Genomic DNA, 57,671 nt, shown 5'->3' with positions numbered 1-57,671 from the left:
CCGCGTACACACCGACCCGGCCGCCGAGACAGCGCAGCTGCTCGCGGGTGTGGCCCGCGTCTTCGAGCGCCGTCCAGGCGTGCTCCAGGAACAGCCGCTCCTGCGGGTCGAGGTAGTCGGCCTCGTGCGGGGAGATGTTGAAGAAGAGGGGGTCGAAGCGGTCGACCTCGGCGATGAAGCCGCCCCACTTGCTGTAGTGACGGCCGGGTGCGGTGCGGTCCTCGCTGTAGTGCTCGCGCCAGTCCCAGCGGTCCTGCGGCACCTCCACGACACAGTCGCGCCCGTCGCGCAGATTGGCCCAGTACTCGCCGAGGTCACGCGCCTCCGGGTAGCGGCCGGAGATGCCGATGACGGCGATGTCGAGCGCGGAGGAGCGGGGCGCGGCGGGCTCGCTCACCTCCGCGCGGGGCGCGGGCAGCCGGTCGGCGGCCCCGGCGCCGACCGGCGCGACGGCGTCGGCCACATCGGCCGGACCAGCCGCGTCGACGAACAGCGCCTCCAGCACCGCCCGGTGCCGCGCGACGAAGTATCCGCTCAGCTCGGCGAGCGTGTGGTACTCGAACAGGAGCGTCTTGGAGAGCGGGCCGAACGTGGCCTCAAGGCCCGCCGTGAGCTCGGTCGCCAGGATGGAGTCCATCCCGTACGCGCCGAGGAGTTCGTCCTCCTCGATCTCCCCCAAGGCCAGCCCGGTGAGCCGGCTGAGCGCCTCCTTGAGGAAGCGGACGGTCCGCGCGGTGAGCGTACGGTCGTCGACGGCGCCTGACTCAGCAGCCACGGTGACGTTGGCGACGGCGTCCGTGGGCTGCGGTGCGGCGGAACCCGTCTCCAAGTACGCCTGCAGCCGGGCCCGTTCGCCCGCCCCCACCACGATGTGCGGCTCGCCGGCCGCGAGCGCGCGGTGGAAGGCCTCGATGCCCGCCGACGTCGTCATGGGGACCATCCCGGCGCGCGTCCGCAGCGCGTCGCGCGTGGCCGTGTCGACGCCCATGCCGCCGCTCTCCCAGAGCGGCCAGCCGATGGAAACGCTGCGCCCGGCGCGCTCGCCCCCGCGCACCAAGGCGTCGCGGTGGCGGGCGAAGCGGTCGAGGAAGGCGTTGGCCATGGCGTAGTCGGCCTGGCCGACATTGCCGGTCGCGCCCATGATGGAGGAGAAGAGGACGAAGAAGTCGAGCTCCTCGTCCTTGGTCGCCTCGTCGAGGGCGACCGCCCCGGCCAGCTTGGGGCTCAGCACCCGGGCGAACTCCGCCGCGGACTTCTTCAGCAGGAAGTTGTCGTGCAGCACGCCCGCGCCGTGCACCACTCCGTGCACGGCCCCATGGCGGCGCACGAGGTCGGCGACGAGTGCGGCGGTGCCGTCCGCGTCCGCCGCGTCGAGGACGTGGTACTCGACGCTCGCGCCGGTCTGCCGCAGCGCGTCGAGCCCGGCCCGCCGCTCCGCGTCGGGCTCGGCACGGCCGGTGAGGCACAGCACCGCGCCGTTCGCCCGGCGGGCGATCTCCTCGGCGAGGATCAGACCGAGGCCGCCCGCGCCCCCGGTGATGAGGTAGACACCGCCCTCGCGCCACACCACCGGCCCGCCGTCCGGGAGTTCGCCCACGGGCTCCCAGCCGAGCACCTGGCGGCGCCCGCCTTCGCCGCGGACCTGCTGGTCGCGCGGGGCGCGCGCCCCCTCGGCCAGCATCTCGGCGAGCTCCGCGGCCGGGGCGTCGGCGGGAGCGGCGAGGACCTGCCCGAGGAGCAACGGGTTCTCCAGGTGCGCGCTCTTCAGCAGACCGGACAGGGCTTCGTACGCGTACGGTCCACCGTCGGCGGGCACCAGCGTCTGCACCAGGACGGGAGCGGTCGGCCGGCCGAGGAGGATGCCCTTGACGGCGTGCAGCAGCTCGAGGGCGTGAGCGGTGACGGCCGCCGGGGCGCCCTCGCTCTCGGCCGTCTCCGGGGCGTCCAGGAACGTGATCTGCGGCGCCAGTCGGCGCAGCTCCGCGAGCCGGTCGCCGAATCCGCAGGCCAGCACGGCCTGGGCGGTGAAGGCGGCGGGCTCGACGCTCGCGGGGGCGGGCCGGTCGCGCCAGACGGGCCGGAACAGGGTCACCGGGGCATCGGCCTGGCCTTCGGCAGCCTCGCGCGTGGAGTAGCCGCGCAGGGTCGCGAAGATCCCGCCGTGCTCGTCGCACAGGTCCAGGTCCCACCGTCGCACCCCGGCGGCGGCGCCGGAGGCCGCGCGGATCCAGGCGTACGCGGTCACCGGGGTCGGGCCGTGCACCTCCAGCGCGTCGAGCGCGAACGGCAGCGCCGCGCTCCAGGCCGCGCCCGTGCGGGCGTCGTGGATCTGTGGGGCGTAGACGGCCTGGAGGGCGCCGTCGAGGATGCTGGGGTGGAGCACGAAGCCCTGCCGGTCTTCGCCCAGCGCGTCCGGCAGGGAGAGAGCGGCCAGCATCTCGCCGTCGCCCAGGCGGACTTCGTGCAGGGAGCGGTGTGCGTCGCCGTAGTCGAGCCCGGCGCCGCGCAGGGCGGCGTAGCACTCCTCGCGGCCCAGCTTGGCCGTGCCCATCCGGGTCTTCAGCGAGGCCAGGTCGAGCGCGCCGGGTTCCTGGGCGCCCCCGCGAGACCCGGTGCCGCGCGCGTGCACGACACCGTCGCGCCCCCCGGTGCCGATCTCGTACGTGAAGCGGCCCTCGCCGTCGTCCGTCAGGGCGGTGTGGGCGGTGCGCGGCTCGTCGGCGACGACGAACGGCCGCTGCCACACCACATGGGCGAGCCGCACCGGGGCGTCCGCGTCGGCCGCGGTGGCCCGGACCAGCGCCTCGCGGGCCATCTCCAGATACACGACGGCGGGCAGTACCTTCTCGCCGCGCACCCGGTGGTCCCGCAGGTAGAAGTCCCGGCCGGAGAGGGTGGCACGGTACCGGGAGGGGTCGTCCGCCACCGGGGCCCCGAGCAACGGGTGGGCCCGCGGCGGCGGTTCGACCGCGGGGGCCCCGCCGGTCCCCGGCTCGTCGTCGAGCCAGTACCGCTTCTTGGCGAAGACGTGCGTGGGCAGCGGTACGCGCCGGGGCCGGGGCCCGTCCTCGTACAGCCGCTCCCAGTCGACGTCCGCGCCGCGCACCCAGGCCTCGGCCAGCAGGCCGTGCTCGCGCCCGGCCGCGGGGGCCTCGGCCGGGGCTCCGGCGCGCCGCCTGGCACTCCCCCGGTGGATGTCCGCTCCCCCGCCACCTGCGAGGAAACGTTCCAGCAGAGCCATCAGAGCGGCCGTGTCCGCCGCCACCAGCGCGACGCGCTCGGTCAGGGCCGCGCGGCCGGTCTGCGAGGTGTACGCCAGATCGGCGAGCCCGGCCGCGTCCGGCCGCTCCCTGCGGACGTGGTCGAGAAGGAGCTCCGCCTGCCGCACGAGCTGCGGCTCGCTCTCGGCCGACAGGACGACGAGGGTGGGAGCGGCGGGCAGACCGGACCTTCGGGCGCCGTTCTCGACGTACTCGGCCACGATCACATGCGCGTTGCTGCCGCCCGAGCCGAAGCTGCTGACTCCGGCGAGCCGCGCCCGGCCGCCCTGCGGCTCCCATCCGGTGAGCCGGTCGACCACCGAGAAGGGTGAACCCTCGAGGCTGATCTGCGGGTTGAGCTTGGTGTAGTGGAGCGAGGCGGGCAGCGCGCCGTGGCGCATCGACAGGACGACCTTGAGCAGGCCGGTGATGCCCGCGGCCGCTTCGAGGTGGCCGAGGTTGGTCTTCACCGAGCCGAGGCCGCACGGGGTGGCGCTCCCGGCGAACGCCCGGGTCAGGCCCTGGACTTCGATGGGGTCGCCGAGCGCGGTCCCGGTGCCGTGCACCTCCACATAACTGACGCCCGAGGGCTCCACGCCCGCGTCGGCCAGCGCTGCGGTGATCAGCCCGGCCTGCATCGCGGCGCTGGGCACGGTCAGACCGCCCGACTGGCCGCCGTGGTTGGTGGCGGTGCCCTTGATGACGGCGTGCACGTGGTCGCCGTCCGCGAGCGCCTTCGCCAGCGGCTTGAGCAGCACGACGGCGCCGCCCTCGGAGCGCACATAGCCGTTCGCGGAGGCGTCGAACGTCTTGCACAGGCCGTCCGGGGACAGCATGCCCGCCTGGTAATAGGCGACGCTGTTGGCCGGGTGGCACAGCACGTTGACGCCGCCGACCAGCGCGGTCTCGCAGTCGCCCGCGCGCAGCGCCCGTACCGCCGAGTGCACGGCGACCAGCGAACTGGAACAGGCCGTGTCCACCTGGACGCTGGGGCCGCGCAGGTCGAAGAAGTACGACACGCGGTTGGCGATGATGGCCATGGACGTGGTCAGGCCGCTGTGGGCGCGCACCGGCAGCCGGCGGGTGTCCATGACGCGCTGGTAGTCGGAGCCGCTGGCGCCGATGAACACGCCCATCGGGGCGCCGGAGACGGCGCTCGCCGAGTATCCGGCGTCCTCCAGACAGGCCCAGCCGAGCTCCAGCATCCAGCGCTGCTGGGGGTCCATGCGCCGGGCTTCGTTGGGCGAGACGCGGAAGAGCCCGGGCTCGAAGCACTCCGCGTCCTGGACGAAGCCGCCGCGGTCGATGCCGGGGTGGGTGTCGGGGCCGATGCCGTCGGGCCACTGCCAGCGGCCGTCCGGGAGGGTGCCGACGGCCGAGCGCCCGTCCACGAGGAGCTCCCACAGCGCGCTGTAGTCGTCGACGGCGCCGGGCAGTCGGCAGGCCATGCCGATGATCGCGACGTCACCCTCGGCGGCCTCGCGGGCCGTCGGCACCGGCTCCCGGGCGTCGGCCGATTCCACCGGCTCCGGCTCGTTTCCACGCACGCCGTCGAGGAAGGAAATGATTTTGGCGCCGGTGTTGTACTCGAAGAAGAAGAGGGGTTCGAGCGAGATGCCGTAGCGGCTCTCGATTTTGTCCTGGAGGTCCAGGAGACTGGCCGAGTCGAGGCCGAGCTCGAACAGCGGGCTGTCCAGGGAGAGTTGCGCGCCTTCGGCGTCGGAAGTATCGCCGAGGAGCTCTTCCAGGAACGCCAGGATTTCGGTGGTCAATTCAGCTGTCGCGGGCACTGCGGTCGGGTAATTCGTCTGCGGTTCAACGATCGCGTCTCGTCCCAGCCGCTTCGCACGATCGATCCGGGTAGCCAGGTCGTATTCGACCAGAACGCCGTTTCCACCGTTGAACAGATCGCCCGGCCGATAGCCAGGCACGAGAGAACGTATCTCAGCACCGTGCAGTTGATGCATGCGCAAAACCGTGTCCAGGCAACGACCTTGCGCGTTCTTTGCCTGGATGTAGTCCGCGAGCTCGATCCCGGGGTGCCGCTTGAAGTCCTTGCAGCGGGTGACGCCGACGGCCGTGGCCAAGCCTGCGACCTCGCCGCTCCACTCCAGCAGGTGTTCGAGCAGGGCATCACCATACCCGAAGCTCTGCTTCCGCGGATCGATGTTGAGGGACAGCACGTGAGCGACAGCCCCGTCGGCCCGGTGCAGCCGGTCGGCCGTGTCGAACCGTACGGTGCGCAGGGCGTTGGGGTCGGCGATGCGCTGGGAATAGATGACGCCCCAGACCGCGCCCTCGTCCTCGATGACGAATTGGCTCTGCGGGTTGACCGTCAGACGCCGCCGGATCACCCGAGCGGAGACCCGCAATTCCTCGGCCCAGCACATCTCTTCCAGCTCCATGAGCCGGGTGAGGTCGGACAGCCGGGCACGACGAATGGTTCCCCTGCGCTCGCCAAGCATAGATGTGGTGACCCGTCCCCCGAGTGCCGGGCACTTCACAGTGGCCGAACGACCGTATTTTTGCTCGCGGCAAGCTGCGACAGCCGCAAAATATACACTCAATCGGGCAGTTGACCAGAACAGGTTGACCGCCCGGTTCCATATCTCACATGACGCCCCCGGACAACGTCAAGCGTCGCACGTGGGGGCCGTTGGCGGGTGCTCGGCGGGTCGACTGCGGGCCCTAGGCTGATGGATGGCTCCACTAAGAACTTGAATGCTGGACTTCGCCCGAAGCCCGCACGAGGAGAAGGATCGACCGTGGCAGGATCGTCCATGAGCAGCCCCTGGATCCGGCGGTTCCACCCCGCCCCACAGGCCGCCACCCGTCTCGTCTGCTTCCCGCACGCGGGCGGCTCGGCCACGTACTACTTCCAGGCTTCCCGGACACTCTCGCCCGAGGTCGACGTGCTCGCGATCCAGTACCCCGGCCGCCAGGACCGACTGGCCGAACCGTGCATCGAGGACATATCCGCGCTTGCCGACCGCATCGCCGAGGAGCTGACCCCCTGGACGGACCGGCCCCTCACCCTCTTCGGCCACAGCATGGGCTCCGCGGTCGCGTACGAGGTCGCGCTGCGCCTGGAGCGGCGCGGCACCGTCCCGCTGGGCCTGTTCGCCTCGGGACGCCGCGCCCCTTCTGTCGTGCGTGACGGATATGTCCACCTTGGCAGCGACGAGGACCTGCTCGCCGAGCTGAAGCGCCTCAGCGGCACCGACGCACAGGTGCTGGCGGACGAGGCGCTGTTGCGGATGGTCCTGCCGACGCTGCGCGGCGACTACCACGCCATCGAGACCTACCGCCCCACCCCGGCCCCGCCGCTGAGCTGCCCGGTCGTCGCCCTGTCCGGCGACGACGACCCGGTGGTCGAACTCGACGAGGTCGCCCTGTGGGAGCGGCACACCTCGGCGTCCTTCCGGATGCGGGTGTTCGCGGGCGGCCACTTCTTCGTCGACGACCACCTCCCGGCCATCACCCGCGAGATCCGCGAGCACATCGCGACCGCGAACGCCCACTGACCGGCTTCGGCGCCGGCGCCGTCGAACCCCGGCGCCGACCGGCTCGTACACGTATGTCACCCTTGCCGGGGCACGCAATCGAGGAGTGGACGACCGCATGGAGCCGCACGCTTACGCAGCCTTCGACGCGGTCGGTCTGCGCGAGCTGATCCGTACGCGCGAAGTGAGCGCCGCCGAGGTGGAGGACGCCGCCCGGCGTGCGGTCGAGCGCGTGAACGCCGATCTCAACGCCCTGACCGGGCCGTTGTTCGACCCGGCCCCGGCACATGAGCCGGACGGGCCGCTGGCCGGGGTGCCGTTCGTCATCAAGGACAGCGGCCCCTTCACCCAGGGCGTGCCGTTCACCCTGGGCAGCCGCAGCATCCGGGGCGCCTACGCCCTGGTCGACCACGATCTGATGGCCCGCTTCCGCACCGCCGGACTGGTCGCCCTCGGCCAGAGCACCGCCCCCGAGTTCGGCCTCAACTTCGCCACCGAGTCGGTGCGCTACGGCGTCACCCGCAACCCGTGGGACCTGGAGCGGGGCGTCGGCGGATCCAGCGGCGGCTCGGCCGCGCTGGTGGCCGCCGGGGCCGTACCGTTCGCACACGCCAACGACGCGGGCGGCTCGATCCGCGTCCCGGCCTCCTGCTGCGGCCTGGTCGGCCTCAAGCCGAGCCGTGGCCGCACGCCGTCCGGACCGCTCACCGGCGAGGCCGCGTTCGGGCAGCTGGTCGAGTTCGGCCTGACCCGGACCGTACGGGACGCGGCGCACCTGCTCGACGCCGTGTCCGCGCCGACGGTCGGCGAGAAGTACCAGCTGGCGCCGGTCACCCGGCCCTACGCCGACGAGGTCCGCACGGACCCGGGCGGGCTGCGGGTCGCCCTCACCACCGTGCCGTGGTCGGGCGTGCCAGTCGACCGCCAGATCGCCGACGCCACCGTCGCCGTCGGCCAGGTCCTGGAGTGGATCGGCCACTTCGTGACGGAGGCGAGCCCCGACGTCGATGCCGACGAGGTGGTGGAGGCGGCCATGCTCAGCGCCGTCTCGACCGGCGGCGCGGTGCTGCGGGGCGCCCCTCGCCGACCCGACCCGTCCGCACTCGAAGGCGTCTCGCGCCGCGTCCTGGCCGAGGCCGAGTCCTTCACCGCGCTGGACGTCCTGGCCGCTATGGAGGCCCAGCACCGGGTGACCCGGCCGGTCGGCCGCTTCTTCCTCGACCACGACCTCCTGGTCACCCCGACGCTGGCCCAACTTCCCGCCCCGCACGGCGCCCTGGACTACGACGACGCCCGCCACGGCGTCCGCTCCTGGCTCCGCCGCATCTTCGAACACGGCCCGTTCACGGCCTTGTTCAACGTCTCCGGCCACCCCGCGATCAGCCTCCCCCTGGGACAGAGCCGCGAGGGCCTGCCCATCGGGGTCCAACTGATCGCCGCCCATGGCCGCGAGGACCTGCTGCTGCGGGTAGCGGCGCAGCTGGAGCAGGCGGTGCCTTGGGGGGAGCGGCAGCCCGGGATCTACGTGGACTGAGGGGACGGGCTTCGGCCCCGCCGGGGGCACTACCGGGGGGAGGCGCCGGGCTTGCGCGCAGTCTGGTCCCGCGCGGTGAACGCGGCGGGCAGCCGGACCGACGAGCCAACTTCCCGATGGCGGTGCGGCCACGGGGTCAGGGCCTGGCGCGGGTCAGGTCGCACCTCCCTTCCGCACACGACCGACGCAGCCGCCCGGCCGAGACCGTCTCCACGAGGCCGATCGCCCAGCACATCGGGCAGCCGCGCAGTGCGATCAGGCCGACCGGGGCCAGCAGTAGGCTCGCCAGGCCGACGACCGGCAGCAGAGCCAGGGATCCGGCGAGCGCGCCGAACCCGACGGCGCCGCGGGCCAGATGGCGCGGGAGCGTGACGCCGGCGAAGCCGCCGCGCGTCAGCGCGTCACGCGCGTCGGCGGAGCCGGGCGCGGCGGTGCGTGTCGCCGTGGTCCGGTCATGCGTCATCGCCGGTTCCCCTCGTCGCGGCCGGTTCGTCGTGCAGTGCCTCGCGTACCGCCGAACGGGCCCTGTGCAGACGGGACTTCATCGCCGCGTTGCTCAGCCCGAGGCGGTCGGCGACCGTGCGGCCGGGCAAACCCTGGATGTCCCGCATGACCAGCACCTGCCGCTGGTCGTCGGGCAGGGAGGCGACGGCGGCCGCGACGCGTTCGGCTTCCAGGCGCAGCAGGACGTCTTCCTCCGCGGATCGCGCGGCGCCGCCGGCCCCGTCGAACCGGCTCGACGTGCCGAGCGGGCCGGGCTCGTCGGCCGGTCCGCGGTGGAGCAGCGCGCGGCTGCGACGCAGGCACTCGTTACGGACGATACGGAACATCCACGATGCCAGCGCCCCGGAGGCACGCAGCATGCCGATCTTGCGGTAGAGAATGATCAGCGCTTCCTGGGCGGCATCCTCGGCGTCCTGGGGTGTGGCACACAGTGTGTGCGCGAAGCGGTGCACGTGTGGGTACGAGCCGCCCACCAGTGCGGTGAGCGCCTCGACGTCACCGCGTTGCGCCGCGGCGACCATGCTCACGCCGGGCCAGGTGTGGTCAGCCACGCTGACGCCTCCGGCGGCGCAGCAGCGTGACGGTGCACGCGCACAGCAGCAGCGCGGCGGCTGCGGCGGCGATGACGATGGTGGTCATGCGGTCCTCCGGGTGGAGTACGGGGCGGACACGGTCGTCCGCACGCACATAAGAGGCGCCGCGGGCACGAAAGGATTCACCCCTGTTCGCGGACCGGTGTCGGCGGGCCACCTCGGCCGCACGTGGCGGTGGCTGGGTGGCGGTCCCCGCCGCAGATGTGTGGTCCTTCGCCCTCGAAGATGACGGGTGCTGCGCACCGGACGGGTGCTGCGCACCGGAACCGGCCTCGGCGTGCACTTCTCCACACGCGGCCATGTTCACTTGAAGCCTTCCAGGAACGGGACGATCGCGTCGATGAAGTGCTCGTTCCGGTCGCCGACCATCAGGTGCCCCGCGTCGGCCACATCGACGCGTCGCGCGTGGGAAACCCTGTCGCAGAACTCCTGGGCGATGTCGTCGTGCACCAGGTCGCTGATCCCGCCGCGGACGAGCAGGATCGGTACGTCGGCCTGGCATGCGGCGTTGAGGAGACGCTCCGCCATACCGGGCGGGTCCATCCGGCCCTCGAAGCTGTCCACCAGCCGGGGGTCCCAGTGCCAGAACCAGCGATCGCCACGGCGTCGCAGGTTGTTCCGCATCCCCTCGAAGTCGTCCCTGCGCGGGCGGTGCGGCAGGTGGGTGGAGACCGCCGCGGCCGCTTCCTCCACGCTGGCGAATCCGTCGGGCTGACGGCGCATGAACTCGACGACCCGGCGAACCCCGCCAGGGTCTGGTCGATGGGCGACGTCGACAAGCACCAGAGCGCGGATCGCCGCCCCAGGCGGCTCTCCGGCGGCGAGCAGCGAGCTCAGTCCGCCGAGTGAGGCGCCGACGAGCACCGGCCGGTCGCCGAGTTCGGTGACCAGTGCCCGGATGTCGTCGGCGAACAGGCCGAGGTCGTAGTCACCATCGGCTGACCACTCACTGCTGCCGTGCCCACGCAGGTCCGGGGCGATGACGCGCCAACCCAGCGCGGCCAGTTGAGGACCGGTCCGCCGCCAGGCGTGTCGTGTCTGGCCGCCGGCGTGCAGCAGGACAAGCGGTGGTGAGGATGCCTCGCCCCATTCGTCCGCCGCGAGCCGGATCCCGCCGTGGCCCACGAACCTTCGGGGCCGTGGGAGTGCGTGTGCCGTCATACCGCGGCTCGCTTTCGTAGCGGCGACAACAGCTCGTCGCGGCAGGGATCCGCGGCGGCTGCGGCGAGTGCGACGTCCAGCGCGAAGAGAGCACGCGCAAGGAACCGGTCGTCGTCGATCAAGGTGGCGCCCCATTGGTGCAGCGCACCCATGCAGGTGGTGCCGACAAGGGTGGCCAACGCGTCGGTGTCGACGTCGGCGCGCAGGAGGCCCTGTGCCCGCGCATCCGCCATCGCCTGGCGGAGCTGGGTGAGCGGAGTGCGGTCGAGCACGAGGCCGCTTTGCTCCCACTCACGCACCATGCGACGCGATACGACCGGGTCGGCCACGAACAGGTGGACGGTCGACCTGACGACTTCCCGCGGGTCGCCGGCTCCCAGCGTCGCCAGGCGGCGCTCGAGTTCGTCCATGAACGCGGCAGCGAGTGCCTTCCAGATCTTGTCGCGCGGTCCGATCAGGTTGTAGACGGTGGCCGGGGCGACCTCCGCCCGCTCGGCGATCCGCTCGGTACTGATCACCGATTCCGGGCTCTCCCGCAAGAGTTCACGGGTCGCGTCGAGGATGCGGATCCGCCGCTGGGCTTTGTGCTGCTCACGGAGTCCTCCGACTGGCTGCATAGACGCACGCTCCTCGGCCGAGAGTTGGAGAGAGCTCGGAATTTAGAGAGGTCCCCCAAGTAGGGTCAAGCCTTAGTGGGCCGCACCCTGCGAGACCACCGATACGCTTCACGACGCGATGATGGGGTGAATGCGATGCCTCTTGAGGGCGAGTACGAGCCGAGTCCGGCGCAGTGGGTGCGCGAACAGGTCGAGCTGTACGAGAGTTCGGGCGGCGCGCAGGGGACGACGCTCTGGGACACGGGCCTGCCGGTCGTCATTCTCACGACGCGCGGCGTGAAGAGCGGCAAGATCCGCAAGATCCCGCTGATGCGCGTGGAGCACGAGGGGCGGTACGCGGCCGTGGCCTCGAAGGGCGGCTTCCCACGTCACCCGGTCTGGTACTTCAACGTCAAGTCCGATCCGCACGTGGAGCTCCAGGACGGTTCCGTACGCCGGGACATGACGGCCCGTGAGGTCACCGGGGATGAGAAAGCCGAGTGGTGGGAGCGCGCGGTCGCCGCGTATCCGTCGTACGCCGAATACCAGGAGAAGACCAACCGCGTGATCCCGGTCTTCGTGCTGGAGCCCACGCACGGGTAGGACCCGACGAGATCTCTGCGGACAGCCTAGGCGCAGGATCTGACAGGCCGGCTGTTGCCGGGCACGGGGCTCCAGCCGAGCCGCCGCGAGCGGTTCCCCGCGGTGCGGCGTCGGTGGCATCGGCCTACCGCAGCTGTCCCTCGGCCGTGGCGACGGACAGTCCCGAGGCATCAAGTTGGTCTGCATCCGCGACGCGCGTCCGCCCAGCCAGGCAGGCGGCACTCGCAATCGGGAGGATCAGGAGCACGTAGGCGCCGGCGAACGCCGGGAGCGGGCTCGTTGACGCCGCTGAGACTGCCGTGAACAGGGCCGACGTCACGGCCAGGACCAGGGTCTGGCCGAGGCTCTGCGAGGTCTGCATCGCGCCGCTCGCGTAGCCCTGCCTGTCAGCCGGAGTGTGCGCGAGTGACAGCAGGGTGAGTGACGGCGTCGCGAGCCCCATGCCGACGGCGGCCATCGCCATCGAGGACACCGCCGCGGCCGGGGGCACCGCCGGTATGGTGCACAGCGCCGCCACCGCCACCGCAGCGGCCATGATCGCGGCCCCGATGGCGACCAGCCGGTGCCGCGGCACCCGGTTCTGCAGGCGGCCCTGCACCCAGGAGGCACCGGCCCAGGCAAGGGCCGCCCCGGTGAACGCGAACCCCGTGACAACGCCCGGCACATGGCGCGCCGTGCTGAGCATCAGGGGGACGAAGGCCTCCAGCGTGAAGAACGCGCCAGAGGTCAGCGCCCGCAGGAGCACGGTGGCGGGCAATCCGCCGCCGGCCCGCCAGGTGCGCGGTGGCAGCAGCTTCGGGGCGAACGCCACGAGCAGCACCACACCGACCGACGCGCACGCCGCGTGCCAGGCGTTCCAGGCGGAAACACCGTACTGGGTGAGAGCCGCGGCTACGCTCACCGCCACAGTGGCGGGCAGGGCGGGCCGGTACACGGATGTCTCAGAACTCCCGGATTTTCGCGATGCTCCTGGCTGTGCTGGTTGCCCGCGAAGGAGCAGCACCGCGGCCGCAGCAGGGATCAGGGTGAAACCGGCGACGCCGAAGAACACCACGCGCCATGACCACGACGCGGCCACGAACCCGGCGAGCGGGGGACCGGCCAGAGACGGCACGATCCAGCACGCACTCATGAGGGACAGGGCGCGGGCACGCAGGTGATCCGGGTAGGACTGCCCGATCGCCGCGTTGACGGACACCGCCACCAGGCCCGCCGCGATCCCATCGGTGAAACGTCCCAGCGCCAGTTGCCAGATGGTGGTACTGGTTGCGGAGACGAGGAGCGTCGCGACGGTCAGGACCACCCCGGCTGTCAGCGGTCGCCGGGCCCCGCCGGAATCCGCCCATGCCCCGCCCAGCACACCACCGAGCAGGCTCGCCGCCACGAACGCCCCTGCCACCAGCGGGTAGAGACCGACCCCGTCGAGGTCTCGGGCGGCCACCGGCAGCAACGGCATCACCGCCAGCGCCGCGAACCCGGTCAAGAACATCACCGCGGCGAAACTCGCCGTGACCGCCAGATACGTACGGGAGAAGAGGCCGGGGGCGGGAAGGGGCTCGGATGGTTCACGGTGGTCACGTGTCACCGGCAGCAAGCTACGGCTCAACTCCGGGCCGGGCCAGCGCTTTTTCGGGAGGGCATGGGAGTGCGCGGGACCGCGCCGTTGTGTGAGCGAGACAGTTGGCATCGTCGCACCACCATTCGTGACCAGATCTCGGATGGCCGGCTCGCCACTTTCAGGCTTCGCCAGGGGGTGTCGCGCTCGCACCGGAACCCGCGTTGACGTCTCGCTTGCGGATCACTGCGGCCGCGTGGTGGAGGTCGTCGAGCACCGTCCGTACGGCTCGCCGTGCGGAACGTTCCGGGCGGTGGAGCACATCGATATGGCGTCGGGTGTGCACGCCGCTGAGCGGCCGGAATACCAGTGCGGGGTGCGGACGAGTGGTCCAGCGTGGCATCAGAGCCAGGCCGCCTCCGGCGGCTACGGCCTCGGCGACCACCGTGAATTCGTTGATGCGATGGACGATGTCGAGCCGCCGGTTCGCGGCGGTCGCGATGGCATCGATGGTCGCCATCAGGGGAAAGCCGTCGTGAACGGTGATCCAGGGTTGATCGGCTACGTCTCGCGGGGTGAGGCGTCGTTTGGCGGCAAGGGGGTGGTCGGCCGGCAGGGCGATGTCGAGCGGTTCACGCAGCAGGGTGCTGGCGGCGACCGAGGCCGGCCAGCGGGGCGCCTGGTCGAGGCGGTGGGCGAGTACGAGATCGTAGTCGCGGGTCAGCCGCGGGAAGTGCTCTTGCGCGACGTCCTCGTCCGCGAGCGAGAGATGCGGGTGCCCAGGGCCGGTGCGGGCACGCAGCAGCAGCGGGAAGAACGCGGCGGCCGCGCTGTGAAAGGCCGCCAACGACACACCCGCGTCCGGCCGGTCGATGAACTCCTCGATGGTGTGCCGTGCCCTGGCCAGCGCGGTCTCCACCTCGATGGCCGCGGCGGCAAGGGCGTTCCCGGCGTCAGTGAGCACCAGCCGCCGTCCATCGCGCTCGGTGAGCGGGACGGGGATCGAGCGTTGCAGCAGTCGCAGCTGCTGGGAGACCGCCGAGGGAGTCATCAACAGCGCCTCGGCGGTCGCGGTGACGCTTCCCAGTTCGCCGAGCTCTCGCAAGATCTGCAACTGTCGTTCATTCACCCTCCCAGTGTAGTGATACTTCAAGATCCCTTAAGTACTTCGCCCTTGGCTTCAGAGTGGAAGCGATGCAGCGTAGGGGGCGTGTTCCACACCCGCCGCACTGATGCAGTGCTTCTGCTTGTCGCCATCGTCTGGGGCTCCAGCTATCTGGCCGCGAAGACGGCCACCTACGCCCTGCCCGTCCTCGTCGTGCTGTTCGCGCGGTATGCGATCTCCGGGATCGCCTGCCTCGCACTCGTCGCCCTCCGGAAAGAGGGGCGCTACACACGAGACGAGGTGCGTACCGGGTCCTTCTTGGGGGTCACCCAGGCTGCTGTCCTGATTCTCGAGACGTACGGCGTCGCGCACACCAGCGCGGCCAACGCCGGCTTGATCATCAGCCTCACCATCGTGCTCACCCCACTGCTGGACCGCACGGCAGGCAACGGCCCACTGCCCCCGCGCTTCTTCGCCGCCACAGGGTTGTGTCTGCTGGCCGTCACCCTGCTCATGTCCGGCAGCGGCTTCCACACTCCCCGCATCGGCGACCTGCTGATGCTCGCCGCCGCGGTGGTGCGCGCGGTGCACGTCGCGCTCGTGGGACGACTGACGAAGGGCCGCGTCGTCCGGCCGTTGCACCTCACGGCCGTCCAGACGGTCCTCGGCTCGGTGCTGTTCGTCGTGCCGGCCTCCAGCGGCCTGCCGAGGCTGACTCAGGTCGATCCCGGGGTCTGGGGCCAGCTCGTCTATCTGGCCCTGTTCTGCAGTGTGTTCGCCTTCCTCGCCCAGACCTGGGCGGTACAGAAGACCTCCGCGAGCCGGGCCAGTCTGCTGCTCGGCACCGAACCGGTCTGGGCCGTCGCGGTCGGCATCGGCCTCGGCGGCGAAAAGGTCACCGCCCTGGCCGGCCTCGGGGCGGCGCTCATGGTCACCGGAACGTACTGGGGCCAGGGCATCGAACACACCCACCGCACCACCCGCAAAAAGGAGGAGACCCCCTGCCGGACAACGACACCTACCGGCGTCTGATCAATGCGGTGCCGTACCGCCTCCTCGGCTTCGGTCACGGCCAGGTATGTCCGGTGGGCGGCGCGCCTGGCGCCAGTACCAGGAGTGCGGCGTCCAGGCCGGCCATGGCCAGGATGACGAGGAAAGGCCCGCGGCCGCGCGTCAGGGCGGGCGGCCCGGCCGCCGCCAGAACGCAGAGCGCGAGAGCCACCGCGATCACACCCGCTCCGGCGAGGGGTACCCGGCCGGTCGGACCGGCCATCAGCACCACACACGACACGAGGGCCAGGATCGCGGCCGACGCCACCGATCCGCGTCGGCCCACTCTCTGCGGGAGGCCACGCACCCCGCCCTTGATGTCGTCTTCAAGGTCCGGCAGAACGTTGGCGAAGTGGGCGCTGGTCCCAAGGAGCGCCGCCGCGACGGTCAACCACAGGGGTGGCCACGGGTGGCTCGGCAGCGTCAGCGTCAGGAACGCGGGGAGCAGCCCGAAGGCAAGGGCGTACGGCAGCCAGGAGAGGACAGTACGTTTGAGCCACAGGTTGTAGGCCCATCCGGCGGCGACGCAGCCGAGGTGTACCGCGCCGGCCAGAGCGCCGCAGGCCAGCGACAGGGGGATGCACACGAGTAGGGCCGCACAGGCCGCCGTACCCACCGTGGCGGGCCGAGCGGCCCCGGTGGCCAGGGGCTTGTCCCGACGTCCGGCAGCCCGGTCGCGCCGCATGTCCAGCCGGTCGTTGCACCAGCCGATCGACAACTGGCCCGCGACGACCGCGGCCACCGCCTTGGCCGCAGAGGCGAAATGCAGCCCGAACGCAGCGGACAGCAGCACTGCGAGGAGTGTCACCGCCGCTGCCGGCAGGGGGTGAGTCGCCTTCAGAAGGCCCGTGACGGCCGAGGGTTGTGCCGGGCCGGGTACCCCCTGGGCTGCGAGGCGGGGGTTTCCTTCATCGGTCGAGGAGGGCATCGCACCACGCTAGGCGACGGCGCGCCCACGAGCGCCCGGTTGAGGGCGCCGAGGTCCCACTGTCCCTATGTTGGAGCAATGACCCGCGTCCTTGCGGTGAGTACGGTGTTCCCGCCGCACCGCTATATGCAACACGAGATCACCGAAGACCTCGTCTCCGGCCTGCCGCCCGGATCGGACGGGCAACTCGTGCGCCGGCTGCACGCGGCGGCCGGCGTGGAGAGCCGTCATCTCGCTCTGCCCCTCGACCGTTACCGTGATCTCGGCACCTTCGGCGAGAGCAACCGCGTCTTCGTCGAACTGGCCACCACCCTGGGCGCTGAAGCCGTCGAGCGGGCACTCGACGAAGCCGGTGTGCGTCCGGAAGACGTCGACCTGATCGTCTCGACGACCGTGACGGGTATCGCGACCCCCTCCCTGGAGGCCCGGCTGGCCGCACGGACAGGACTGCGGCCCGACGTCAAGCGCGCGCCCCTGTTCGGCCTCGGGTGCTCCGCGGGCGCCGCCGGGCTGGCCCGCGTCCACGACTTCCTCGACGGCCGACCGGGCAGCACGGCGCTGCTTCTGTCCACCGAACTGTGCTCGCTCACCTTGCAGCGTTCCGACACGTCGATGGCGAACCTGGTGGCGGGCAGTCTGTTCGGCGACGGGGTCGCCGCCCTGGTGGCCGTCGGCAGTGACCCTTCCCGTACACCCTCTCGTACGGCGTCACGCCGGTCCGGAACCTCGGTGCCGACGTCCGGAACCTCCCTGCCGACGGTCGTGGCGGCACGCAGCCGCCTGTATCCGGGGAGCGAGCACCTGTTGGGCTGGGACATCGGCGACTGGGGCTTCCGCCTGGTGCTCGGTCCGGAACTCCCCGAGCTCGTCAGGCTGCATGTGAGCGAGGAGGTCGAGTCCTTCCTCGCCGGACACGACCTCAAGCCCGCGGACGTCACGGCATGGATCTGCCACCCGGGCGGCCCCAGGATCCTGGACGCGCTCGCCGATGAGCTCGGCCTTCCGGACTCGGCCCTCGCGGCGAGCCGCCGCGCGCTCGCCGCCCACGGAAACCTGTCCTCCGCGTCGGTGCTGCACATCCTGAAGGACACGCAGAACGACCAGCCCCCACCCGGATCAACCGGTCTGATGATCGCCTTCGGGCCCGGTTTCTCGTCCGAACTCGTCCTCCTGGCCTGGTGAGAGTCGCGTGACGCCGTACACCGTTTTGGTCCTCCTAATCGTCGCCGAGCGGTTCGCGGAACTCGCCGTCGCGCGACGCAACGGCGTCTGGAGCCGAGCCCGAGGGGGCCGTGAGCACGGTGCGGGGCACTATCCGGCGATGGTCGGCCTGCATACCGCGCTCCTCCTCGGCTGCCTTGTCGAGCCGTGGGCGGCCGACCGGCCCTTCCTGCCGCTGCTCGGCTGGCCCGCCCTCGGCCTCACCCTGGCCGCGCAAGCGCTGCGCTGGTGGTGCATCAGCACCCTCGGCCGCCGCTGGCACACCCGCGTGCTGATCGTCCCCGACCTCGCTCTGATCACCTCCGGCCCCTACCGGTACCTGCGCCACCCCAACTACGTGGCCGTCGTCGCCGAGGGCATCGCCCTTCCCCTGGTGAACACCGCCTGGCTGACCGCCCTGACCTTCACGCTGCTGAACGCGACACTCCTGACCGTACGCATCCGCTGCGAGAACGCCGCGCTGGCGCCCTCACGGGCCCTCTCCTCCCCCGGTGCCGCCACGTGATCGACCTCCTCATCGTCGGCGGCGGCCCGGCGGGCCTGGCCGCCGCGATCCACGCGGTGCAGTGCGGCTTCGACGTCGTGGTCGCCGAGCCGCGCCCGGCACCCGTCGACAAGGCATGCGGAGAGGGGTTGATGCCCTCGGCGGTGCGCGCCTTGAGAGCCCTCGACGTGAAGGTGCCCGGCCAACACCTCCAAGGCATCCGCTACGTCGACGCCACCGGCGGCCGACGTGCCGAAGCCCGGTTCCGCACGGAGCCCGGTCTCGGCACACGTCGGACCGTGCTGCACGAGGCGCTCACCGCCCGGGCCGCCCAGCTCGGCGTTCCGGTCATCCCGCACCGCGTTCGCCAGGTGACTCAGTCCGACGCGTACGTGACCGCTGACGGGATCACCGCCCGCTACCTCGTGGCGGCCGACGGACTGCACTCACCCACCCGACGGGCGCTCGGCCTGACCGAGCGACCGGCCGCCACCCGGCGACGCGCACCCCGGTACGGTCTGCGGCGCCACTACGGTGTCGAGCCATGGACCGACCTGGTCGAGGTGCACTGGTCCGCCGACTGCGAGGCCTACGTCACTCCGCTGGGCCCCCGGCAGATCGGCGTCGCCATCCTCACCTCATGCCAACTGCCCTACGACGCCCAGCTGGCCCGCTTCCCCCTCTTGGCCGACCGCCTTCTCACGGCCGACAGGACACCGGTCAGGGGCGCCGGGCCGCTGCGCCAGCAAGCCCGCTCCCGGGTGGCAGGCCGAGTGCTGTTCGTGGGCGACGCCGCGGGGTACGTCGACGCGCTGACAGGCGAGGGCCTGACTCTCGCCCTGACGGCGGCGGACGCCCTCGTACGTTGCCTGCGCGAGGGCCGCCCGCAGGCATATGAACGCGCCTGGTCTCGCCTGTCCCGCAGCTACCGTCTGCTGACCAGCTCCCTCCTCTGGATCCGGAACCAGCCGCGGCTGGCGCCTCTGGTCACCCCGGCAGCTGCCCGGTTCCCCGGCCTGTTCCAGAGCGCCGTGAACCTGCTCGCCTGACCGTCGCCGAGGTGCGGGGGCCATCGGCCTACCGGGGCTCCGATCGGTGCTTGAACGGGTGCAGCCCCCTGCGGTGCCCACCCTCCGGGTGGGGATGCTGGTCGTCGTAGGGCGCGTCGGCCCCGGCATCGCCGGTCGCCTGCGGGCGGGCGGTGCCACGCTGGTCCACGACGTCATCGCGGCCCGTGGCGCCGACGGCCGTGTCGCGGCGCGACGCCCTGAGTCCGTGCCGCCCCTCGTGGCGGCGGTAGGAGGTACGGCGGGCACCGGCCAGGAGGAGGCTCAGCCCGAGCAGGCCCACGGCCCCGACGCCGATGCCGTAGAGGAAGAGGGTGCCGGTGGAGCCGGTGACGTGGTAGCCGAACACGGAGAAGCCGCCGGTGAGCTGATGGGCGGCGCCGTCGTTGGCAACGACGCCGGTCACGCCGACGACGACGGCGGCGATCAGAAGGACGAGTCCGAGGATGACGAACATGGCGTGCTCCAGAGGTATGCGCTCTGTTCCCTCCACGGTAGAACCGCGATGTCCGGGAAGCCATCGCCAGGGGGTGGATCTACTCTGGGGACAGGGACCTTTCCCCACTCCGTGAGATCGGCGAACATCATGATCATCCTCGGAATCATTCTGCTGGTCATCGGCTTCGTGACCGGCTTGTCCATCCTGTGGACCATCGGCATCATCCTGGTCGCCATCGGCGCCATCCTGTGGATCCTGGGAGCCGTCGGGCGCGAGGTGGGCGGTCGTCGGCACTACTGGTAGCCGTCCCTGACACCGTGCGAGAACCCAACCGGTTCTCGCACGGCCCGACACGATCCGACCCGACACCAAGGGCGCGTACAGCACAGCCGTCACGACCGCCGTGCCGCGCCCGAGGAGTGGAGGATGCGATGTGGACCATCATCATCATTGTGGCCGCCGTGGTGGTCGTGGCCGCCATCGCGTTGACCATGCGGACCATCACCCGGCGCCGGCACCTCCAGGAGCAGTTCGGCCCCGAATACGAGCGCGCCGTCGAGGCGGAGCAGAGCCGTGGAGCGGCCGAGCGCGACCTCAAGGAGAGGGAGGAGCGGCACGAATCGCTGGAGATCAGGCCGCTGCCCTCCACGGTCCGCGACCGGTACGCCCGGGACTGGGCCAACGTGCAGGAGCACTTCGTCGACAGTCCCGACCAGGCCGTGGGTGAGGCGGACCGGCTCGTGACCACGCTCATGAGCGAGCGCGGCTACCCGACCGAGAATTTCGAACAGCAGCAGCGGGACCTCTCGGTCGAACACGCCCGGACCCTGGACCACTACCGCATCGCTCATGAGATCAACGGGCGGGCCGGCAGCAGGGACACCACGACGGAAGAACTGCGGAGCGCGATGGTCCACTACCGGGCGCTCTTCGAGGAACTGCTGCGCGACGACACCGATTCGCCGGATGAAGAACGCCGCTGAGTGCCCACCAACCGCAAGCGGCCGTTCGGCCCCGCATGGAGGTGAAGGGACATGCAGAGAGAAGGACCATACGGGCGCGACGACGAGTACGCCGAGCCCTCCCAGGAGACGCTGTCCACCGAGGACATCGCCCGGCCCCAGACGGACGATGAGACCCGGGCGGACGATGAGACCCCGACGGACGATGAGACCCGGACGGACGAGGACCTGACAGCGCCCTCCGACGACGAGGGCACGGCGCCCCGGACCAGAATCACCGACGAGGCCGGAAACGCACCGGACGCGGCAGCCGGCGAACGGGACGAGTCCAAGCAGGAGTCCGATACCGCCCCGCTTCTCGGGACCCAGGAGGCAGAAGGGCTCCGTACGCGGTGGCAGGAAATCCAGCAGGGCTTCGTCGATGACCCGAAGCAGTCGGTGCTCGCGGCAGACGGGCTCGTCGCCGAGGTCATGCAGCTGCTCGCCACCACGTTCGCCGACCACAAGCAGGGCCTCGAAAGCCAGTGGCACCGAGGCGAAGAGGCGGCCACCGAGGACCTCCGTCTGGCCCTACGCCAATACCGATCCTTCTTCGACCGCCTCCTCAGCACCTGACCACCGGCCCAGACCCGCGCCGAGTCGAGTCCCGTGCGGCTGTCGGCGCTTGGACGTATGACAGCGACCGGCGGACGCCCACGACGGTCGCAACTGCCTGCTGCACACCCGACCTGCCGCACGAAGACAGCCGCCGCGCGCCTCAGAAGGAGAGAACCCGCGTGACTGACATGTGGAGCTACAACCCCGATGCGCACTACACGCCCGGAACCAGTCTGGTCGGCTTCAAGGTCGAAGCCAGCGACGGGCACATCGGCAAGGTCGACGAGGCCACCGAGGAGGTCGGCGCCTCCTACATCGTCGTCGACACCGGCCCGTGGATCTTCGGCAAGCACGTCCTCATTCCCGCCGGCACCGTCGTGCGGGTCGACGTGAAGGAGGAGAAGATCAGCGTCAACCTCACCAAGGACCAGATCAAGGACTCCCCCGAGTACAACAAGGACACCCACCGCGGCGACGCCGCCTACCGTAACCAGGTCGGCCAGTACTACGGCGGCGACCACAACTGACCCCGGCACCGGACCGTGCAACCGGGCGGCAAAGGCTCAGACGACTATGACCCGGCGCCCGCGCGTGTGACCGGCCTGGCTGTCGACGTGTGCCGCCGCGGCCTCGGCGAGCGTGTACGACTTCTCGACCGGGATGTGGAGCTGTCCCCGTGAGATGAGGCCGACGGCCTCGGCGAGGGCTTGTGGGACGTTCCCGGTCACGCCGGAGTATCGGACACCGAGTTCCGGCGCGCCGAGGTCGGCGATGGAGATCACCTTTTGTGTGTCGCCGGTCAGCCCGACGAGCTCGCGGACAACACCCGAGCCGGCCAGATCGAGCGCCGCGTCGACCGGGCCGAACTCCCGCACGCGCTCGACCCAGCCCTCGCGGTATGTCGTAGCGAGGGCGCCCAGGCTCCGCAGGTAGTCCTGGTTCGCGGCCCCGGCGGTGCCGATCACCGTGATGCCGCGGGCCCGGGCGATCTGCAACACCGCCGATCCGACTCCCCCGGACGCGCCGCTGACCAGCAGCGTCTGCCCGGACCGCACACCGACCTGACCGATGATGCGCAGCGCGGTCTCCACCACGGAGGGGTACCCGGCCGCCTCTTCGAAGGTCAGGCTCTCGGGCATCCGGGCCCAGGCCGACAACACGGCGAACTCGGCATAGGCGTTCGAGCCTCGCCCGAACACGCGGTCGCCGGCCTCGACCCCGTCGACGCCCGCGCCGACCTCGTCCACCACCCCGGCGGCGTCCTGCCCGACTCCGGCGGGCAACTCGATCGGGCGGACCTTCTGGAACTGGCCTTCACGGATCCTCCAGTCGACGGGGTTCACGCCCGCAGCCCGTACGGCAATGCGTATCTGACCAGGGCCCGCATGAGGCTCCTCGGCATCTTCGAGACGCAGGACGTCCGGACCGCCGAACTCGGCGAAGCTCACTCTCTTCATGCCGCCGAAGGTAACACTAACGGTTAGGTTTTCGAAACGGTTACGGCTTTAGATTTGGTAGCGTCAGCGGCATGACCGTGCCGACCGGACGCCGTGAACGCAAGAAGGCCGCGACCCGCCAGAAGATCGCCGAGACCGCCCTGCGGCTCTTCCTGGAGCGGGGGTACGACGCGGTGGGCATCCGCGACGTGGCCGCCGAGGCCGACGTGGCCGTCACCACGCTCTTCTCCCACTTCACCTCGAAAGAGGCCCTGGTCTTCGAGCAGGACGACAACTTCGAACAACGCCTCACCCAGGCGGTCACCGACCGGGCACCGCACGAACGGCTCATCCCCACACTGCGCCGCGAGATCCACGCCATGGTCCGGCACTGCACGGCGGACGGCACCGCCCCGATCTACCGCATGATCGACGAGTCACGGGCCCTGCGGGAGTACGAGGAGTCGATGCGGGTGCGCCACGCGGAGTCGCTGGCCACGGCCCTTGTCGCCGATCCCGACGTGTCGCAGAGCGCGACGGCCTGCCGGACGATCGCGAGGTTCGTGATCGACGCCTATTCGCTGGCCCGCGACGCGGCCGACCCGCAGGCCGCCGTGGACGAGATCTTCCGGATGATCGAGGCGGCTTGGAGAGTCACCTGACCTTCTGCGAGCAGTCGTCAGGGGCTCGAAGCAGTGCCCGCCGCTGCGGACCGCGACCGTGTGCCCGGACCGTACGGCATCCGCGACCGCGCGCACCACCTGCGCGGTGGAGCCGACGACACGGATCTCGTCCGGCCGCCCCACGAAGCGGAAGTTGTTCCCGCGCAACAGGCTCTCGTACCGGATGTCGCCCGGACGCACCGTCACCGGCCCGAACGGCGCCCCCTCCCCCGGCGCCGCGCCGGTGTCCGCCGCAGCGGGCGAAGCCGGCGCGGCGACCAGGCTCCCGGCCGCACCGCCCGCGGCCATCGCTCCCGCCGCGGCCAGCAGCCCGCGCCGATTCAGCGGGTTGAGGTTCCATCTGCTCAACACGGCCTCCTGTCCGAGTGCCGCCCGCTCTGGAACGGCGAGAGGGTCGTACGGGCGCCACCCGGCCCACACCCCGATCGCCCCACGACCGAGATGCACACATCAGCACCTGTGACTAACGCCAACTACCCATCACTCACTCAGCTTTGACGCTCCAGCATGTCGGAGTCTCGCGCCCCGACCAACACACAGGGGCGGACGGCGTCGAGTGTCTGCGGGCCCTCCGTTTGACCTTGACACAGTGGCAAGGCCTTCACTGGCTGCCGAGGAGGTGGTCCCATGACGATCACAAAGCAGGACACGGATGCGCCCCGAGCGCTCCAGGGGCTCGAGGACGGCCGCTCCTCCGTGCGGCTGCGGGCCGCTCTGGCGGTCGGCACGACGCCCGACCCTCGCTTCGTCGGCAAGCTCATCGAGCGCTGCGCGATCGAGCCGGAGTTCTTCGTACGCGACATGCTGACCTGGGCGCTGACACGCCACCCTGTGTCCCTGACGCTCCCCGAGCTGGTCCGCGCCGTCCGCTCCGAGCATCCGCAGGCACGGAGCCAGGCGCTGCACACGCTGTCCAAGATCGGAGACCGGCGGGCGTGGCCGGTGATCACACGGGAGTTGCTGTCCGACGCCGACGACGAAGTCGCGCGGACCGCCTGGCGGGCCGCGGTCGTACTCGTACCGGAGGGCGAGGAGCCCGCGTTGGCCGCGACGATGGCGACACAGCTCGGGCGCGGCGACCGGGAGACTCAGCTGAGCCTCAGCCGGGCACTGGTCGCGCTGGGCGACGTGATCGTACCGGCTCTGCGTGCTGCGACGTCGGCCCCTGACGTACGCGCGCACGCGCTCGCCACCCAACGGCTGCTGCACGACCCGGACGCCGGATTCACGTTCGCGCTCGAGGAGGCGAAGCGCGTCGTGGCTCTCGGCGGGGAGAGACAGGAGGGAAGATAAGGGGTGTTGATCGGTGAGGTGGCGCGGCGGTCCGGGGTCAGTGCCCGCATGCTCAGGCATTACGAGTCGCTCGGCCTGGTGCGGCCTTCGGGTCGTACGGGCTCCGGCTATCGGGAGTACTCCGCCGAGGACATCCGGCGGATCTTCCAGATCGAGAGCCTGCGGTCGCTAGGGCTGTCGCTGCGTGAGATCGGGCGCGCGCTCGACGACCCCGGCTCCACTCCGCCGGAGCTCGTCGGCGACCTGATCCGACAGACGCGCGAACGCATCGCGGCGGAGACCGAGCTGCTCACGCGGCTGTGCCGGATCGACGCCGCGGAACCCGGCGACTGGGAGGACGTCCTCCAAGTCGTCGCGCTCCTCCAGGCGCTGGGGTCGAAGAGCGCCGACGCACGCCAGCGCGCGGCCCTGTCCTCGGTCGACGAGGTTCCGGTGCCGGTGGAGGCCCTGGTCGAGGCGGTGCTGAGCGAGACGGAACCGAACGTCGCCGGAGCGCTTCGGTGGGCACTGGCGCGATCGGGCGACGGCGGCCCGGTACTGCTGGCGCGGGGCCTCGACTCCCCGGTGGCCGCCGTGCGCGAACGTGCCGTTCGCTCCCTCGCTGAACTACCCGGCGGCGAGGCCACCGAGCGGCTGCAAGACGCTCTCGCCAACCCCGACGCCGTGGTCCGCGGGTTCGCGGCCCTGGCACTCGGAACGCGTGGAATGGCCGATGGGATCCCGGCGCTCATCGACATGATCGAGCAAGGCAGGAACGACACCGACGCAGCCGATGCGCTGAGCGTGCTGGCGAGCGACACCGCGACGGCGGATCGGATCGCGACCGGGCTCGTCGACCGCCTCGCCCACGACACCACCACGGCGCCCGCACGCGGGCGGCTGACCCAGGCATTGGCGGGCATCCCGGGTTCAACGGCGTCAGACGCCCTCGTGGAGCTGTCGCACGACGAGGAACGTGCCGTTGCGCTGACCGCGACGTACCTTCTTCAGCTACGCGCAGCAGGGTGACGGACCCGGCGTGCGGTGGTCCCGTACGCCGCCACCGGACTGCCTTTCACCGGGTTCCTCGCGGGGATTCGGTCCTGGACGACCGGTCGGGGTCGGTGCGTACGTGCGCGCGCACCCCCTGCAGCCCGAACAGGATGAGGAGTTCCACCGCTCCGCCATCGGCGCTGCCCAGCCAGTGCGGCAGGGACGTGTCGAACTCGGCTGCCTCACCGGGCGGCAGCGTCAGGTCGCGCTCGCCGATGACCAGCCGCAGGCGGCCGTCGAGTACGTACAGCCACTCGACGCCCTCGTGGGTCTGCGGGGTCGGCTCCAGCGGCACCGGCCGGGCGGGGATGATCATCTTGAAGGCGTGCACCCCGCCGGGCCGCCGCGACAGAGGCACGAAGGTCATTCCGAACCGACGGATCGGCTTGAGGTGGATCCGGGGGTCGCCGGTGCGCGGCGCACCGACGAGGTCGTCCAGCGGAACGCCGTAGATACGGGCCAGCGGCAGCAGCAGCTCCAGGGTGGGTCGGCGCTGCCCGCTCTCCAGCCGGGAGAGGGTGCTCTCCGACACGCCCGTGGTCGCCGCGAGGTCGGCGAGGGTGATGCCGCGTTCCCGACGCAGCGCGCGAAGTCGCGGCCCCACCGCGTCGAGCACGTCGTCGTCCGTCGTGGGCTCCATGGAGCCCAGCTTGCCATTACCGCAAGATTCCGTGCCAGGTCGTGGTGCGCCTGCCCACACTGAGCACCCACCGACGCGAGGAGTCTTGATGAGCACCACCGATGCGGCCGCGTTCTGGGACCGCCACTACGCGGCCCGACCGGCAGCCGACAACCCGCAGCCCAACGCCCGCCTCACCGAGACGGTGACGGGGCTGACGCCCGGTGACGCGCTGGACCTCGGATGTGGCTCCGGCGGTGACGCACTGTGGCTCGCCCGCCAGGGCTGGCACGTCCCGCCACCGACATCTCGGCCGTCGCGGTCGAACGCCTCGCCGCCCTCGCCGGCTCATACGGCCTGGGCGACCGCGTCGACGCCGTGCGGCACGACCTGCACACGTCCTTCCCGCGCGGCGGCTTCGACCTGATCTGCGCCCACTATCTGCACACCCCCGGGGACCTGGACCGGGTGACCGTCCTGCGCACGGCCGCCCACGCCCTGCGCCCGCGCGGACGGCTGCTGGTCGTCGACCACGGCTCGGCCGCGCCGTGGTCCTGGGAGCAGGACCCCGACACCCGCTACCCCAGCCCGCAGGAGGTCGCCGCCGGTCTCGAACTGGCCCCGCGGACATGGACGATCGAGCGGGCCGACACACCGCGCCGGACCGCGACCGGGCCGGACGGGCGCACCGCCGAGGTCACCGACCACGTCCTCCTCATCCGCCGCACCGCCTGACACTGCGTCCGCCGACACCGCCAACACCGAAAGAAGGCGATCACTGATGCCCAGCACCACCCGTGGCGACCGCCGTCGTGACACCCCGCCGCCCCGGACCGGAAGCAGCGAAACCGAGGTGCTGCGCGGATTCCTCGACTACCTCCGGACCTCCGTCGCCGCGAAGGTCGTCGGCGCACCCGAGCCGCAGGTCCGCGCGGCCGCAGTGCCCTCGGGCACCAACCTGCTCGGCCTGCTCAACCACCTGACGTACGTAGAGCGCTCGCTGTTCCTCGGGGACGACGTCACCGACTGGCAGGCCACGTTCCAGGCCGCCTGGGAGGACAGCGTGGCCGATGTCGTGGCTCGCTACCGCGACACCGTCGAGCGCGCCAACGACGTCCTCGACGGGTGCGCCGATCTCAACGCACCCATCCCGCGACGACGGCCGGGGCGCGCCGCTCCCAGCCTCCGCTGGGCCCTGACCCACATGATCGAGGAGACCGCCCGTCACGCCGGCCACGCGGACGTTCTCCGCGAACTGATCGACGGGACGACCGGCCGTTGATCCTCCTGGTCAGTGAGCCGGTGCGGGGCCGGTCTTCTTGCGGGCGCGGTACGCGGCTGCCTTGATCTTGTTGCCGCAGGACTCCATGCCGCACCACTGTCGCCGCATGCCCCGTGAACGGTCGATGTAGGTGCGGGTGCACTCCGGATTGCCGCACTCCTTGAGCAGGGGCACGTCCGGTCCGCTCAGGAGCTCGATGGCATGGCGGGCCACCACGGAGAGGGCTTCCTCCGGTGTCGCCTGCGTCCATCGCCCCGACGGGGTCAGCTGCGGCACCGCGGACGGTTTGCGTGCCGCGTTGTTGAGTACGGTCAGTGCCGCCCCGTCGTAGTCTTCCGCGAGTCGACGGGCGGTGACCAGCTGGTACATGGCTTCCCGTACGGTCGTCGCCTCCTCGATGTCACTCTCCCGGCTCGGGGAGACCGCGTCGACGATGCCCGACTCCACGTACCAGGCGTTCAGTCTGTCCGGCGTCACGAACATCTCGAAGCGCAGCGAACGGCGTGCTCGGAGCGTAGCGACGAAGTCGAGCGCCGGGTTTCCGCAGACGAAGACATGGTCGAGGTTCACATCACCATTCTGGCAGGTGACGGTATGCCCGGCAAGTTCCGCCACCTGCGCCCGGTCGGACCCCGCTCACAACGCGAGGTCGACGGCGAGGCAGGAGAAGGACCTCCACGAGCCCTCGGGATTGAAGGCGTGGCGTTCCGGGTCGCTCGGTGTCGTCGCCTTCTCCTCGACCATGTCCTCCTGGCGGATGCGCTCCGGCAGACTGCCGAACCGCGCTCGTCGCGCCGCCCCGGCGCTGTCCGTTGCGTGTGCGCTTTCCATGACTGGACTCCGTTCGGTCGCTGGTGGGACTGGCTCAACAGGCTCACACATGTCACCCGCCTTGCAGGTGACATGGGATGTCAGATGCGGTTCACATCAATGACGGCCCGGGCGAAGGCGGCGGGCGCCTCCTGCGGCAGGTTGTGACCGATCCCCTTCAGGGTCCGATGCTCGTACGCGCCGGTGAACCTGTCCCGGTACGAGGCGCCGTTGCCCGGAGCGGTGAAGGGATCCTGTTCGGGGTCGAGGGTGATGGTGGGAACCTCGATGACGGGTCGCGTGGCGAGCCGCTTCTCCAGGGCGTCGTAGCGGCGTTCCCCGTCGGCGAGCCCCAGCCGCCACCGGTAGTTGTGGATGACGACAGCCGCATGGTCGGGGTTGTCGAAGGCCGCGGCGGTGCGCTCGAAGGTGGCGTCGCCGAAGTCCCACGTCGGGGAGACGGTCTCCCAGACGAGCCTGGTCAGATCATGGCGCAGAGTCCTGTCCTCCATGGCGAGCCGGCCCCGCTCGGTGGCGAAGTAGTACTGGTACCACCAGGTGTGTTCGGCGGTGGGGGACAGCGGCTTCAGGTTGGCTTCGAGGTTGGTGATGAGGTATCCGCTGACCGATACGAGGGCTTGACAGCGGTCGGGCCAGAGCGCGGCGACGATGTCGGCGGTGCGTGAGCCCCAGTCGAAACCGGCCAGAACAGCCTTCTCGATCTTCAGGGCGTCCATCAGAGCGATGATGTCGAGCGCGATGGCGGACTGCTGGGCATTGCGGAACGTCCGCTCGGAGAGAAAGCGCGTCGTGCCGTGGCCGCGCAGATACGGGACGATGACCCGATAGCCCGTCTCGGCCAGCATCGGCGCGACGTCGACGTAACTGTGGATGTCGTACGGCCAGCCGTGCAGGCAGATGACGGCGGGGCCGTGAGCGGGGCCCAGTTCGGCGTAGCCGACGTTCAGCAGACCGGCCCTGATCTGCTTCACCTGCGGAAAGGCGGCGTGCGTGCCGGGCGCAACTGCCGCCGCCGGGGCCGATGCCGGGGACGCGTACCGCGGGGCGGCGGCCGCGCCCTGCGGTCCCTGCACGCCCGTCAGCGAGACGGCAGCCGCACCCGTACCCAGTCCCACAGCCTTGCTGAACCCACACCTGTTGATCATGTGACGCCCCTCGTTCGTTCACGTGTACCGGCGATGCGCGCTCTCCGACTGTCGCACAGGATGCGTCACCGGTCAAACCGGTGATGCTCTGGCATGGGGCCTCAGCTTCACCGCCACATACGTGCACCCTTTCGGGTGTCGTCACTGTCTTGGTCAGTGATGCACGTAAAGGCCGCTCAGACCGGGTAGGGGAAGTCGGCCTCACCGGTGCCGGCGGGGTGGGCGTGCAGCGCGCCGGCGGGGCCGCCGATCCGCAGCTGCCAGGGATGCGGGGAGTCGGTGGTCACCCGGAGGCGGTCGCCCGTGCGGCGCAGGTGGAAGCGGGCGGACTCACCGGGGCCCTCGGTGCGCGGGATCACGACGGTGCGCTCGGCGCCGTCGGCGAAGGCGTGGACACGCAGCTCGACTCCGTCGGCCCAGGCGGAGACCGGGTGCTGGTCGTCCGCCCCGAGCGGGATGACGGAGTCGGGGCGGGCGAGGAGTGGCAGGGTGTGGAAGCCGTGCTGTTCACGGACCCAGCGTGGGCCGGTGACCTGGTCGCCGGTGAGGATGTTGGTCCATCTCCCCTCGGGCACGTAGTACTCGACCGTGCCGTCCTCCGTGAAGACCGGGGCGACGAGCAGGTCGTCGCCGAGCAGGTACTGCCGGTCGAGCGTGGCGGCGGCCGGGTCGTCCGGGAACTCCAGCACCATCGCGCGCATCACCGGGAGGCCGGTGGCATGCGCCTGCTGGGCCGCGTGCTGGAGGTAGGGGGCCAGGCGGTGCTTGAGCAGCGTGAACTCGCGGGCGACCTCGACGGCCTCCTCGCCGTAGTCCCACGGGACCCGGTAGGACTTGCTGCCGTGCAGTCGGCTGTGCGAGGAGAGCAGGCCGAACTGCGTCCAGCGTTTGAAGACCGCGGGGTCCGGGGTGCCCTCGAAACCGCCGATGTCGTGGCTCCAGAAACCGAAGCCGGACAGGCCGAGAGAGAGTCCGCCGCGCAACGACTCCGCCATGGCGTTGAAGTGCGACTCGCAGTCGCCGCCCCAGTGCACCGGGTACTGCTGGCCACCGGCGGTGGCGGAACGGGCGAACAGCAGCGCCTCCCCTTCCCCGCGCTCTTCGCGGAGCAGCTCGAACACCGCCTGGTTGTACAGGTGGGTGTAGTAGTTGTGCATCCGCTCCGGGTCGGAGCCGTCGTGCCAGACCACATCCGTGGGGATGCGCTCGCCGAAGTCGGTCTTGAAGCAGTCCACGCCGATGGCCAGCAGGGTGCGCAGCTTGCCGGTGTACCACTCGCGCGCGGCGGGGTTGGTGAAGTCCACCAGGGCCATGCCCGGCTGCCACAGGTCCCACTGCCAGACGCTGCCGTCCGGGCGACGCACCAGGTAACCCTCGCGCATGCCCTCGGCGAACAGCTCGGACTTCTGTGCGATGTAGGGGTTGATCCAGGCGGAGATGCGCAGACCCTGCTGCTTGAGCCGGGCCAGCGTGCCGACGGGGTCCGGGAAGGTCTCCGGGTCCCACACGAAGTCGCACCACTGGTACTCGCGCATCCAGAAGCAGTCGAGGTGGAAGACGCTCAGCGGGATGCCGCGCTCGGCCATGCCGCCGACGAAGCGGGTGACGGTGGCCTCGTCGTACTCGGTGGTGAAGGAGGTGGTCAGCCACAGGCCCAGCGCCCACGCCGGTGGCAGCGCGGGGCGGCCGGTGAGCGCGGTGTAGCGCTCCAGGATCCGCTTGGGGGTCGGGCCGTGGACGACGAAGTACTCAAGGGACTGGTCCTCGACGCTGAACTGCACCTGGCCGACGGACTCCGAGCCGATCTCGTAACTGACCTTGCCGGGGTGGTTGACGAAGACGCCGTAGCCCCGGTTGGTCAGGTGGAACGGGACGTTCTTGTAGGCCTGTTCGCTGCTGGTGCCGCCGTCCGCCTGCCAGATGTCCACCACCTGGCCGTTCCGGACGAACGGGGTGAACCGCTCTCCCAGGCCGTAGACCAGCTCGCCGACGCCCAGCGAGAGCTGTCCGAGCATATGGTGGCGGCCGTCGCCGTCGGTGGCGAAGCCGGTGCCGCGCTCGCCGACGGAGGTCAGCACCCGCCCGTCGGCGGTGAACTCCAGCCGCCACGGCTTGGCGGTGTCCACGCGCAGCGTCAGTTCGCCTGCGCAGAGCTCCACCACATCGCCGTCCCGGCGCACCTTCCCGTTGCCCTGTTCGGAGCCGGGCAGCGCGAACTCCGGTCCGCGCCGCACCGAGCCGGCGTGGTGGGTGGCGCGCACCCCGATCACCCCCTCGGCCGGGGACCAGCACTCGATGGTCAGCAGGGGGCTGTTGAGTGTGCCACCGCGGCCACGCACGTGTTTCACGGGCGCGTAGAGGGTCATCCGGTCCTCGCCGGTCCGGACGTCAGCGACCTCGGTGGCGTAGCGCGCGGTGACGCCCGGACGCATCAGCCAGTAGCCCTCGGTGAACTTCATCGGGCAGGTTCCTCCGTCCGCGCGCGGTGCGCGGTGATCAGGCCCCGGTACCAGTGGTGGCTGTCCTTGGGGGTTCGGGTCAGGGTGTCGTAGGCGATGGGTGATCGGCCGCTCCGCGCTCGGCGGTCACAGCTGCGGCGCCAGTCCGAGGCCGAGCAGCCAGGAGAGCTGGGCGGGCGGGTTGGAGCCGCAGCCGCCGCCGTGGTCGGCGAAGGGCCACACCGTCATGGTCCGGTCGTCGCCCGCGTAGTGGTTGAAGGCGGCGTAGACCGTGGAGGGCGGGGTCACCGGGTCCATCAGGCCGACACTGAACAGGGCCGGCGCGGTGGCTCGTCGGGCGAAGTGGACGCCGTCGAAGTAGTCGAGCGTGGCGAAGGTCGGCTCCACTCGGTGCCGACTGTGCCAGCGCAGGTACTTGGCGATCTCCGGGTACGGCCCCTCGCCGGCGATCTGCACGGCATGGCGGAAGTGGCACAGGAACGGGACGTCCGGCAACACGGCCGCCACGCGGCCCCCGCCGAGGCCCGCGACGGCGAGGGCCAGTCCGCCGCCCTGGCTGCCGCCGCTCACCACGACCCGGTCGCTGTCCAGACCTGGCAGTTGCGCGACGGCGTCCACGGCACGCACGCAGTCGGTGATCAGCCGCCGGTAGTAGTAGTTCTCCGGGGAGTCGATGCCCCGGGTCATGAAGCCCTCGACCCACTGGGTGCCGTCGCCCATGCCCCGGTCCGGGGTGTCATGGCCCTGGCCGCGGCTGTCGACCACGAGTTGGGCGTATCCCGCGGCGGACCAGAACAGGTGCTCGGTGGGCAGCCCACGGCCACCGCAGTAGCCGATGTAGGTGACGACGACGGGCAGCGGCCCGTCCACCCCGCGCGGGCGCAACAGCCAGGCGGCCACCGGCTCGCCGTTCCAGCCGGGGAACCGTATGTCGTCGACCTCGACGGTGCGCAGCGCGTACTGCGAGGTGACGCGTTCGGCCTTGATCGCCGCGCCGTGCGAGCGGGCGTCGGCGAGGGTCCGCCGCCAGAACTCGTCGAAGTCCTGCGGAACGGTCAACTCAGGCCGGTAGCTGATGAGTTCGTCAAGCCCGAAGTCGGTGAGCGGCATGGGTTTCCTCCGGGAGGAGCGAGGACGAGGTGATGGGGTCGGACGTGGGCAGCGACGCGGGGGCCACCTCCGGGCGGCCGGGTGACGGGAGTGGAACGGACTCGGTACGAGGCGCCTCGCGGCACCGGCACCGAGCGGGGGTTGGCGGCCCGCCCCCCTCGGCGGGCCGCCGGTCTGTGGGGCGACGGGCCTCAGTCGGCCGCGCCGAAGCGGAAGGCGCGGAGCCGGAAGTCGCCGTGCAGGGTCAGGCTCAGGTCGTGCACGCCGTCGAGCGGGGCGGCGAGCTCGGCGGTGGTGTCCGTCCACGCGTAGCGGTCGCCGGTCACGGGCACGTCGATCTCGGCCAAGGCCCGGTCGCCCAGGCGAACTTCGAGCCGCGCCCCGCCCGTACCAGCACCCTCGCGAGTGGTCTCGACCTCGATCCTGGCGGCCCCGGAGAGGTCGATGTCGCGGAAGAGGAGCGTCGCGGGCCACGCGGGATCGGTGGGCGTGACGGCGTCACCGTCGGAGCGGGTGGCGTCGACGACGGTGACACCCTCGTAGTCGTCGAAGTCGACCGCCCGGATTCGCTGTCCCACGCCCACCCGGGGCGCGGCGGCGGCTCCGGTCACGGTGAGCGGCGCGGCAAGGACCGGGTGGTCGGCGCAGCGGGCGACGATCACCTCGTAGCCGCCGGGATCGACGGCGAAGGCGCCGGTGCTGACGGACCAGTGGGCAAGCTGCTCGGCCGACAGCCGGAACGTGAGCTCGCGGTCCTCCCCCGGCTCCAACCGGACCTTGCGGAAGTCGGCCAGTCGCAGCCGGGGTGCCTCGTAGCGGGCGTCCAGGGCCCGGACATAGAGCTGGACGACCTCACTGCCGGCCCGTCGGCCGGTGTTGGCCAGGTTCACCGTTACGTCGAGTGAGCCGTCCTGGGCGATCGACGGTGGCGACAGGCGCAGGTCCCGGTAGGCGAAGTCGGTGTAGGACAGCCCGTGGCCGAAGGGGTAGAGGGGGGCCGCCCGGTGGTACTGGTAGGTCCAGCCCGCCTTGATGATGTCGTAGTCGAGCGGGGCGGGAAGCGGGTCGTCGCCCCGGTACCAGGTCTGCGGCAGGCGGCCTGCGGGCTCGGCCTCGCCGAGCAGGACGGCGGCCAGCGCGTGTCCTGTTTCCTGCCCGCCGTGGGAGGTCCACACCACGGCGGGCAGGTGCTCGTGGGCCCAGTCGAGGGCGAAGGGGTAGCTGCTCATCACGACCAGCGCCGTGTCCGGGCGGACGGCCGCGACGGCGCGCAGCAGCTCCTCCTGCCCCTCGGGCAGGTCGATGTCCGCGCGGTCCTCCGTCTCGCGGCCGTTGACCATCGGGTGGTTGCCGAGGACCACGACCGCGACGTCGGCCGCCGCGGCGGCCTCCCGCGCCTCGGCCAGGCCGTCGCGCAGCAGTTCCCGCTGCCAGCGCTCGGCGTCGTCCGCTGTCTCCGCGGTGACCGTCACCCGGCCGTCGGTCGGGTCCACGGCCGCGTAACGCCCGGTGAACAGGGAGCGGAGCAGCACGGTGTCCGCACCGGCCGGTTCGAGCCGGAAGGTCTCCTTGACGAACCAGTTCTTGATCACGATCTGGTCGTCGGCGAGGGCGTCGTCGTCCTGCAGGCTCAGATAGCGTCCGGTGTCGGCGGCGCGCAGTGTGAAGGCGCCGCCGCCCCAGTCGGTCACGTCGAAGGCGCACTTGCCGAGCAGGTCACCCGTGGTGCGCGAACGCAGGGTGATCCGGTCGGACCCTTCCACGCGGACCACCTCGCCGCCTTGGGCGCCGACGGCCCCGGCCAGTCCGGTGGCGATGCTGACCTGGTACGGCATGGTGCCGCTGTACCAGTCCTCGCACAGCGTGTCGGCGAGCGGGCCGATGACGGCGATCCTCGGCGTGCGGTCCGGGTCGAGCGGCAGCAGGCCGTCGTTCTTGAGCAGCACCGTCGACTCGATCGCGGCGTACCGGGCCAGGGCGCGGTGCTCCGGGCTGTCGATCACCTCGGGTCCGGTGTCGGCGTAGGGGTCGAGCTCGGGGTCGAACTCGCCGACACGGAAGCGCACTTCCAGCTGCCGCCGGACCGCTCGGTTCACGTCGGCCTCGTCGATCAGGCCCCGCTCCAGCGCCTCGCGCAGTCGGCCGACCGGTGTTCCGCTGTCCTCGCCGTGGTCGGTGAAGCTGTCGATGCCGGCCTTGAGGGCCGCCGCGTGGGACTCGACGTGGTCGTCGAAGTAGCGCTCCGGGTCGACCAGGTTGGACGGAGCCTCGGCGTCGCTGACCACGAAGAGCTCATGCCCGGTCGGCTCGGCCCAGCGGCGCAGCTCCGCCTCGATCAGCGGACTGACGTGGCAGGGGCGTCCGTTGACGAGGTTGTAGGCGGCCATGGCGCCGGTCGCGGCGCCGGAGGCGACGACGGGGCGGAAGGCGGCCAGGTCGTACTCCTGGAGTACGCGCGGACGCAGTCCGGAGGAGGTGGTGCAGCGGTCGTCCTCGTTGTTGTACGCGAGGAAGTGCTTGAGCACCGGGGCGGCCCGCAGATAGGTCGGGTGGTCGCCGGTAAGACCCCGGCAGAACGCCTCACCGATCCGGGCGGTGTGCACCGGGTCCTCGGAGTAGGCCTCCTCGTTGCGGCCCCAGCGCGGGTCGCGCAGCAGGTTGAGCACCGGGGCCCAGGCCTGCAGCGAGTTGGCCCCCCGCTCGGCCGTGCCGATCGTCGGGGGATGGTGGTAGTGGAAGGCCCGCAGCTCGGTCGAGACCGCGTCGGCGACCCGGCGTACCAGGTCCTCGTCCCAGCTGGCGCCGAGGCCGACGGCCTGGGGAAACACCGTCGCCACCCCGAGCCAGGAGACGCCGTGCAGGGCCTCGCTGCCGGTGCGGAAGGGAGCGAGGCCCAGACGCGGCACGGCCGGCGCGTACTGGTGCAGCATCGCGAGCCGTTCGTCGAGCGTGAGCCGTTCGACCAGGTCGTCGACGCGCTTGCGCAGCGGCAGCGCGGGATCGCGGAAGGCAGGCAGGTCGGCTGCGGACACGGGAACGGAACTCACGGGGAATACCTCTCGGCGGGCCGGAAGCAATGATCGTTCGTCGAAGCGCTTCGACGCTGACACGATCCGAAAAAACTGTCAACTACCCAGTACTCAAACCACTTTGGGATTTGTTCAGCCTCTTGCTCAAACGGTAACGCGTCATTACTCTCGCCGAAACTTCCAAGCGCTTCGACGTACTGACGGAGAGGGGCCACGCCACATGAGTTCCGGGTTGAACCGCAGGAGCTTTCTGAGCACCACCGCCACGATCGCGGGGGCCGCCGTGATGACGCCCCTGCTGTCCGCTTGCGGCGGCTCGGCCGGGAAGTCCGGTGCGAACAGCAAGGAGGGCCTCAAGGCGGCTCTGCCGACTTATGTGCCGAACAACAGCGCGGTCAAGCCGGACATACTCCCGGTGCGCGGTGGAACCGACGCCGCGACCGACCCGGCCTACCTCAGCTACCCCGCGTCCCCGCCCACGAGTGTCTCCGGCGTTCCGGGCAAGGGCGGCAGCTACACGGCGGTCACGCCGCTGTGGGGCACCAACCCACCGGTCGGCAACTCCTTCTACCAGGCGATGAACAAGGCCCTCGGGGTCGAGCTCACCATCAAGCCGGCGGACGGGAACAACTTCAACACCATCGTCCCGACGATGACCGCCGCCAAGAAACTGCCGGACTGGATCAACCTGCCGTCCTGGTGGAACCCCAACTTCAACACCGGCAGACTGACCGGCACACAGCTGGCGGACCTGACCCGGTACCTGTCCGGCGACAACATCAAGGAGTACCCCCACCTGGCCGCCCTCCCCACCGGCGCCTGGCAGGTCGGTGTCTGGGGCGACAAGCTCTACGGAATCCCCTGCCTGTCCACCAGCTTCGCCATCGCGGGAACCGTCTACTACCGCCGGGACGTCTTCGAGTCCCGGGGCATCACCGCCGACCAGGTGAAGTCCGCCGACGACCTGATGAACCTCGGCAAGGAGTTGACCGACGCCAAGCGGGGCGTGTGGGCCTTCGACGACGTGTGGACGTACCTGTACACGGCCTGGGGTGCCCCCCAGAAGTGGAAGGTCGACAACGGCAAGCTGGTCCACGCCTTCGAGACCCAGGAGTACCTGGAGGCCCTCGACTGGCACCACCGCCTGGCCACCTCCGGGTATATACACCCGGACGCGCTCGCGGGTGACAACGCCAACGCCACCACCCGCTTCTACGGCGGAAAGACCCTCATCCAGGGCGGCGGAACCGGCGTCTGGAACCTGACCGACTACCAGTCCGGTGTCGCCGCGGACCCGCACTACCGGCGCGGCGCCTTCAACGCCCTGGCCGCCGACGGCAAGAGCACACCCGTGATCTACATGGGTCCCTCCACCAGCATGGTCAGCTACCTCAACGCGAACCTGAAGCCCGCTCAGATCGAGGAACTGCTCGCCGTCGCGAACTACCTCGCCGCTCCCTACGGCACCGCCGAGTACACCCTGATCAACTTCGGCGTCGAGGGAGTCCATCACAACCGGGTGAAGGGCGTGCCGACCTTCACGAACGAGGGCAAGAAGGACGTCCAGCCACAGACCTTCCCGTTCCTGGCCGCTCCCTCGGCCGTACTCAGCAACCCGGATGGCGACATCGTCACCAAGGACTACGCGGCCTGGCAGGCCGCCAACGTCAAGACGCTCACCAAGCCGCTCTTCTGGGGCGTGAACTACGCCATGCCGCAGGCGATCGCCGCGGCCGAAGCCGCGCAGAGCGTCAACGACACCGTGAAGGACTGCTACCACGGCAAGAAGAAGGTCTCCGACGCGCAGGCCGCCATCGCGAACTGGAGGTCCGGCCCCGGACAGCGGCTCAAGCAGTGGCTGACCGACAACGTCCTCAACAAGTACGGCACCGGCCAGTGAGTACCACGCGGTCTGAGCGCCCGGCAGGGCCGGCGCGGCTCAGCTGGCGGATCAGGCTGCGACGCGACAAGTCGCTCCTGCTGATGACCGTGCCCGCGGCCGTCCTGCTCCTGGTGTTCAACTACGTACCGCTGTTCGGTGTGGTCACCGCCTTCCAGGAGTACGACCCGCTGGTCGGGGTCTGGCACAGCCAGTGGGTCGGGTTCGACCAGTTCCGGCAGCTCTTCCACGACCCGGCGTTCTGGGACGCGCTGAAGAACACGCTTTACCTCAGCTTCGTGCAGCTTGTCCTCTTCTTTCCGATCCCCATCGCTCTGGCCCTGCTGCTCAACTCGGTGGTCAGCGAGCGGCTGCGCAACTTCTTCCAGTCCGTGGTCTACCTGCCGCACTTCTTCTCGTGGGTGCTGGCGATCACGATCTTCCAGCAGATGCTGGGCGGCGCCGGCGTGCTCAACCAGTTCATGCGCCAGCACGGCTTCGGCGCCTGGGACATCATGACCAACCCGGACACCTTCGCGCTGCTCATCACCTCCCAGGCGATCTGGAAGGAGGCCGGCTGGGGGATCATCGTCTTCCTCGCCGCCCTCAGCGCGATCAACAGCGAGTTGTACGAGGCCGCGGCGGCGGACGGCGCGGGGCGGTTCCGGCGCATGTGGCACATCACGCTGCCGGGCCTGCGCGGGGTGATCGTGCTGATGCTGGTGCTGCGGCTCGGCAACGCGCTGTCGGTCGGCTTCGAGCAGTTCCTGATCCAGCGGGACGCGGTCGGCCACGAGGCCGCGGACGTCCTGGACACCTTCTCCTTCTACTACGGCATCGCCAGCGGCGGCTACAGCTTCGGTGCGGCGGCCGGGCTCTTCAAGAGCGTGGTCTCGCTGCTGCTCATCTGGGGTGCCAACCGGCTGGCGCACGCTTTCGGCGAGGACGGGTTGTACCGAAAATGACCAACGTACTCACCATCGGCTCCCGGCGCGGAAAGCGCGACGCGCGGAAGGGGACCGCCCGGCGCGGCGCCCGATCCGTCCGCCCGGCCTGGGAGGAGCCGCCGACCCCCGTCGGCCAGGCGGCCAAGGGCCTCACGCTCGGCGGCATGCTCGCCGTCATCCTGGTCCCGCTGTGGATCATCGTGGTGACCAGCTTCTCCACCCCCGGGGCCGTCAACCGGGCCGGCGGCCTGGTGATCTGGCCGGACGGCCTGACCACCGAGACGTACCGCCAGATGCTCAGCGACTCGACCGTCCGCACCTCGTTGCTGGTGAGTCTCGGCATCACCGTGGTCGGTACCGCGATCTCCATGGCCGTGTCGATCCTGTGCGCCTACGGCCTGTCGCGGCCCCGGTCGCTCGGCCACCGTTTCGTCCTGATGCTGCTGATCATCACGATGTTCGTCAGCGGCGGCCTGATCCCGAGCTTCCTGGTCGTCACCGAGCTCGGCGGCTACGGCCAGTGGTGGGCGCTGATCCTGCCGAGCGCCGTCTCGGTCTTCAACATCCTGGTACTGCGCGCCTTCTATCAGGAGACCTCCGCCGAACTCATCGACGCGGCGCGGATGGACGGCGCCGGGGACTGGCGCATCCTGTGGTCCGTCGTCCTGCCCACCTCACGCGCCGTCACCGCCGTGACCGCCCTCTTCTACGCCGTGGGCTACTGGAACTCCTTCTTCAACGTCATGCTCTACATGCCGACGGACAGTCAGAAGTGGCCCCTGCAGTACGTGTTGCTCACCTACGTCAACCGGGGCAACGGACTGCCCGGTTCCGTCAACTCCGGCTTCGGCAGTACCCATGCGCAGACCGCGCCGCTGTCGCTGCAGATGGCGGTAGTGGTCCTCACCCTGGTACCACTGGTGATCGTGTACCCGTTCGTACAGAAGCACCTGCGGGCCGGTGTGCTCACCGGCGCGATCAAGGGCTGATCCGCGCGGGGGCCGAGGCCCCCGGGGCCCGGGAACGGTCCCCCGCGGACCGTCTTCGCCGCACGACCGGGGACCGCTCCCCAACGGCACCGACAGAAGGAAGCAGAGCGATGGTGACACTCGCCGATGTGGCCAGGCACGCCGGCGTCTCGTCGAGCACGGTCAGCTACGCCCTCAGCGGCAAGCGTCCGATCTCCGACGAGACCAGAGTCCGCATCGAACGGGCCATCACGGACCTCGGCTACCACCCCAACGCCGGCGCCCGGGCCCTCGCCGGCAAGCGCTCGCACATCATCGCCCTGGTGGTCCCGCTCCACACCGAGGTGCACGTGCCCACCATGATGGAGATCGCCATCGCGGCGACCGTGGCGGCCCGCGAACACGGTTACGACGTCCTGCTGCTCACCAACGACGAAGGCCCCGAAGGGGTCCGCCGGGTCGCCGCCACGGGGCTCGCCGACGGGGTCATCCTGATGGACGTCCGACTGGACGACGACCGCATCCCGGTCCTGCGGGCCAAGGACATCCCGGCCTCGCTCATCGGCCTGCCCGACGACCCCGCCGGACTCTCCTGCGTCGACCACGACTTCGCCACCGCGGGCGCCCTGTGCGCCGACCACCTGGCCGATCTCGGCCACCGCGACGTCGCCTTCATCGGCTACAGCAGCGGCGTCTACCGACGGCACGCCGGCTACGCCGAGCGCACCCTGAACGGCTTCCGCGCCCGCGCCGAGCGGCGGGGCCTGCGCTTCCTCCACCGGCCGTGCGAGGGCACATACGAGAGCACGGCCGGCACCCTGGCCCGTATCCTCGCGGACCGACCGGACACCACCGGCTTCGTCGTGCAGAACGAGACCGCGATCGGCCCGCTGCTCAGCCTGCTGCGCGCCGGCGGACGGACCGTGCCGGAGGACGCCTCCGTCATCGCCATCTGCCCCGATCCGCTCGCGGAGCAGCACTCGCCCCAGCTCACGGCCGTGACCGGCCCGAAGAAGGACCTCGGGGAGGTAGCCGTCGACCAGGTCATGGCGAGGATCACCGCAGTGGCCGCGGGTGAGGAACCGCAGGACCAACTCGTCCTGATGCCACCGGAACTGGTGGTCCGCGAAAGCACCGCACCAGCGCCGCAGCGCAGTTGACGCGCCATGACCTGAGGACGGTTTCCCGATGGACATACGCCGACTCACCGACCGCCTCGGCGGCCTCGCCTTCGGAGGGGACTACAACCCCGAGCAGTGGGACGCGGAGGTGTGGAAGCAGGACGACGAGCTGATGCGCCGGGCGCGGGTCAACCTCGCCACCGTCGGCGTCTTCTCCTGGGCCCTGCTGGAGCCCGAGGAGGGCCGCTACGACTTCGGCCGGCTCGACGCCCACCTCGACCGCCTGCACGGAGGCGGGGTCGCCGTCGACCTGGCCACCCCGACCGCCTCCCCGCCCCCCTGGTTCACCCTGGCCCATCCGGACGCCCTGCCGGTCGGCCCTGACGGCACCCGCCTGACCCACGGCAGCCGGGACACCTACTGTCTCGCCGCCCCCGCCTACCGTCAGGCCGCCCGCCGTATCGCCGGCGCCCTCGCCGAACGCTACGGCGACCACCCGGCGCTCGCCCTGTGGCACGTGCACAACGAGTACGTGACCCTGTGCTGGTGCGACCACACCGCGGCCGCCTTCCGGGTCTGGCTGCGCGCCCGCCACGGTTGTCTCGACGCCCTCAACGAGGCCTGGGGAACGGCCTTCTGGAGCCAGCGCTACACCTCCTGGGAGCAGATCCTGCCGCCCCGCGCCAGCCAGTGGCACCACAACCCCGGCCAGACCCTGGACTTCAGCCGCTTCTGGTCCGACGAGACGCTCGCCGCCTACCGCGAGCAGCGCGACGCGATCCGCGCCCACAGCGACCGCCCGGTGACGACCAACCTCATGCTGCCCGCCTACCAGAACCTGGACCTGTGGGCCTTCGGCCGCGAGGTCGACCTGGTCGCCGTCGACCACTACCCCACCGCGCCCGGCATCGACGCCGCCGCCGACACCGCCTTCTGCGCCGACCGGGCCCGCTCCTTCGGCGGCGGCGCCCCCTGGCTGCTGATGGAACAGGGAACCAACACCGTCTACGCGGCCGGTCGCGTCCTCGCCAAGGAGCCGGGTGAGATCCTGCGCCACTCGCTCGGCCACATCGCCCGCGGCTCGGAGGGCGCGCTGTTCTTCCAGTGGCGCCAGTCCCGGGCCGGCGCCGAGCAGTGGCATTCGGCGATGGTCCCGCACGCCGGTCCGGACAGCCGCACCTTCCGCGAGGTCACGGCGGCCGGAGAGGCCGTCGCCCGGCTCGGCGAACTCGCCGGCTCCACCGTCCGAGCCGAGGTCGCCGTCCTGCACGACTCCGACGCCTGGTGGGCGACGCGGGTCGACGGCCTGCCGTCGTCCGAGCTCGACTACCACGCCGCGCTGCGCCGCGCCCACCGGGCGCTGTGGGACGCCGGCCCGACGGTCGACTTCGCCCATCCCGAACACGACCTGAGCCGCTACCGGCTGGTTCTCGCACCGGCCCTGTTCCTGCTCACCGACGCGGGCGCCGAGAACCTGCGCCGCTACGTCGAGGGCGGCGGCACCCTGCTCGTCCAGCACTTCAGCGGGGCGGTCGACGAGCGCCTCCACTCCCGGCTCGGCGGCTACCCGGCCGCGCCGCTGCGGGAGGCCCTGGGCATCCGGGTCGAGGAGTACCGCCCGTTGCGACAGGACGAGGAGGTCGTTCTCTCCGACGGCTCGACGGCCACCTCCTGGAGTGAGTCCCTGCGCACCGAGGGCGCCGAGGCGCTCGCCTCGTACACCCACGGCATGCTCGCCGGCAGCCCGGCGCTCACCCGCCACGACTTCGGCTCCGGCCACGGCTGGTACCTCTCCACCCGCCTCGACGACGCCGGCTACGCCGCGCTGGTCGGCCGGTTGCTCACGGAGGCCGGCGTCGCTCCGGAGCTGCCGGGCCTGCCGCCCGGCGTCGAAGCCGTCACCCGGCACGCCCCCGACGGCCGCGCCTGGCAGGTACTGCTCAACCACCGATCCGAAGCCGTACCGCTGCCGCGGCCGGGCCACGACCTCCTCACGGGCGGGCCCCTGCACCAACTGCCGCGCGGCGGCTGCGCGGTCCTGCGCGCGCGCTGAACGCCCCCGTCTCTCCCATCGAGGAAGGCCGCCATGACCGACCCGCACTCGACGATCCGCTGGGGCCACCAGGCCCTGGAGCTGGAGATCAGTCCGGGCGAGCACGGTACCCCCCGCCTGGTCCGCATCGGCACGCCCGGCGAGAGAGGCACCGTCCCTCGCCCCGGCGCACCGCTGCCGCTGGTGGAGGTCACGACCGCAGGCCTCGGCCGCCACTGGTCGGGCCGGCACCTCATCGACACCGCGCTCGGCGCGCGGCTGCGCCACCGCTCCCACCGCTCGACCCGGGAGGGCGACTGGCACGTGCTCACCGTCGAGCTGCACGACGCGGAGACCGGACTGACCGCCGAGGCGGTCTACCGGTCCCCGGACGGCCTGCCGGTGCTGCGCGGCGAGGTGGTGCTGCGCAACGAGGGGGCGGCGACGCTGCACCTGGAGTCGGTCGGCTCGCTCGTGGCGGGGTGCCTCACCGGGGGTGACCCGGCGGCCCTGGACAGCGCCGAGCTGCTGTGGGCGGAGAACGACTGGTTGGCCGAATGCCGCTGGCAGCGCCGGCCGCTGCGGGTGTCCTCTCCCGCCCGCAACGGCCGCTTCCACTACCGCGCCGGCCGGAGCACCCACGTGGTGGCCGGGCAGGGCGTGTGGTCCAGCTGCGGTCACCTGCCGATGGGTGGCCTGACGGACCGCGCGTCCGGCCGGACCTGGATCTGGCAGATCGAGCACAACGGCGGCGGCTGGCGCTGGGAGTGCGGTGTCCGCGACGACACGGCGTACGCGGCGTTGTACGGACCCGGCGACGCCGACCACGGCTGGCGCCACCCCTTGGAGCCCGGGGCCGAGTTCCGCACCGTGCCGGTGGCTCTCGCGCTCGCCGCGGACGGTGGCCCGGACGGCGCTTTCGCCGTCCTCACCCGCTACCGCCGGGCCACGCGGCGCCCGCATCCCGACCACCACCGGCTGCCGGTCGTCTTCAACGACTACATGAACTGCCTGATGGGCGACCCCACCACCGCCAAGCTGCTGCCGTTGGTCGACGCCGCCGCCGACGCCGGCGCGGAGTACTTCGTGAACGACGCCGGATGGTACGACGACGAGGACGGCGGCTGGTGGAGCACCGTGGGGGCCTGGGAACCGGCCACCTCCCGCTTCCCCGGGCCGAACGGGATCCACGAGGTCCTGGACCGCATCCGGGAGCGGGGCATGGTCCCCGGCCTGTGGCTGGAGCCGGAGGCGGTCGGGGTGTCCAGCCCGGTGGCCAAGTCCCTGCCGGAGGCAGCGTTCTTCCGCCGCGATGGGCGGCGCGTCGACGAGGGCGGCGGCCGGTACCACCTGGACCTGCGCCATCCCGCCGCCCGCGCCCACCTGGACGGTGTGGTGGACCGCCTGGTCGGCGCATGGGGCGTCGGCTATCTCAAGCTCGACCACAACACCGACCCGGGCTCCGGCACCAGCGGCCACCCCGCGGAGGCCCCGGCCGCGGGCCTGCTCGGCCACAACCGGGCCCAACTCGACTGGCTCGACGGCATCCTGGACCGGCACCCGGACCTCGTCATCGAGAACTGCGCCTCCGGCGGCATGCGGATGGACCACGCCCTCCTCTCCCGGCTCCAGTTGCAGTCCACCAGCGACCAGCAGGACCTGCTGCTCTACCCGCCCATCGCGGCTGCGGCGCCCACCGCCGTCACGCCGGAGCAGGGCGCCGTGTGGGCGTACCCGCAGCCCGGGGACACCCTCGACGAGGTCGCCCTCACGATGGTGAACGCGCTCCTCGGCCGCGTCCACCTCTCCGGTCGGCTCCCCGAACTCTCCGCCGGGGCACGGGAGTTGGTCCACGAGGCCGTGGCCGTGTACAAGTCCATCCGCGCCGACCTGCCGCACGCCCTGCCCGCCTGGCCGCTCGGCCTCCCGGCTTGGGATGCCCCGTGGATCGCCCTGGCACTGCGCACCCCGGCCACCACTTACATCACCGCTTGGCGCCGCCCCGGAGCGGAGGCGGTCAGGGATCTCGACCTACCCCACCTGCTCGGCGCCGACGTCCGTGCCGAAGTGCTCTACCCGGCTTCCAGCCAGGCCGTCACCGTCTGGCACCCGGACACCGCCGAACTCACCCTGACCCTGCCCACGGCTCCGTCCGCCGTCCTGATTCGCCTCACCAGGGCCTGCTCCGAAGGGAGTTGACGATACGACCTGCGACCTCGCGCGCTCCACCGCGCGGGCCCGCATCCGTACGAAACCACGCTTCGCGTCCGGGCCCGAGCCCGACGCAGCCGCGCCCCCGCCTTCCAGATCGCCGGAGTTCGACTCCCCCACCCGGCACCCTCACCCCCCACCTCCTGGGGGACGCATGCGATGGCCACGCTCAGAGCCGCCGGCATGGGCGCCGTCCGATACCCCGGCGGCAGCTACGCCGATGCCCACCACTGGAAGACCCACACCGCCGAAGGCGGCGGAGACGTCTCTTCGCGCACAGCCACCCCGGCGGCACCGCACGAAAGGAACCGACCACGTGTCAGACCAGCCCCAGCAGGGCGGCACCGTCCGCAATCCGGTGATACCCGGCTTCCACCCCGACCCAAGCGTCTGCCGGGTGGGCGACGACTACTACCTCGTCTGCTCCAGCTTCGAGTACTTCCCCGGCATCCCCGTCTTCCACAGCCGCGACCTGGTGAACTGGACACAGATCGGCAACGCCCTGGACCGGCCGAGCCAGCTGCGTCTGCCGCGCGACATGCCCTCCTCCGGCGGGATCTACGCTCCCACGCTGCGCCACCACGACGACCGCTTCTGGCTGGTCGTCACCAACGTCGGTGACGGCGGCAACATGCTCTTCACCGCCACCGACCCGGCCGGTCCATGGTCCGACCCGGTCCGGCTGCCCGGAGTCCCCGGCATCGACCCGGACCTCGCCTGGGACGAGAACGGCACCTGCTGGTGCACCGTCGCCGGAATCTCCCAGGTCCGCATCGACCCGCACACCGGCGAGACCCTCGGAGAGCCGCACCGGCTGTGGTCCGGCACCCCCGGCGCCCTGGCTCCCGAGGCGCCACACCTCTACCGGATCGGTTTGTACTGGTACCTGCTCATCGCCGAGGGCGGCACCGAACGCGGTCACGGCGTGTCCATCGCCCGCGGCCGCACCCCCTCCGGCCCGTTCGAGCCGTGCCCGGCCAACCCGATCCTGACCCATCGCGGCACCGCCCACCCGATCCAGAACACCGGCCACGCCGACCTCGTACAGGCTCCCGACGGCTCCTGGTGCATGGTCCTGCTCGGCGTACGGCCGCGTGGCGGCACCCCCGGCTGGCACGTACTGGGCCGGGAGACCTTCCTCGCCCCGGTCGAGTGGGTGGACGACTGGCCGGTCGTCGGCGAGCCGTCCCCCGAACTGCCCACCCCCGCCTGGCCGCTCCACCCCTCCCCCGCCGCACCGGTCCGGGACGACTTCGACCACGCCGAGCTGCAGCCCCTCTGGATCTCGCCGCGCGAGCGCCCGGAGCGGCTCTGCACCACGAAGGAACGATCCGGCTGGCTCACCCTTCGCGCCGCCGGCGCCTCACTCGACGAGAACGACGCGGTGTTCGTCGGCCGGCGCCAGCAGCACCTCACCTGCCGCGCCCGCACACTGATCGACCCCGCCGACGGTCGCGGCGGTCTGGCCGTACGCCTGGACGAGGAGCACCACTACGAGATCGAGGCGGCCGCCGGCGAGGTGACGGTGTTCGCCCGCATCGGCTCGCTGCGCGCCGAGATCGCCTCCCGGCCGTTGCCCGCCGGAGCGGTGGTGCTCGGCGTCGAGATCACCCCGACACCCTCGCGGGACGCGCGGACCGGGCCGGACACCCTCTCCTTCGGCATCGAGGAGCCCGACGGCACGTTCAGCGTGCTCGCCCCGCTCGACGGCCGGCACCTCTCCACCGAGGTGGCCGGAGGCTTCACCGGCAGGGTCATCGGCATGTACGCCGCGACCGGAACCGTCCACTTCGACTGGTTCGACTACGAGCCCCTCCCCATTCCCTGACCACCCGTCAACCCCCTGCCCGTTCACACGAAAGGGACGACCGTGAACGACCCACAGCAGACCACGCGCCCGCGCAGCCGCCGGCTCGTCCGGACGGCCGGCCTCGTCGTGGCACTGGCCACCACCGGCAGCGTCACCTGCGGCACCGCCATCGCCGCACCGGCCGACCCGGCACACTCCCAAGGGGCCACGGGCAAGGCGCCGCGCCGCGCGATGGACGCCGTGGCCCAGATGCAGCCCAGCTGGAACCTGGGCAACACCCTGGACGCGATCCCGGACGAGACCTCCTGGGGCAATCCGCTGACCACCAAGGCCCTGATCGACCACATCCGGGCCGAGGGCTTCCGCAGCATCCGCATTCCCGTCAGCTGGTACCCCCATCAGTCCGAGACCGCTCCCTACACCATCGACGCGGCGTACATGAAACGGGTCAAGCAGGTGGTCGACTGGGCCCTGGAGGACGGCCTCTACGTCGACCTCAACGTGCACCACGACTCGTGGAAGTGGGTCGCCGACATCTCCACGAACCACGACGGCGTCATGGCACGGTTCAACTCGACCTGGCGGCAGATCGCCACCACCTTCAAGGACGAGCCGAGCAAGCTGCTCCTGGAGAGCATCAACGAGCCGGTCTTCAACAACGCGACCGACGCCCAGAAGACCCAGTACCTCAACGAGCTCAACACCTCGTTCCACTCCATCGTCCGCAAGTCCGGCGGCAAGAACAAGGACCGTCTGCTCATACTGCCCACCCAGGGCGGCTCGGGGACCCAGCCCCTCATGGACGACCTGTCCAAGACGATCAACTCGCTGCACGACCGCAACCTGGTCGCCACCGTGCACTACTACAGCTTCTGGCCGTTCAGCGTGAACATCGCGGGCTACACCACGTACACCGCCGACACCCGCAAGGACATGCTCGACTCCTTCGCCCGGATGCGCGACACCTTCATCTCGAAGGGCGTCCCCGTCTACCTGGGCGAGTACGGCCTGCTCACCCGGCCCACCGAGGGCTACGTCGAGCGCGGCGAGATGCTGAAGTACTACGAGGAGCTGGGCTACCAGGCCCGCATCAGCGGTGTCACCACCGCCCTGTGGGACGACTTCTCCTTCCTCAACCGCGCCGACCTGAAGTGGCGGGACCCGGAGCTGATGAACCTCATCAAGCAGTCCTGGCAGACCCGCTCCGGCACCGCCTCCACCGACAACCTCTTCCTGCCGAAGGCCGGCCCGATCAAGGCCCAGACGGTCACCCTCAACCCGAACGGCACCCAGCCCCTGACGGTCTGGCACGGCAACACCCCGCTGCGCGAGGGCCCCGACTACACGATCAAGGACAACCAGCTCACGCTGACAGCGGACGCGCTCACCCGGCTGGCAGGCGACCGTCACCTCGGCGTCAACGCGACCGTGGAGGTCTGGTTCTCCCAGGGGGTGCCGTGGCGGCTCCACGTGAACACCTCCGACAAGCCGCAGCTGTCGAACGCCACCGGAACCGACGCCTCGCTCGACATTCCCAGCCGGTTCAACGGTGACCTGCTGGCCACCATGGAGGCCAAGTACGCCGACGGCACCAACGCCGGCCCGGCCGCCTGGACGCCGTACCAGCAGTTCGGCTACTCCTTCGCCCCCAAGTACGACGCCAACACGACCACCCTCACCGCCGACTTCCTCAAGTCCCTCAAGGACGGCGTGCCGGCGACGCTCACCTTCCACTACTGGAGCGGCACCACGGTGACCTACCAGGTGACCAAGTCCGGCACGACGGTGACCGGCACCGCCTCCTGACCGAAGTCCTCCCCGCCCCGGCTGCCGCCCCTGGCGGCCGGGGCTCCCTCATATATCGAGGTGCACCCATGGTCCCGCTGCCCCCGCGTGTGCTGTTCGGCGCCGCCTACTACCACGAGTACCAGCCGTACGAGCGGCTCAAGGAAGACCTCGACCTGATGGCGGAGGCGAAGTTCACCGTCATCCGGGTCGGCGAGTCGGTCTGGTCCACCTGGGAGCCGGAGAACGGCCGGTTCGACCTGGACTGGCTGGCCCCGGTCCTCGACGCCGCCCACGAGCGCGACATCGCGGTCGTCCTCGGCACGCCCACCTACGCCGTGCCGCCGTGGCTGGCCCGGCAGTACCCGGAGATCGCCGCCGACACGGCAACCGGGCAGCGCACCCCCTGGGGTGGCCGCCAGGAGGTCGACTTCTCCCACCCGGCCTTCCGCCACCATGCCGAGCGGGTGGTGCGCCGGATCGTCGCCCGCTACGCCGGCCACCCGGCCGTGATCGGCTACCAGGTCGACAACGAGCCCGGCTGCCGGCTGCCGCACAACCGGGGCGTCTTCCAGCGCTTCGTCGACGACCTGCGGCAGACGTACGGCGACGTGGAGACCCTGAACCGCGCGTGGGGACTGGTCTACTGGTCGCACCGGCTGACCGACTGGTCCGACCTGTGGACGCCCGACGGCAACGCCCAGCCGCAGTACGACGTCGCATGGCGAGCCTTCCTCGCGCGGCAGACCAGCGAGTTCATCGCCTGGCAGGCCGAGATCGTCCGCGAGTACGCCCGCCCCGGGCAGTTCGTCACGACCTGCCTGCACTACGGCCACCCCGCGCTGGAGGACGACGAGCTGACCGACGCCCTGGACGTCACCGCGGGCAACCCGTACTACGACATGCAGGACGCCCTCGCGCTGCCCGACCCCACCCCCGAGGACCACGAACAGGGCTGGAAGTCCACTGGCGTCTGGGCCCTCTACCAGAGCGCGGACCGCATTTTCTCCTCCCGCCAGGAGCCGTTCCTCGTCACCGAGACCAACGCCCAGGCCATCGGCGGCACTTCGGAGAACCGGCCCGCCTACGACGGCCAATGGCGGCAGGCCGCCTGGGCACTCGTCTCCCGTGGCGCGTGGATGATCGAGTACTGGCACTGGCACACCCTGCACTACGGCACCGAGACGTACTGGGGCGGCATCCTGCCGCACAGCGGCAAGCCCGGCCGGGTGTACGCCGAACTCGCCCGACTGGGAGCCGAGTTCGAGGCGGCCGGGTCGCTGGTCGCCGGGATCGAGCCCGACGCCGACATCGCGATGGTCTACTCGATGCCCAGCAAGTGGCTGATGCAGAAGTACCCGCCGCTGGCGAAGGCGGACGGCAGCGCTGACCCGACGTCCTACCACCGCATCTTCGACCCCTTCTACCGCGGCGCCTTCGAGACCGGCCGGCAGGTGCGGATCCTCCACGCCCGCCAGCTGCACGACGCCCGGGGCGAGCGCGAGGGGGTGGCGCCCGACGTGGCCGCCAGGCGCCACCCCGTGCTGCTCGTCCCCGCGCTGTACCTCGCCGAGGACTCGCTGCTCGACTGGCTCACGGCCTACGCAGAGTCCGGCGGCCACCTCGTGCTCGGCCCCCGCACCGGCTACGCCGACCACGAGGCCCGGGCGCGCCACGAGAGCGCCCCGCCGCGCCTCACGGCCGCAGCGGGCGCGTGGTACGACGAGTTCAGCAACCTGTCCTCGGACCTCTCTCTGCGCGCCGCCCCCGACAGCCCGCTGAAGCTCCCGGCCGACGCGACCGCGACCCGCTGGGTGGAGGGCCTCACCGCCACCGACGCCACGGTGCTCGCCGGGTACGACCATCCGCACTTCGGGCGCTGGCCGGCGGTCACCACCCGCGCCCATGGCGCCGGCCGGGTGACCTGCGTCGGCACCGTCCCCGGACGCGGCCTGGCCCGGGCGCTGGCCGTCTGGCTCGCCTCCGTTCCGGTGAGCGGCTGGCCCGACCTGCCCGTCTCCGTCACCGCCACCACGGGAACGTCCCCGGACGGTCGCCGGGTCCACGTGGTCCACAACTGGAGCGGGCAGCCCGCCGAGGCCCAGGCGCCGGTGGATCTGACCGACGTGCTGGACGGCACCCCGGTGCCCGCCGGCGGGCCGGTCTCCCTGGGTGCCTGGGACGTACGGGTCTTCGTCGCAGGTTGACAGAAGGAAAGGGGCGGCGGGCCCCGTCCGGCCCACCTCCGGCACGGCTACACCGGCTCACCTCCTCCTCCCCGTGTCGGCGGTCGCCGTGGGCAGAACGCGCGCGGTGACGGTCGGGTGGAGGCGGCGGGTGTGGTCGAGCGGGCGGACAGGGCCCGTCAGGCGCAGCGGTACGGTGAAGCGGGCATCGGTGCTGGAGGCGGCGATCCGTAGTTCCAGCGCCCCCGGTTCGACGATCCGGTGGCCCCCGAGGCCGGTGAAGGAGGCCAGGTCGGCGGGGAGCGCCAGTTCCACGCGGCACCCGGCGCCCGCGTCCAGCTCGATCCGCCGGTAGCCGATCAGCCGCTGCACCGGCTGCACCACGCTCGCCACCGGGTCGTGCAGGTACAGCTGTACGACCTCGCTGCCCGCACGCCCGCCGACGTTGCGCAGGTCGAAGGAGAGCCGGAACTCGCCGTCGGTGCCGGTCTCGTCGGTCTCCACCGACAGCCCCGACCAGGTGAACTCGGTGTAGCCGAGCCCGTGTCCGAATCCGTAGGCGGGTGTCGGGTCGGTGCTGGAGACACCGCTCGCCTGGGCGAGCCGCGCGGCAAGGTATGTCGACGGCTGGACACCGGGGTGCGCGGGGATGCTGACCGGCAGCCGCCCGGACGGGTTGACCCGTCCGCTCAGCACGCCCGCCACCGCCTGTGTGCCCGCCTCGCCGGGGAAGAAGCACTGGACGATCGCGGCAGCCTCGCTCACCGCGCGCCCCAGCGCGTACGGCCGCCCGGCCAGGAGGGTGACCACGAGCGGAGTGCCGCAGTCCAGCAACGCGTCCAGCAGCTCGCCCTGGGCGCCGGGAAGTTCGAGCGTTTCGGCATCGCAGCCCTCGCCGCTGGTGCCCCGGCCGAACAGGCCTGCCCGGTCACCGAGGGCCAGCACCACCACGTCGGCCTGCCGAGCGGCGTGGACCGCTTCCGCGATGCCGTCGGTGTCCTCGCCGTCGACGGCCACCCCGCGCACCGTCCGCACCTCGCTCCCGGTGAACTCGACCTGCAACGCCTCGCGCAGAGTGGGCAGTTCGATGCCGAGGGGCACCTTCGGGTGCTGGCCGCCCACGTGCACCGGAAAGGCGTAGCAGCCGAGCACGGCGGTGGGTTCGTCGGCGTTGGGGCCGATCAACGCGATCCGGGCGGGGTCGCGCAGCGGCAGCAGACCGTCGTTGCGCAGCAGTACCACGGCCTGTTCGGCGAGTTCGGCGGCGAGGGCCCGGTTGGCGGGTCTGTCGAGGTCGACCGTGCCGCGCAGCGCCTCCGGTTCGCTCGGGTCGGTGTCGCTGAGGACGTCGGGCACGGGATCCCAGTCCGGGTCCAGCAGACCGAGTTGGGCCTTCTGGACGAGCACCCGGTGCAGCGCCCGGTCGATCAGCCGCTCCGGGAGGAGCCCGGTGGCGACGGCGTCGAGCAGGGGCTGCCCGAAGGTCTTCACGGTCGGCAGCTCGGTGTCGACTCCGCTGGTGAGGGCCAGGGCGGCGGCCTCCGGCCAGTCCTCGGCGACGCCGTGCAGGGTTTTGAGGAAGGCGATGCCGAAGTAGTCGGCGACCACCGTTCCGGTGAAGCCCCAGGTGTCCCGGAGCAGTCCGGTGAGCAGGGTCTCGTCGGCGGCGCCGGGGACACCGTCCGTATCGGTGTACGCGTGCATGACCGAGCGGGGACGGCCTTCGCGGACGGCCATCTCGAACGGCGGCAGGATGACGTCGGCGCGTTCGCGCGGGCCCATGGAGACAGGGGCGAGGTTGCGTCCGGCGCGGGAGGCGGAGTACCCGGCGAAGTGCTTGAGGGTGGCGACGATCCCGGCCGACTCCAGGCCCTGGACGTAGGCCGTGGCGATGGTACCGACCAGGTACGGGTCCTCGCCGATGGTCTCCTCGACCCGTCCCCAGCGGGCGTCGCGCACCACGTCGAGGACCGGCGCGAGGCCCTGGTGTACGCCGACGGCCCGCAGGTCGCGGCCGATGGCGGCGGCCATCCGCCGTACCAGTGCCGGGTTGAAGGCGGCACCCCAGGAAAGGGGCACGGGGTAGGCGGTGGCGCCCCAGGCGGCGAAGCCGGCCAGGCACTCCTCGTGGGCCAGGGCGGGGATGCCGAACCGGTTGGCGGCGACGATCCGGCGCTGGGTTCGCATGAGCGAGAGGGCGCCGAGCGCCGGGTCGACCGGTGCGGTGCCGAAGGGACGGGTCAACTGGCCGAGCCCGTACGGCAGGAGGGTGTCGAGGTCGGGCGGGGCCTCCATCTCGTGCTGGTGCGGGGCGACTTCACCGCCCTCGTCGCTGGCACCGACCCAGACGCCGATCAGCTGCGCGGTCTTCTCCCGCAGGGTCATGGCCGCGATCAGGGCGTCGGCCCGGGCCTCCGGGGGAAGCGTGGCGTCCCGCCAGGCGGGCACGCCGTCCGGGACGGGGGGCGGGGTGGCGCTCATTTTCCTCCCACGCCCGTCAGGCCCTGAACGAGGGCGCGGCGGGCGAACAGGTAGACGACGAGGATGGGCAGCATGGACAGGACCACGGCGCTGAGCAGTCCGGGTACGTCGACGCCGTGTTCGGTCTGGAACTCGTACAGGCCGAGGGTGATGACCTTGGTGGATTCGGACTGGGTGAGGATGAGCGGGAACAGGAAGCCGTTCCACGCCTGGAGGGCGGCGAAGACCACGATGGAGGACAGGCCGCCCTTGGACAGCGGCAGCACCAGTTGCCGGAAGATCCGGCCCGGGGAGGCGCCGTCCATCGCCATCGCCTCGTACAGCTCGGGGCTGATGTCACGCATCGCGCCGGTGAGGACCAGGGTGCAGACCGGGAGGCAGAAGGCGGCGGTCGGCAGGATGACACCGATCAGGTGGTCGTAGAGCCCGGCCTTGCTGATCAGGTAGAACATCGGCACGATCACCGCCTGGGCGGGGATCGCCAGGCCGAGCAGGAACAGCCGGAACACCCAGCCGGTGGCGCGGCCCCGGGCCCGTACGATGGCGTACGCGAGCGGCGGGACGACCAGCAGGACGAGGGCGACCACGCTGGCGGTGACGGTCAGGGTGTTGAGGAAGTCCCGGCCGAAGCCGTTGGACAGGTCGGTGAGGTAGTTCCGCAGGGTCCACTGTGCGGGCAGGCTCAGCGGGCCCTCGGTGGAGTAGTCGGAGCGGGTGCGCAAGGTGGCGAGCAGCAGCACGTACAGCGGCAGGCCGACCAGCAGCAGCCAGATCAACGAGCCGAAACCGGCCAGGTAGTTGGGGCGTCCGCGCATCACAGGCCCTCCGCCGTGCCGCGCATCCGGTCGTACCCGGAGAACTTGACCACGGCCAGGGAGATCAGGGTGGCGACGACCACCAGGACCAGGGCGATGGCCGACGCGGCACCGAAGTCATAGCTCTTGAAGGCTTTCTGGTACATGTAGAAGGCGCTGACCGTGGTGTCGGTGCCGGGGCCGCCCTGGGTGAGGATCAGCACCGTGTCGAAGGTGGTGAGTCCGCCGACCACCATCAGCACCATCGAGGTGATGATGGTGTTGCGCAGTTGCGGCAGGGTGATGTGGAAGAACTGCCGGACGGTGCCCGCCCCGTCGACCGCGGCGGCCTGGTAGAGCACCTGGGGGATGGCCCGGGCACCGCCCTGGTAGATGAGTGCGTGCAGCGGGGTGAACTGCCACACCCCCACGAAGGTGAGCACCCCGAGCGCTCCGTTGCGGCTGCCGAGCAGGTTGCCGTCGCCGAACAGCCAGGTCAGTTGGGAGGGCACGCCGAAGTTGGGGTCCAGGACGGCCCGCCACACCACGGACACGGCGGTCGCCGACAGGAGCAGCGGTACGAAGTAGACCGCCGAGAGCACGGCCCGGTTGCGCTGGTGTCCGGCGGCCCACACCCCCAGCAGGATGCTGACCGGCGTCTGGGTGAGCACGCCGAGCGCGGTGAGCAGCAGCGTGGTCCACACCGACTGGCCCATCACCGGGTCGTGGATCAGCGCGACCCAGTTGTCCAGGCCGTTGAAGTGCGGCTCGGTGATGCCGTCCCAGCTGGTGAAGGAGAGCACGGCGACCAGGACCAGCGGCACGATCGCGAACAGCAGGAAGAACACCGCGGCGGGCGCCGCCCAGGCGAAGCCCGGCCGCGCCACACCCGCGCCGGACTTCGGGGCCCGCGTCATGACGTGGGCAAGGCCTGCATGGCCTTGATGAAGGCGTCGGCATCGCGCTTGCCGTCGAAGTACTGCTGGATGGCGGTGTGCATCGGGGTGGCCGCGCTCGGCGGGTACGCCTGGTCCCAGGAGAGCTGGAACGAGGGCGCGGCCTTGACCAGCTCGTACTGGTACTTGGAGTACGCGGGGCTGGCGGCGGTGTCGAGGAAGTCGACGGTGTTGACGGTGGTGGGCAGGTTGCCCACGGCGAGCTGCGCCTTGACGAACTGTTCGGAGTACATCAGCTTCAGGAAGGCGGCAGCGGCCTCCGGGTGCTTGGTCTTCTTCAGCACCGAGTAGAAGTTGTTGGTGTTGCCGACCACGTCGGCCGGGTCGCCCTTGCCGCCGTTCAGCGTGGGGAAGCCGGTGTATCCGAGGCCGGACTTGGCGAAGTCAGGGTTGGCGTCCTGCTGGGTGGAGTAGTACCAGGAGCCCATCAGTTCGAAGGCCGCCTTGCCCTTGGCCACCAGGGCCGGGGAGCCACCGTCGGTGAACTTGACGGAGTCGAAGTTCTTGCCGAACGCGCCGGAGTCGGCCAATTCCCTGATGGCGGCCAGCGCCTTGCGGCTGTCCTCGCTCGCCCAGGCGGCCCGGTCGCCACTCACCGCCCGTTGCAGCAGGCCGGGCCCGCCGATCCGGTCGTACAGGTACTCGAACCACATCAGGGTGGGCCACTGGTCGCCGCCGCCGAGCGCGATCGGCGTGACGCCCTTGGCCTTGAGCGCCTTGGTGGCGGCGATCAGCTCGTCCCAGGTCCGCGGCGGGGTCAGGCCGGCGTCCGCCAGCACCTTCTTGTTGTGGAACAGCAGCACCGGCTGGGTACCGCGCATCGGCACGCCGTACGGTTTGCCGTCCACGACGGCCGAGTTGAACACCGAGGGCAGGAAGTTGCTCTTCAGTCCCGGGTCCTTGGCTATGAAGTCGTCCAGCGGGAGCAGCAGACCGGCCTTGACGAAGGGCTGGATGGAGCCGCCGCCCCAGTTGAAGAAGACGTCCGGGGCATGCGGCGTGCTGATGACGGTCTGCAGCTTCTGCTGGTAGTCCGCGCCGGGCACGGTGTCGAGCACCACTTTGACCTTGGAGGTCTTGTTGAAGGTCTCGGCGATCTGCTTCTCGACCTTGTTGGTGGCGTCGCCGTAGACCATCACGTGGATCGTCCCGGAGCCCGCGTCGGAGGAGGAGTCACCCGATCCGCACGCCGCGGTCGTGCCCAGGACGAGTGCGGTGGCCGCAGCGATCGCGGCGAATCTCGATCCCATACCCTGCCTATCATTCGAATGTTTCGGATAATGTGGCGAATGTTGTGGGAAAGCTAGGACCACCCCTCGGGGCCCGTCAAGAGTTCTGGCCGGATCCGGTCCGACCCGGCCGACCGGCTAGCATCCGTGCCGTCGGCCACCCAGAGCGCAATCCGCCCACCAGGGCAGTGCAGGAGGAGTTCGTGACCAGAGCCGCGACGCTCGCCGAGATCGCGCAGGAGGCAGGGGTCTCGGCCCCGACTGTTTCGAAGGTCCTCAACGGCCGGGCCGACGTCGCCCAGGCCACCCGCGAACGGATCGAGGAGCTGCTGCGCCGCCACGGCTACCGGCGGCGGCGCGGCACCCAGAGCAGCCCGCTGCTGGAACTGGTCTTCCATGAGCTGGAGAGCGTCTGGGCGATGGAGGTGATCCGCGGCGTCGAGAACGTGGCGCGCGAGGAGGGGCTGAGCATCGTCCTTTCGGAGTCCTCCGGGCGGCTCACCCCCGGCCAGTCCTGGGTGGACGGAGTGCTCGCCCGTCGCCCCACCGGCGTACTCCTGGTCCTGTCCGGCCTGGACCGTTCCCAGCAGGAACAACTGGCCGGCCGCGACATCCCGTTCGTGGTGATAGACCCGGCCGGCGACCCCGGCCAGGGGGTGCCCGCCGTCGGCACCACCAACTGGGACGGCGGCTTGGCGGCCACCCGCCACCTGCTCGACCTCGGCCACCGCCGGATCGGCCTGATCGGCGGGCCGGGCCGGATGATGTGCAGCCGGGCCCGGGCCGACGGCTACCGGGCGGCGCTCGACATGGCAGGCATCGCGTACGACCCGGAGCTGGTCCGCGACGGCGACTTCCACCACGAGGCCGGCCACCGGGTGGGTCTGGAACTGCTGAGCCTGCCCGACCGGCCGACCGCGGTGTTCGCGGGGAACGACCTGCAGGCCCTCGGGCTCTACGAGGCCGCCCGTGAGCTGGGGTTGCGCATCCCCGCGGATCTCAGCGTGGTCGGCTTCGACGACCTGCCGCTGGCCCGCTGGGTCGGCCCTCCGCTCACCACCGTCCGCCAGCCGCTGACCGAGATGGCCGAGGTCGCCACCCGCATGGTGATCGACCTCGCCCGGGGCACCCGGCCCGGCGCCCTGCGGGTGGACCTGGCCACCAGCCTGGTCGAGCGGAGCAGCACCGCCC

General features: G+C 71.0%; 46 protein-coding genes and 1 pseudogene (2 of these 47 running past the window's edge). 26 read left to right on the top strand and 21 right to left on the bottom strand.

Annotation, left to right across the window (positions count from 1 at the left end; translation table 11 throughout):
• Nucleotides 1-5,665: the 5' end (the start) of an SDR family NAD(P)-dependent oxidoreductase gene (locus tag AB0G17_RS01505; RefSeq protein WP_361374304.1), read on the bottom strand. 8,240 nt of this gene lie to the left of the window's left edge; 5,665 of the gene's 13,905 nt are visible here — the first part of the coding sequence; its start codon is at nucleotides 5,663-5,665; the stop codon falls past the left edge of the window.
• A gap of 375 nt (nucleotides 5,666-6,040) precedes the next feature.
• Between AB0G17_RS01505 and AB0G17_RS01500 the strand changes: the two genes are divergently transcribed.
• Together AB0G17_RS01500 and AB0G17_RS01495 are read left to right on the top strand one after the other, a co-directional pair.
• Nucleotides 6,041-6,784: an alpha/beta fold hydrolase gene (locus AB0G17_RS01500; RefSeq protein WP_361374302.1), complete on the top strand. Its 744-nt coding sequence runs from the start codon at nucleotides 6,041-6,043 to the stop codon at nucleotides 6,782-6,784.
• 97 nt (nucleotides 6,785-6,881) lie between these two features.
• Entirely contained in the window at nucleotides 6,882-8,297 is a 1,416-nt protein-coding gene (locus AB0G17_RS01495) for an amidase family protein (protein ID WP_361374300.1), read from the top strand.
• Between the two features lie 136 nt (nucleotides 8,298-8,433).
• On the opposite strand, the gene AB0G17_RS01490 is transcribed toward AB0G17_RS01495, so the two are convergent.
• The 4 genes from AB0G17_RS01490 to AB0G17_RS01475 form a co-directional block, all read right to left on the bottom strand.
• The gene (locus AB0G17_RS01490; RefSeq protein WP_361374298.1) at nucleotides 8,434-8,760 is read right to left on the bottom strand and encodes a hypothetical protein; all 327 of its coding nucleotides are present in this window, start codon (nucleotides 8,758-8,760) and stop codon (nucleotides 8,434-8,436) included.
• A complete protein-coding gene (locus AB0G17_RS01485) occupies nucleotides 8,750-9,322 on the bottom strand; it encodes an RNA polymerase sigma factor (RefSeq protein ID WP_361374575.1) in 573 nt (190 codons plus the stop codon). Before AB0G17_RS01485 ends, AB0G17_RS01490 begins: the two co-directional genes overlap by 11 nt.
• A 375-nt stretch (nucleotides 9,323-9,697) precedes the next feature.
• Nucleotides 9,698-10,555, bottom strand: coding sequence for an alpha/beta hydrolase (locus tag AB0G17_RS01480; RefSeq protein ID WP_361374296.1), 858 nt, complete (start codon nucleotides 10,553-10,555; stop codon nucleotides 9,698-9,700).
• Nucleotides 10,552-11,172 carry a TetR/AcrR family transcriptional regulator gene (locus AB0G17_RS01475; protein WP_361374294.1) on the bottom strand — a complete coding sequence of 207 codons (621 nt, stop codon included), beginning with the start codon at nucleotides 11,170-11,172 and terminating at the stop codon, nucleotides 10,552-10,554. The genes AB0G17_RS01480 and AB0G17_RS01475 overlap by 4 nt, the downstream gene beginning before the upstream one ends.
• Before the next feature lie 135 nt (nucleotides 11,173-11,307).
• Here AB0G17_RS01475 and AB0G17_RS01470 point away from each other — a divergent pair, with 135 nt between their 5' ends.
• Entirely contained in the window at nucleotides 11,308-11,754 is a 447-nt protein-coding gene (locus tag AB0G17_RS01470; protein WP_361374292.1) for a nitroreductase family deazaflavin-dependent oxidoreductase, read from the top strand.
• Between the two features lie 124 nt (nucleotides 11,755-11,878).
• Here the strand turns inward: AB0G17_RS01470 and AB0G17_RS01465 are convergent, their stop codons facing one another.
• Together AB0G17_RS01465 and AB0G17_RS01460 are read right to left on the bottom strand one after the other, a co-directional pair.
• Nucleotides 11,879-13,243 carry an MFS transporter gene (locus AB0G17_RS01465; RefSeq protein ID WP_361374573.1) on the bottom strand — a complete coding sequence of 455 codons (1,365 nt, stop codon included), beginning with the start codon at nucleotides 13,241-13,243 and terminating at the stop codon, nucleotides 11,879-11,881.
• Between the two features lie 247 nt (nucleotides 13,244-13,490).
• A complete protein-coding gene (locus AB0G17_RS01460) occupies nucleotides 13,491-14,438 on the bottom strand; it encodes a LysR family transcriptional regulator (RefSeq protein WP_361374290.1) in 948 nt (315 codons plus the stop codon).
• Between the two features lie 81 nt (nucleotides 14,439-14,519).
• Here AB0G17_RS01460 and AB0G17_RS01455 point away from each other — a divergent pair, with 81 nt between their 5' ends.
• Nucleotides 14,520-15,446 (top strand): DMT family transporter, encoded by a 927-nt coding sequence (locus AB0G17_RS01455; RefSeq protein ID WP_361374288.1) that lies wholly within the window; start codon nucleotides 14,520-14,522, stop codon nucleotides 15,444-15,446.
• 34 nt (nucleotides 15,447-15,480) lie between these two features.
• On the opposite strand, the gene AB0G17_RS01450 is transcribed toward AB0G17_RS01455, so the two are convergent.
• Entirely contained in the window at nucleotides 15,481-16,392 is a 912-nt protein-coding gene (locus AB0G17_RS01450) for a UbiA family prenyltransferase (protein ID WP_361374286.1), read from the bottom strand.
• Between the two features lie 78 nt (nucleotides 16,393-16,470).
• Between AB0G17_RS01450 and AB0G17_RS01445 the strand changes: the two genes are divergently transcribed.
• The 3 genes from AB0G17_RS01445 to AB0G17_RS01435 are packed head-to-tail and all read left to right on the top strand — an operon-like array spanning nucleotide 16,471 to nucleotide 19,146.
• The gene (locus AB0G17_RS01445) at nucleotides 16,471-17,574 is read left to right on the top strand and encodes a 3-oxoacyl-[acyl-carrier-protein] synthase III C-terminal domain-containing protein (RefSeq protein ID WP_361374284.1); all 1,104 of its coding nucleotides are present in this window, start codon (nucleotides 16,471-16,473) and stop codon (nucleotides 17,572-17,574) included.
• A 7-nt stretch (nucleotides 17,575-17,581) separates the two neighbouring features.
• Nucleotides 17,582-18,118 carry an isoprenylcysteine carboxyl methyltransferase family protein gene (locus AB0G17_RS01440; protein WP_361374282.1) on the top strand — a complete coding sequence of 179 codons (537 nt, stop codon included), beginning with the start codon at nucleotides 17,582-17,584 and terminating at the stop codon, nucleotides 18,116-18,118.
• Nucleotides 18,115-19,146, top strand: a complete 1,032-nt coding sequence (locus tag AB0G17_RS01435; protein ID WP_361374280.1) for an NAD(P)/FAD-dependent oxidoreductase — start codon at nucleotides 18,115-18,117, stop codon at nucleotides 19,144-19,146. Before AB0G17_RS01440 ends, AB0G17_RS01435 begins: the two co-directional genes overlap by 4 nt.
• Before the next feature lie 28 nt (nucleotides 19,147-19,174).
• On the opposite strand, the gene AB0G17_RS01430 is transcribed toward AB0G17_RS01435, so the two are convergent.
• Nucleotides 19,175-19,657, bottom strand: a complete 483-nt coding sequence (locus tag AB0G17_RS01430) for a hypothetical protein (protein WP_361374278.1) — start codon at nucleotides 19,655-19,657, stop codon at nucleotides 19,175-19,177.
• Nucleotides 19,658-19,732: 75 nt separating this feature from the next.
• Here AB0G17_RS01430 and AB0G17_RS01425 point away from each other — a divergent pair, with 75 nt between their 5' ends.
• The 4 genes from AB0G17_RS01425 to AB0G17_RS01410 all read left to right on the top strand — a co-directional run bounded on the left by AB0G17_RS01425 (nucleotide 19,733) and on the right by AB0G17_RS01410 (nucleotide 21,689).
• Nucleotides 19,733-19,906: a hypothetical protein gene (locus tag AB0G17_RS01425; RefSeq protein WP_361374591.1), complete on the top strand. Its 174-nt coding sequence runs from the start codon at nucleotides 19,733-19,735 to the stop codon at nucleotides 19,904-19,906.
• Between the two features lie 128 nt (nucleotides 19,907-20,034).
• Entirely contained in the window at nucleotides 20,035-20,586 is a 552-nt protein-coding gene (locus AB0G17_RS01420) for a hypothetical protein (protein ID WP_361374276.1), read from the top strand.
• A gap of 51 nt (nucleotides 20,587-20,637) precedes the next feature.
• Entirely contained in the window at nucleotides 20,638-21,180 is a 543-nt protein-coding gene (locus tag AB0G17_RS01415; RefSeq protein ID WP_361374274.1) for a hypothetical protein, read from the top strand.
• Nucleotides 21,181-21,341: 161 nt separating this feature from the next.
• Nucleotides 21,342-21,689 (top strand): PRC-barrel domain-containing protein, encoded by a 348-nt coding sequence (locus AB0G17_RS01410; protein ID WP_361374272.1) that lies wholly within the window; start codon nucleotides 21,342-21,344, stop codon nucleotides 21,687-21,689.
• Nucleotides 21,690-21,725: 36 nt separating this feature from the next.
• Here the strand turns inward: AB0G17_RS01410 and AB0G17_RS01405 are convergent, their stop codons facing one another.
• On the bottom strand, nucleotides 21,726-22,619 hold the full coding sequence (locus AB0G17_RS01405; protein ID WP_361374270.1) for an NADP-dependent oxidoreductase: 894 nt from the start codon (nucleotides 22,617-22,619) through the stop codon (nucleotides 21,726-21,728).
• Nucleotides 22,620-22,690: 71 nt separating this feature from the next.
• Here AB0G17_RS01405 and AB0G17_RS01400 point away from each other — a divergent pair, with 71 nt between their 5' ends.
• The 3 genes from AB0G17_RS01400 to AB0G17_RS01390 all read left to right on the top strand — a co-directional run bounded on the left by AB0G17_RS01400 (nucleotide 22,691) and on the right by AB0G17_RS01390 (nucleotide 25,582).
• A complete protein-coding gene (locus AB0G17_RS01400; RefSeq protein WP_361374268.1) occupies nucleotides 22,691-23,260 on the top strand; it encodes a helix-turn-helix domain-containing protein in 570 nt (189 codons plus the stop codon).
• A gap of 648 nt (nucleotides 23,261-23,908) precedes the next feature.
• Nucleotides 23,909-24,574 carry a HEAT repeat domain-containing protein gene (locus AB0G17_RS01395; protein WP_361374266.1) on the top strand — a complete coding sequence of 222 codons (666 nt, stop codon included), beginning with the start codon at nucleotides 23,909-23,911 and terminating at the stop codon, nucleotides 24,572-24,574.
• 3 nt (nucleotides 24,575-24,577) lie between these two features.
• Nucleotides 24,578-25,582, top strand: coding sequence for a MerR family transcriptional regulator (locus tag AB0G17_RS01390; RefSeq protein ID WP_361374264.1), 1,005 nt, complete (start codon nucleotides 24,578-24,580; stop codon nucleotides 25,580-25,582).
• A gap of 46 nt (nucleotides 25,583-25,628) precedes the next feature.
• On the opposite strand, the gene AB0G17_RS01385 is transcribed toward AB0G17_RS01390, so the two are convergent.
• Nucleotides 25,629-26,246, bottom strand: coding sequence for an XRE family transcriptional regulator (locus AB0G17_RS01385; RefSeq protein WP_361374262.1), 618 nt, complete (start codon nucleotides 26,244-26,246; stop codon nucleotides 25,629-25,631).
• A gap of 88 nt (nucleotides 26,247-26,334) precedes the next feature.
• Between AB0G17_RS01385 and AB0G17_RS01380 the strand changes: the two are divergent.
• Together AB0G17_RS01380 and AB0G17_RS01375 are read left to right on the top strand one after the other, a co-directional pair.
• A pseudogene (locus AB0G17_RS01380) lies at nucleotides 26,335-26,960 on the top strand (methyltransferase domain-containing protein).
• Nucleotides 26,961-27,006: 46 nt separating this feature from the next.
• Nucleotides 27,007-27,507 carry a DinB family protein gene (locus tag AB0G17_RS01375; RefSeq protein WP_361374260.1) on the top strand — a complete coding sequence of 167 codons (501 nt, stop codon included), beginning with the start codon at nucleotides 27,007-27,009 and terminating at the stop codon, nucleotides 27,505-27,507.
• 9 nt (nucleotides 27,508-27,516) lie between these two features.
• On the opposite strand, the gene AB0G17_RS01370 is transcribed toward AB0G17_RS01375, so the two are convergent.
• The 6 genes from AB0G17_RS01370 to AB0G17_RS01345 form a co-directional block, all read right to left on the bottom strand.
• Nucleotides 27,517-28,077 carry a CGNR zinc finger domain-containing protein gene (locus tag AB0G17_RS01370; protein ID WP_361374258.1) on the bottom strand — a complete coding sequence of 187 codons (561 nt, stop codon included), beginning with the start codon at nucleotides 28,075-28,077 and terminating at the stop codon, nucleotides 27,517-27,519.
• A gap of 66 nt (nucleotides 28,078-28,143) precedes the next feature.
• A complete protein-coding gene (locus AB0G17_RS01365; RefSeq protein WP_361374256.1) occupies nucleotides 28,144-28,338 on the bottom strand; it encodes a hypothetical protein in 195 nt (64 codons plus the stop codon).
• An 80-nt stretch (nucleotides 28,339-28,418) separates the two neighbouring features.
• Nucleotides 28,419-29,483 carry an alpha/beta hydrolase gene (locus AB0G17_RS01360; RefSeq protein WP_361374254.1) on the bottom strand — a complete coding sequence of 355 codons (1,065 nt, stop codon included), beginning with the start codon at nucleotides 29,481-29,483 and terminating at the stop codon, nucleotides 28,419-28,421.
• A 176-nt stretch (nucleotides 29,484-29,659) separates the two neighbouring features.
• The gene (gene yicI, locus AB0G17_RS01355; RefSeq protein WP_361374252.1) at nucleotides 29,660-31,942 is read right to left on the bottom strand and encodes an alpha-xylosidase; all 2,283 of its coding nucleotides are present in this window, start codon (nucleotides 31,940-31,942) and stop codon (nucleotides 29,660-29,662) included.
• Nucleotides 31,943-32,068: 126 nt separating this feature from the next.
• A complete protein-coding gene (locus AB0G17_RS01350) occupies nucleotides 32,069-33,052 on the bottom strand; it encodes an acetylxylan esterase (RefSeq protein ID WP_361374250.1) in 984 nt (327 codons plus the stop codon).
• 191 nt (nucleotides 33,053-33,243) lie between these two features.
• A complete protein-coding gene (locus tag AB0G17_RS01345) occupies nucleotides 33,244-36,099 on the bottom strand; it encodes a glycoside hydrolase family 3 C-terminal domain-containing protein (RefSeq protein WP_361374248.1) in 2,856 nt (951 codons plus the stop codon).
• 202 nt (nucleotides 36,100-36,301) lie between these two features.
• Between AB0G17_RS01345 and AB0G17_RS01340 the strand changes: the two genes are divergently transcribed.
• The 9 genes from AB0G17_RS01340 to AB0G17_RS01300 all read left to right on the top strand — a co-directional run bounded on the left by AB0G17_RS01340 (nucleotide 36,302) and on the right by AB0G17_RS01300 (nucleotide 51,041).
• Complete coding sequence (locus tag AB0G17_RS01340; RefSeq protein WP_361374246.1) at nucleotides 36,302-37,981, top strand: Tat pathway signal sequence domain protein; 1,680 nt, start codon at nucleotides 36,302-36,304, stop codon at nucleotides 37,979-37,981.
• On the top strand, nucleotides 37,978-38,925 hold the full coding sequence (locus AB0G17_RS01335) for an ABC transporter permease subunit (protein ID WP_361374244.1): 948 nt from the start codon (nucleotides 37,978-37,980) through the stop codon (nucleotides 38,923-38,925). The genes AB0G17_RS01340 and AB0G17_RS01335 overlap by 4 nt, the downstream gene beginning before the upstream one ends.
• Complete coding sequence (locus AB0G17_RS01330) at nucleotides 38,922-39,896, top strand: carbohydrate ABC transporter permease (RefSeq protein ID WP_361374242.1); 975 nt, start codon at nucleotides 38,922-38,924, stop codon at nucleotides 39,894-39,896. The genes AB0G17_RS01335 and AB0G17_RS01330 overlap by 4 nt, the downstream gene beginning before the upstream one ends.
• 110 nt (nucleotides 39,897-40,006) lie before the next feature.
• Nucleotides 40,007-41,035 carry a LacI family DNA-binding transcriptional regulator gene (locus AB0G17_RS01325; RefSeq protein WP_361374240.1) on the top strand — a complete coding sequence of 343 codons (1,029 nt, stop codon included), beginning with the start codon at nucleotides 40,007-40,009 and terminating at the stop codon, nucleotides 41,033-41,035.
• A gap of 28 nt (nucleotides 41,036-41,063) precedes the next feature.
• A complete protein-coding gene (locus AB0G17_RS01320; protein WP_361374238.1) occupies nucleotides 41,064-43,049 on the top strand; it encodes a beta-galactosidase in 1,986 nt (661 codons plus the stop codon).
• A 33-nt stretch (nucleotides 43,050-43,082) separates the two neighbouring features.
• Nucleotides 43,083-45,227: an alpha-galactosidase gene (locus AB0G17_RS01315; RefSeq protein ID WP_361374236.1), complete on the top strand. Its 2,145-nt coding sequence runs from the start codon at nucleotides 43,083-43,085 to the stop codon at nucleotides 45,225-45,227.
• 328 nt (nucleotides 45,228-45,555) lie between these two features.
• On the top strand, nucleotides 45,556-47,067 hold the full coding sequence (locus tag AB0G17_RS01310) for a glycoside hydrolase family 43 protein (protein ID WP_361374234.1): 1,512 nt from the start codon (nucleotides 45,556-45,558) through the stop codon (nucleotides 47,065-47,067).
• A gap of 42 nt (nucleotides 47,068-47,109) precedes the next feature.
• Nucleotides 47,110-48,855, top strand: coding sequence for a cellulase family glycosylhydrolase (locus AB0G17_RS01305; protein ID WP_361374232.1), 1,746 nt, complete (start codon nucleotides 47,110-47,112; stop codon nucleotides 48,853-48,855).
• Between the two features lie 68 nt (nucleotides 48,856-48,923).
• Nucleotides 48,924-51,041 (top strand): beta-galactosidase, encoded by a 2,118-nt coding sequence (locus AB0G17_RS01300; RefSeq protein ID WP_361374230.1) that lies wholly within the window; start codon nucleotides 48,924-48,926, stop codon nucleotides 51,039-51,041.
• 57 nt (nucleotides 51,042-51,098) lie between these two features.
• On the opposite strand, the gene AB0G17_RS01295 is transcribed toward AB0G17_RS01300, so the two are convergent.
• The 4 genes from AB0G17_RS01295 to AB0G17_RS01280 are packed head-to-tail and all read right to left on the bottom strand — an operon-like array spanning nucleotide 51,099 to nucleotide 56,501.
• A complete protein-coding gene (locus tag AB0G17_RS01295; RefSeq protein ID WP_361374228.1) occupies nucleotides 51,099-53,501 on the bottom strand; it encodes a glycoside hydrolase family 3 N-terminal domain-containing protein in 2,403 nt (800 codons plus the stop codon).
• On the bottom strand, nucleotides 53,498-54,316 hold the full coding sequence (locus AB0G17_RS01290; RefSeq protein ID WP_361374226.1) for a carbohydrate ABC transporter permease: 819 nt from the start codon (nucleotides 54,314-54,316) through the stop codon (nucleotides 53,498-53,500). The genes AB0G17_RS01295 and AB0G17_RS01290 overlap by 4 nt, the downstream gene beginning before the upstream one ends.
• A complete protein-coding gene (locus AB0G17_RS01285) occupies nucleotides 54,316-55,212 on the bottom strand; it encodes a sugar ABC transporter permease (RefSeq protein WP_361374224.1) in 897 nt (298 codons plus the stop codon). Before AB0G17_RS01285 ends, AB0G17_RS01290 begins: the two co-directional genes overlap by 1 nt.
• Nucleotides 55,209-56,501 carry an extracellular solute-binding protein gene (locus AB0G17_RS01280; RefSeq protein ID WP_361374222.1) on the bottom strand — a complete coding sequence of 431 codons (1,293 nt, stop codon included), beginning with the start codon at nucleotides 56,499-56,501 and terminating at the stop codon, nucleotides 55,209-55,211. Before AB0G17_RS01280 ends, AB0G17_RS01285 begins: the two co-directional genes overlap by 4 nt.
• Nucleotides 56,502-56,683: 182 nt before the next feature.
• On the opposite strand from AB0G17_RS01280, the gene AB0G17_RS01275 reads away from it, so the two are divergent.
• On the top strand, nucleotides 56,684-57,671 hold the 5' portion of the coding sequence (locus tag AB0G17_RS01275; protein ID WP_361374220.1) for a LacI family DNA-binding transcriptional regulator. It continues 50 nt past the right edge of the window; the window shows 988 of its 1,038 coding nt (coding positions 1-988); the start codon lies at nucleotides 56,684-56,686; its stop codon lies off the right edge, out of view.

Origin of the sequence: Streptomyces sp. NPDC023838 (assembly GCF_040639555.1) — a bacterium.
Lineage (GTDB): Bacteria > Actinomycetota > Actinomycetes > Streptomycetales > Streptomycetaceae > Streptomyces.
Note: the sequence above shows the minus strand (reverse complement) of the source record. Positions and strands in the feature narration are given on the sequence as shown.

Bases quoted from the DNA above. Each gene is read 5' to 3' on its own strand.
- AB0G17_RS01500 (WP_361374302.1), top strand. From the start codon at position 6,041: ATGAGCAGCCCCTGGATCCGGCGGTTCCACCCCGCCCCACAGGCCGCC.
- AB0G17_RS01495 (WP_361374300.1), top strand. From the start codon at position 6,882: ATGGAGCCGCACGCTTACGCAGCCTTCGACGCGGTCGGTCTGCGCGAG.
- AB0G17_RS01490 (WP_361374298.1), bottom strand. From the start codon at position 8,760: ATGACGCATGACCGGACCACGGCGACACGCACCGCCGCGCCCGGCTCC.
- AB0G17_RS01485 (WP_361374575.1), bottom strand. From the start codon at position 9,322: ATGGTCGCCGCGGCGCAACGCGGTGACGTCGAGGCGCTCACCGCACTG.
- AB0G17_RS01480 (WP_361374296.1), bottom strand. From the start codon at position 10,555: ATGACGGCACACGCACTCCCACGGCCCCGAAGGTTCGTGGGCCACGGC.
- AB0G17_RS01475 (WP_361374294.1), bottom strand. From the start codon at position 11,172: ATGCAGCCAGTCGGAGGACTCCGTGAGCAGCACAAAGCCCAGCGGCGG.
- AB0G17_RS01470 (WP_361374292.1), top strand. From the start codon at position 11,308: ATGCCTCTTGAGGGCGAGTACGAGCCGAGTCCGGCGCAGTGGGTGCGC.
- AB0G17_RS01465 (WP_361374573.1), bottom strand. From the start codon at position 13,243: ATGTTCTTGACCGGGTTCGCGGCGCTGGCGGTGATGCCGTTGCTGCCG.
- AB0G17_RS01450 (WP_361374286.1), bottom strand. From the start codon at position 16,392: ATGCCCTCCTCGACCGATGAAGGAAACCCCCGCCTCGCAGCCCAGGGG.
- AB0G17_RS01445 (WP_361374284.1), top strand. From the start codon at position 16,471: ATGACCCGCGTCCTTGCGGTGAGTACGGTGTTCCCGCCGCACCGCTAT.
- AB0G17_RS01420 (WP_361374276.1), top strand. From the start codon at position 20,035: ATGTGGACCATCATCATCATTGTGGCCGCCGTGGTGGTCGTGGCCGCC.
- AB0G17_RS01415 (WP_361374274.1), top strand. From the start codon at position 20,638: ATGCAGAGAGAAGGACCATACGGGCGCGACGACGAGTACGCCGAGCCC.
- AB0G17_RS01405 (WP_361374270.1), bottom strand. From the start codon at position 22,619: ATGAAGAGAGTGAGCTTCGCCGAGTTCGGCGGTCCGGACGTCCTGCGT.
- AB0G17_RS01400 (WP_361374268.1), top strand. From the start codon at position 22,691: ATGACCGTGCCGACCGGACGCCGTGAACGCAAGAAGGCCGCGACCCGC.
- AB0G17_RS01395 (WP_361374266.1), top strand. From the start codon at position 23,909: ATGACGATCACAAAGCAGGACACGGATGCGCCCCGAGCGCTCCAGGGG.
- AB0G17_RS01385 (WP_361374262.1), bottom strand. From the start codon at position 26,246: ATGGAGCCCACGACGGACGACGACGTGCTCGACGCGGTGGGGCCGCGA.
- AB0G17_RS01375 (WP_361374260.1), top strand. From the start codon at position 27,007: ATGCCCAGCACCACCCGTGGCGACCGCCGTCGTGACACCCCGCCGCCC.
- AB0G17_RS01365 (WP_361374256.1), bottom strand. From the start codon at position 28,338: ATGGAAAGCGCACACGCAACGGACAGCGCCGGGGCGGCGCGACGAGCG.
- AB0G17_RS01360 (WP_361374254.1), bottom strand. From the start codon at position 29,483: ATGATCAACAGGTGTGGGTTCAGCAAGGCTGTGGGACTGGGTACGGGT.
- yicI (WP_361374252.1), bottom strand. From the start codon at position 31,942: ATGAAGTTCACCGAGGGCTACTGGCTGATGCGTCCGGGCGTCACCGCG.
- AB0G17_RS01350 (WP_361374250.1), bottom strand. From the start codon at position 33,052: ATGCCGCTCACCGACTTCGGGCTTGACGAACTCATCAGCTACCGGCCT.
- AB0G17_RS01340 (WP_361374246.1), top strand. From the start codon at position 36,302: ATGAGTTCCGGGTTGAACCGCAGGAGCTTTCTGAGCACCACCGCCACG.
- AB0G17_RS01330 (WP_361374242.1), top strand. From the start codon at position 38,922: ATGACCAACGTACTCACCATCGGCTCCCGGCGCGGAAAGCGCGACGCG.
- AB0G17_RS01325 (WP_361374240.1), top strand. From the start codon at position 40,007: ATGGTGACACTCGCCGATGTGGCCAGGCACGCCGGCGTCTCGTCGAGC.
- AB0G17_RS01320 (WP_361374238.1), top strand. From the start codon at position 41,064: ATGGACATACGCCGACTCACCGACCGCCTCGGCGGCCTCGCCTTCGGA.
- AB0G17_RS01315 (WP_361374236.1), top strand. From the start codon at position 43,083: ATGACCGACCCGCACTCGACGATCCGCTGGGGCCACCAGGCCCTGGAG.
- AB0G17_RS01300 (WP_361374230.1), top strand. From the start codon at position 48,924: ATGGTCCCGCTGCCCCCGCGTGTGCTGTTCGGCGCCGCCTACTACCAC.
- AB0G17_RS01295 (WP_361374228.1), bottom strand. From the start codon at position 53,501: ATGAGCGCCACCCCGCCCCCCGTCCCGGACGGCGTGCCCGCCTGGCGG.
- AB0G17_RS01290 (WP_361374226.1), bottom strand. From the start codon at position 54,316: ATGCGCGGACGCCCCAACTACCTGGCCGGTTTCGGCTCGTTGATCTGG.
- AB0G17_RS01285 (WP_361374224.1), bottom strand. From the start codon at position 55,212: ATGACGCGGGCCCCGAAGTCCGGCGCGGGTGTGGCGCGGCCGGGCTTC.
- AB0G17_RS01280 (WP_361374222.1), bottom strand. From the start codon at position 56,501: ATGGGATCGAGATTCGCCGCGATCGCTGCGGCCACCGCACTCGTCCTG.